At 69.0% G+C, this 54530-nt stretch carries 48 protein-coding genes, 9 tRNA genes, 1 other RNA gene and 2 pseudogenes (2 of these 60 running past the window's edge); 34 read left to right on the top strand and 26 right to left on the bottom strand.

Annotated elements, in window-relative coordinates:
- From creC to H9L17_RS04730, 3 genes are all read left to right on the top strand, one after another.
- Positions 1-1317 carry the 3' portion of a two-component system sensor histidine kinase CreC gene (gene creC / locus H9L17_RS04740; RefSeq protein ID WP_187571193.1) on the top strand. The gene continues 114 nt to the left of window position 1, outside the view, so only the last 1317 of its 1431 coding nucleotides appear in the window; its start codon lies off the left edge, out of view; it ends in the stop codon at positions 1315-1317.
- Between the two features lie 268 nt (positions 1318-1585).
- Positions 1586-2962, top strand: a complete 1377-nt coding sequence (gene creD / locus H9L17_RS04735; protein WP_187571192.1) for a cell envelope integrity protein CreD — start codon at positions 1586-1588, stop codon at positions 2960-2962.
- A gap of 136 nt (positions 2963-3098) precedes the next feature.
- Positions 3099-4688 carry a M20/M25/M40 family metallo-hydrolase gene (locus H9L17_RS04730; protein WP_187571191.1) on the top strand — a complete coding sequence of 530 codons (1590 nt, stop codon included), beginning with the start codon at positions 3099-3101 and terminating at the stop codon, positions 4686-4688.
- Positions 4689-4776: 88 nt separating this feature from the next.
- Here H9L17_RS04730 and ppx read toward each other — a convergent pair whose 3' ends face one another.
- From ppx to H9L17_RS04705, 5 genes and pseudogenes are all read right to left on the bottom strand, one after another.
- Positions 4777-6306: an exopolyphosphatase gene (ppx, locus tag H9L17_RS04725; protein WP_425507415.1), complete on the bottom strand. Its 1530-nt coding sequence runs from the start codon at positions 6304-6306 to the stop codon at positions 4777-4779.
- Positions 6307-6408: 102 nt separating this feature from the next.
- Positions 6409-8499 carry a polyphosphate kinase 1 gene (gene ppk1 / locus H9L17_RS04720; protein WP_187571190.1) on the bottom strand — a complete coding sequence of 697 codons (2091 nt, stop codon included), beginning with the start codon at positions 8497-8499 and terminating at the stop codon, positions 6409-6411.
- A 22-nt stretch (positions 8500-8521) separates the two neighbouring features.
- Positions 8522-9823, bottom strand: a pseudogene (phoR, locus tag H9L17_RS04715) (phosphate regulon sensor histidine kinase PhoR); the annotation flags it as partial.
- 174 nt (positions 9824-9997) lie between these two features.
- The gene (phoB, locus tag H9L17_RS04710; protein ID WP_187571189.1) at positions 9998-10699 is read right to left on the bottom strand and encodes a phosphate regulon transcriptional regulator PhoB; all 702 of its coding nucleotides are present in this window, start codon (positions 10697-10699) and stop codon (positions 9998-10000) included.
- Positions 10700-10773: 74 nt separating this feature from the next.
- Positions 10774-12396, bottom strand: a complete 1623-nt coding sequence (locus H9L17_RS04705) for a M48 family metalloprotease (protein ID WP_187571188.1) — start codon at positions 12394-12396, stop codon at positions 10774-10776.
- A 202-nt stretch (positions 12397-12598) separates the two neighbouring features.
- On the opposite strand from H9L17_RS04705, the gene H9L17_RS04700 reads away from it, so the two are divergent.
- From H9L17_RS04700 to H9L17_RS04690, 3 genes are all read left to right on the top strand, one after another.
- Complete coding sequence (locus H9L17_RS04700; RefSeq protein ID WP_425507414.1) at positions 12599-12814, top strand: glutaredoxin domain-containing protein; 216 nt, start codon at positions 12599-12601, stop codon at positions 12812-12814.
- Positions 12811-13197, top strand: a complete 387-nt coding sequence (locus tag H9L17_RS04695; protein ID WP_187571186.1) for a carboxymuconolactone decarboxylase family protein — start codon at positions 12811-12813, stop codon at positions 13195-13197. Before H9L17_RS04700 ends, H9L17_RS04695 begins: the two co-directional genes overlap by 4 nt.
- A gap of 113 nt (positions 13198-13310) precedes the next feature.
- Entirely contained in the window at positions 13311-14315 is a 1005-nt protein-coding gene (locus tag H9L17_RS04690; protein WP_187571185.1) for an isocitrate dehydrogenase, read from the top strand.
- A 145-nt stretch (positions 14316-14460) separates the two neighbouring features.
- Here the strand turns inward: H9L17_RS04690 and H9L17_RS04685 are convergent, their stop codons facing one another.
- The 6 genes from H9L17_RS04685 to H9L17_RS04660 form a co-directional block, all read right to left on the bottom strand.
- On the bottom strand, positions 14461-15228 hold the full coding sequence (locus tag H9L17_RS04685) for a Bax inhibitor-1/YccA family protein (protein WP_187571184.1): 768 nt from the start codon (positions 15226-15228) through the stop codon (positions 14461-14463).
- Positions 15229-15307: 79 nt separating this feature from the next.
- Positions 15308-15392, bottom strand: a tRNA-Leu gene (locus H9L17_RS04680).
- A gap of 76 nt (positions 15393-15468) precedes the next feature.
- Positions 15469-15544, bottom strand: a tRNA-Lys gene (locus tag H9L17_RS04675).
- 68 nt (positions 15545-15612) lie between these two features.
- Positions 15613-15689 (bottom strand) — tRNA-His (locus H9L17_RS04670).
- Positions 15690-15713: 24 nt separating this feature from the next.
- Positions 15714-15790: transfer RNA gene (locus H9L17_RS04665), tRNA-Arg, on the bottom strand.
- A 34-nt stretch (positions 15791-15824) separates the two neighbouring features.
- Positions 15825-15901 (bottom strand) — tRNA-Pro (locus H9L17_RS04660).
- 284 nt (positions 15902-16185) lie between these two features.
- Here H9L17_RS04660 and tig point away from each other — a divergent pair.
- The 8 genes from tig to H9L17_RS04620 all read left to right on the top strand — a co-directional run bounded on the left by tig (position 16186) and on the right by H9L17_RS04620 (position 25163).
- On the top strand, positions 16186-17478 hold the full coding sequence (tig, locus tag H9L17_RS04655; protein ID WP_187571183.1) for a trigger factor: 1293 nt from the start codon (positions 16186-16188) through the stop codon (positions 17476-17478).
- 35 nt (positions 17479-17513) lie between these two features.
- Positions 17514-18137 (top strand): ATP-dependent Clp endopeptidase proteolytic subunit ClpP, encoded by a 624-nt coding sequence (gene clpP / locus H9L17_RS04650; protein ID WP_187571182.1) that lies wholly within the window; start codon positions 17514-17516, stop codon positions 18135-18137.
- 139 nt (positions 18138-18276) lie between these two features.
- A complete protein-coding gene (gene clpX / locus H9L17_RS04645) occupies positions 18277-19566 on the top strand; it encodes an ATP-dependent Clp protease ATP-binding subunit ClpX (RefSeq protein ID WP_187571181.1) in 1290 nt (429 codons plus the stop codon).
- Between the two features lie 223 nt (positions 19567-19789).
- Positions 19790-22249, top strand: coding sequence for an endopeptidase La (lon, locus tag H9L17_RS04640; RefSeq protein ID WP_187571180.1), 2460 nt, complete (start codon positions 19790-19792; stop codon positions 22247-22249).
- A 221-nt stretch (positions 22250-22470) separates the two neighbouring features.
- Positions 22471-22743: an HU family DNA-binding protein gene (locus H9L17_RS04635; RefSeq protein WP_028838418.1), complete on the top strand. Its 273-nt coding sequence runs from the start codon at positions 22471-22473 to the stop codon at positions 22741-22743.
- 127 nt (positions 22744-22870) lie between these two features.
- A tRNA-Val gene (locus tag H9L17_RS04630) sits at positions 22871-22945 on the top strand.
- Between the two features lie 61 nt (positions 22946-23006).
- Positions 23007-23083: transfer RNA gene (locus H9L17_RS04625), tRNA-Asp, on the top strand.
- 112 nt (positions 23084-23195) lie between these two features.
- Positions 23196-25163, top strand: coding sequence for a SurA N-terminal domain-containing protein (locus H9L17_RS04620; RefSeq protein ID WP_187571179.1), 1968 nt, complete (start codon positions 23196-23198; stop codon positions 25161-25163).
- Between the two features lie 99 nt (positions 25164-25262).
- Here the strand turns inward: H9L17_RS04620 and H9L17_RS04615 are convergent, their stop codons facing one another.
- Both H9L17_RS04615 and gloB read right to left on the bottom strand, forming a co-directional pair.
- On the bottom strand, positions 25263-26051 hold the full coding sequence (locus H9L17_RS04615; protein ID WP_187571178.1) for an enoyl-ACP reductase FabI: 789 nt from the start codon (positions 26049-26051) through the stop codon (positions 25263-25265).
- Positions 26052-26258: 207 nt separating this feature from the next.
- The gene (gene gloB / locus H9L17_RS04610) at positions 26259-27023 is read right to left on the bottom strand and encodes a hydroxyacylglutathione hydrolase (RefSeq protein WP_187571177.1); all 765 of its coding nucleotides are present in this window, start codon (positions 27021-27023) and stop codon (positions 26259-26261) included.
- A gap of 46 nt (positions 27024-27069) precedes the next feature.
- On the opposite strand from gloB, the gene H9L17_RS04605 reads away from it, so the two are divergent.
- The 3 genes from H9L17_RS04605 to dnaQ are packed head-to-tail and all read left to right on the top strand — an operon-like array spanning position 27070 to position 28900.
- Positions 27070-27738: a hypothetical protein gene (locus H9L17_RS04605; RefSeq protein WP_187571176.1), complete on the top strand. Its 669-nt coding sequence runs from the start codon at positions 27070-27072 to the stop codon at positions 27736-27738.
- The gene (gene rnhA, locus H9L17_RS04600) at positions 27735-28187 is read left to right on the top strand and encodes a ribonuclease HI (protein WP_246455165.1); all 453 of its coding nucleotides are present in this window, start codon (positions 27735-27737) and stop codon (positions 28185-28187) included. The genes H9L17_RS04605 and rnhA overlap by 4 nt, the downstream gene beginning before the upstream one ends.
- A complete protein-coding gene (gene dnaQ, locus H9L17_RS04595; protein ID WP_187571175.1) occupies positions 28187-28900 on the top strand; it encodes a DNA polymerase III subunit epsilon in 714 nt (237 codons plus the stop codon). The genes rnhA and dnaQ overlap by 1 nt, the downstream gene beginning before the upstream one ends.
- A 109-nt stretch (positions 28901-29009) precedes the next feature.
- Here dnaQ and H9L17_RS04590 read toward each other — a convergent pair whose 3' ends face one another.
- Both H9L17_RS04590 and H9L17_RS04585 read right to left on the bottom strand, forming a co-directional pair.
- Positions 29010-29714 carry a PP2C family protein-serine/threonine phosphatase gene (locus H9L17_RS04590; RefSeq protein ID WP_187571174.1) on the bottom strand — a complete coding sequence of 235 codons (705 nt, stop codon included), beginning with the start codon at positions 29712-29714 and terminating at the stop codon, positions 29010-29012.
- Between the two features lie 320 nt (positions 29715-30034).
- Positions 30035-30125: transfer RNA gene (locus H9L17_RS04585), tRNA-Ser, on the bottom strand.
- An 82-nt stretch (positions 30126-30207) separates the two neighbouring features.
- On the opposite strand from H9L17_RS04585, the gene H9L17_RS04580 reads away from it, so the two are divergent.
- Complete coding sequence (locus H9L17_RS04580) at positions 30208-30615, top strand: DUF6165 family protein (protein WP_187571173.1); 408 nt, start codon at positions 30208-30210, stop codon at positions 30613-30615.
- Between the two features lie 10 nt (positions 30616-30625).
- Positions 30626-31501: a GIY-YIG nuclease family protein gene (locus H9L17_RS04575; RefSeq protein WP_187571172.1), complete on the top strand. Its 876-nt coding sequence runs from the start codon at positions 30626-30628 to the stop codon at positions 31499-31501.
- A gap of 19 nt (positions 31502-31520) precedes the next feature.
- Here the strand turns inward: H9L17_RS04575 and H9L17_RS04570 are convergent, their stop codons facing one another.
- Positions 31521-32573, bottom strand: a complete 1053-nt coding sequence (locus H9L17_RS04570) for a glycosyltransferase family 9 protein (RefSeq protein ID WP_246455164.1) — start codon at positions 32571-32573, stop codon at positions 31521-31523.
- A 21-nt stretch (positions 32574-32594) separates the two neighbouring features.
- Between H9L17_RS04570 and H9L17_RS04565 the strand changes: the two genes are divergently transcribed.
- The 3 genes and pseudogenes from H9L17_RS04565 to H9L17_RS04555 all read left to right on the top strand — a co-directional run bounded on the left by H9L17_RS04565 (position 32595) and on the right by H9L17_RS04555 (position 34667).
- On the top strand, positions 32595-33338 hold the full coding sequence (locus H9L17_RS04565) for a 3-deoxy-D-manno-octulosonic acid kinase (RefSeq protein ID WP_187571170.1): 744 nt from the start codon (positions 32595-32597) through the stop codon (positions 33336-33338).
- 8 nt (positions 33339-33346) lie between these two features.
- Positions 33347-33463: pseudogene (locus H9L17_RS04560) on the top strand (molybdenum cofactor biosynthesis protein MoaE); the annotation flags it as partial.
- Positions 33464-33500: 37 nt separating this feature from the next.
- On the top strand, positions 33501-34667 hold the full coding sequence (locus H9L17_RS04555; RefSeq protein WP_187571169.1) for a serine hydrolase domain-containing protein: 1167 nt from the start codon (positions 33501-33503) through the stop codon (positions 34665-34667).
- Between the two features lie 46 nt (positions 34668-34713).
- Here the strand turns inward: H9L17_RS04555 and ffs are convergent.
- Positions 34714-34810: signal recognition particle sRNA small type (gene ffs / locus H9L17_RS04550), an RNA gene on the bottom strand.
- Between the two features lie 115 nt (positions 34811-34925).
- Between ffs and H9L17_RS04545 the strand changes: the two genes are divergently transcribed.
- The 6 genes from H9L17_RS04545 to H9L17_RS04520 all read left to right on the top strand — a co-directional run bounded on the left by H9L17_RS04545 (position 34926) and on the right by H9L17_RS04520 (position 41775).
- Positions 34926-36023 (top strand): AraC family transcriptional regulator, encoded by a 1098-nt coding sequence (locus H9L17_RS04545; RefSeq protein ID WP_187571168.1) that lies wholly within the window; start codon positions 34926-34928, stop codon positions 36021-36023.
- Between the two features lie 76 nt (positions 36024-36099).
- On the top strand, positions 36100-36498 hold the full coding sequence (locus H9L17_RS04540) for a c-type cytochrome (RefSeq protein ID WP_187571167.1): 399 nt from the start codon (positions 36100-36102) through the stop codon (positions 36496-36498).
- A gap of 2 nt (positions 36499-36500) precedes the next feature.
- On the top strand, positions 36501-37868 hold the full coding sequence (locus tag H9L17_RS04535; RefSeq protein ID WP_187571166.1) for a D-arabinono-1,4-lactone oxidase: 1368 nt from the start codon (positions 36501-36503) through the stop codon (positions 37866-37868).
- A 16-nt stretch (positions 37869-37884) separates the two neighbouring features.
- The gene (locus tag H9L17_RS04530; protein ID WP_223158081.1) at positions 37885-39219 is read left to right on the top strand and encodes a GH1 family beta-glucosidase; all 1335 of its coding nucleotides are present in this window, start codon (positions 37885-37887) and stop codon (positions 39217-39219) included.
- Positions 39216-40487, top strand: coding sequence for an MFS transporter (locus H9L17_RS04525; protein WP_187571164.1), 1272 nt, complete (start codon positions 39216-39218; stop codon positions 40485-40487). Before H9L17_RS04530 ends, H9L17_RS04525 begins: the two co-directional genes overlap by 4 nt.
- Positions 40488-40503: 16 nt before the next feature.
- Entirely contained in the window at positions 40504-41775 is a 1272-nt protein-coding gene (locus tag H9L17_RS04520; protein ID WP_187571163.1) for a DSD1 family PLP-dependent enzyme, read from the top strand.
- A 306-nt stretch (positions 41776-42081) separates the two neighbouring features.
- Here the strand turns inward: H9L17_RS04520 and H9L17_RS04515 are convergent, their stop codons facing one another.
- Genes H9L17_RS04515 through H9L17_RS04500 form a run of 4 tightly spaced genes read right to left on the bottom strand, consistent with a single transcriptional unit; the run spans position 42082 to position 44072 of the window.
- Entirely contained in the window at positions 42082-42747 is a 666-nt protein-coding gene (locus H9L17_RS04515; protein ID WP_246455163.1) for an aquaporin, read from the bottom strand.
- 18 nt (positions 42748-42765) lie between these two features.
- Positions 42766-43260, bottom strand: coding sequence for an arsenate reductase ArsC (locus tag H9L17_RS04510; RefSeq protein WP_187571161.1), 495 nt, complete (start codon positions 43258-43260; stop codon positions 42766-42768).
- A gap of 12 nt (positions 43261-43272) precedes the next feature.
- Positions 43273-43731, bottom strand: a complete 459-nt coding sequence (locus H9L17_RS04505; protein ID WP_187571160.1) for an ArsI/CadI family heavy metal resistance metalloenzyme — start codon at positions 43729-43731, stop codon at positions 43273-43275.
- 11 nt (positions 43732-43742) lie between these two features.
- Positions 43743-44072 (bottom strand): ArsR/SmtB family transcription factor, encoded by a 330-nt coding sequence (locus H9L17_RS04500; RefSeq protein ID WP_187571159.1) that lies wholly within the window; start codon positions 44070-44072, stop codon positions 43743-43745.
- A gap of 465 nt (positions 44073-44537) precedes the next feature.
- Between H9L17_RS04500 and H9L17_RS04495 the strand changes: the two genes are divergently transcribed.
- Positions 44538-45086, top strand: a complete 549-nt coding sequence (locus H9L17_RS04495) for a replication/maintenance protein RepL (protein WP_187571158.1) — start codon at positions 44538-44540, stop codon at positions 45084-45086.
- Positions 45087-45208: 122 nt separating this feature from the next.
- Entirely contained in the window at positions 45209-45454 is a 246-nt protein-coding gene (locus tag H9L17_RS04490; protein WP_187571157.1) for a hypothetical protein, read from the top strand.
- Between the two features lie 35 nt (positions 45455-45489).
- Here H9L17_RS04490 and H9L17_RS04485 read toward each other — a convergent pair whose 3' ends face one another.
- The 3 genes from H9L17_RS04485 to H9L17_RS04475 form a co-directional block, all read right to left on the bottom strand.
- Positions 45490-46794 (bottom strand): hypothetical protein, encoded by a 1305-nt coding sequence (locus tag H9L17_RS04485; protein ID WP_187571156.1) that lies wholly within the window; start codon positions 46792-46794, stop codon positions 45490-45492.
- 306 nt (positions 46795-47100) lie between these two features.
- Positions 47101-48690: a tyrosine-type recombinase/integrase gene (locus tag H9L17_RS04480; protein ID WP_187571155.1), complete on the bottom strand. Its 1590-nt coding sequence runs from the start codon at positions 48688-48690 to the stop codon at positions 47101-47103.
- A gap of 79 nt (positions 48691-48769) precedes the next feature.
- Positions 48770-48862 (bottom strand) — tRNA-Ser (locus H9L17_RS04475).
- A gap of 94 nt (positions 48863-48956) precedes the next feature.
- Between H9L17_RS04475 and dnaX the strand changes: the two genes are divergently transcribed.
- The 4 genes from dnaX to H9L17_RS04455 all read left to right on the top strand — a co-directional run bounded on the left by dnaX (position 48957) and on the right by H9L17_RS04455 (position 52218).
- Positions 48957-50705, top strand: a complete 1749-nt coding sequence (gene dnaX, locus H9L17_RS04470; protein WP_187571154.1) for a DNA polymerase III subunit gamma/tau — start codon at positions 48957-48959, stop codon at positions 50703-50705.
- Positions 50706-50741: 36 nt separating this feature from the next.
- Positions 50742-51062: a YbaB/EbfC family nucleoid-associated protein gene (locus H9L17_RS04465; protein WP_187571153.1), complete on the top strand. Its 321-nt coding sequence runs from the start codon at positions 50742-50744 to the stop codon at positions 51060-51062.
- 142 nt (positions 51063-51204) lie between these two features.
- On the top strand, positions 51205-51804 hold the full coding sequence (gene recR / locus H9L17_RS04460) for a recombination mediator RecR (RefSeq protein ID WP_187571152.1): 600 nt from the start codon (positions 51205-51207) through the stop codon (positions 51802-51804).
- Positions 51805-51870: 66 nt separating this feature from the next.
- On the top strand, positions 51871-52218 hold the full coding sequence (locus H9L17_RS04455) for a histidine triad nucleotide-binding protein (protein WP_187571151.1): 348 nt from the start codon (positions 51871-51873) through the stop codon (positions 52216-52218).
- A 174-nt stretch (positions 52219-52392) separates the two neighbouring features.
- Here the strand turns inward: H9L17_RS04455 and H9L17_RS04450 are convergent, their stop codons facing one another.
- Positions 52393-54342, bottom strand: a complete 1950-nt coding sequence (locus H9L17_RS04450; protein WP_246455162.1) for a transglutaminase TgpA family protein — start codon at positions 54340-54342, stop codon at positions 52393-52395.
- Positions 54335-54530, bottom strand: partial view of a DUF58 domain-containing protein gene (locus tag H9L17_RS04445; protein ID WP_187571854.1) — the 3' end only. 752 nt of this gene lie beyond the right edge of the window; the window shows 196 of its 948 coding nt (coding positions 753-948); the start codon falls outside the window, past its right edge — the gene reads right to left on this strand; its stop codon occupies positions 54335-54337. The genes H9L17_RS04450 and H9L17_RS04445 overlap by 8 nt, the downstream gene beginning before the upstream one ends.

Raw genomic sequence — 54530 nt, 5'->3', positions numbered from 1 at the left:
GAGGACACGCTGGCCGACACCGCCAACGTGCTGGCGGAACTGGCGACCGACGATCTGCTGGCCGGGCGCATCGCCGACGGCCGGTTCGCGGCGCGCGTCCGCGCGATGGCGCGGCGCGACCTGGATGCGCGCATCTGGGGCGAAGCCAAGCGCCATGCCAGCTACCGCATCGAGGTGACGGATGCGCATGGCATCGTCGTGTTCGATTCGGCGGGCAAGGAGGTGGGGCGCGACAGCTCGCGCTGGAACGACGTGCACCGCACGCTGCGCGGGCAGTACGGCGCGCGCTCCACTCGCGACGATCCGGACGACGAAACCAGCACGGTGATGTACGTGGCCGCGCCGATCTTCGCTGCGGACGGGAAGATCGCCGGCGTGCTCACGGTGTCGAAGCCGAACCGCAGCATCCAGCCCTTCATCGAGCGCAGCCAGAACACCATCCTGCGCTGGGGCTGGGTGCTGCTGGGCAGCGCGCTGCTGGTGGGCGTCCTGGCGGCGTGGTGGCTGTCGCGCCAGCTGGCCGCATTGCGCCGCTACGCCGATGCGGTGGCGCGGGGCGAACGCGCCTCGCTGCCCGACGCCGCCGGCGAGTTCGCCGACCTCGGCCGCGCGCTGGAAAGCATGCGCCGGCAACTGGAAGGCAAGCGGTATGTCGAACGCTACGTGCATGCGTTGACCCACGAGCTGAAAAGTCCGCTGGCGGCGATCCGCGGCGCGGCGGAGCTGCTGGAAGGGCCGCTGCCGGAGGCCGACCGCGCCCGCTTCGTCGCCAGCATCGACGCGCAGAGCCGGCGCATGGCCGGGATGGTGGACCGGATGCTGGAATTGGCGGCGCTGGAGCATCGCCAGCGCATCGACGCGCCGGAGCCGGTGGCGCCGGACGCGCTGGCGCAGGAGGCGCTCGACGATGCGTTGCCGAGGGCGTTGGCGCACCGGGTGGAGTTGCAGTTGCACGCCGACATCGGCCTGCCGCCGCTGCACGGCGATCCGTTCCTGCTGCGCCAGCTGCTGGGCAACCTGATCGACAACGCCATCGATTTCTCGCCGCCCGGCGGCGCGGTCGAGCTGCGCATCGGCCGCGTCGGCGACCAGCTGCGCATCGAGGTGACGGATCGCGGGCCGGGTGTGCCGGCGTTCGCGCTGGAGCGCGCGTTCGAGCGCTTCTACTCGCTGCCGCGCCCGAACGGCGGCGCGCGCAGCAGCGGGCTGGGCCTGAACTTCGTCGCCGAGATCGCCAAGCTGCACGGCGGCGACGTGAGCCTGGGCAACCGCGACGGCGGGGGGGCGGTGGCGACCGTCATGCTTCCGCTCGCGTAGGCGCGGATCGCAGGCGCTCTGCTCCTCGTTTCTCGCGCATTTTCGTGCATTGCAGCGCTTTGCTCCCTCCCTTTCGCGCAGCGAAGGGGAGGGCCGGGGAGGGGTGCTTTTCGCCGGATTGAGCGGGCTCGCAAAGAGCACCCCTCCCCAGCCCTCCCCTGCTTCGCAAGGAAGGGAGCGGAGCACCTCACCTTCACTTCATCGTCGCGCCACCGTGCCATCGAACGGCGCCGCCACGCTGCGCCCATCCTCACCATGGAGCAGGGCGATGCGACTGGCGTTCAAGATGGCGATGGTGGCGGTGCTGACGCTGGCGATCCTGATCCCGCTGCAGATGGTGCGCGGCGTGATCCACGACCGCCAGCAGTACCGCGAGGAAGCGGTGCGCGACATCGCCGCGGGCTTCGGCGGGCGGCAGGTGCTGGCCGGGCCGGTGCTGGTGGTGCCCTACGAGGAACGCGTGGTGGACACCGTCAACGGCGAGGACGGCAGCGTGCGCCAGGTCGTGCGCAGGAAGACCGGGCAGTGGACGTTCTTCCCGGACGCCCTGTCCATCGACGGCGAACTCAAGCCCGACCTGCGCCGCCGCGGCCTGCACCAGGTGCGCGTCTACGCATGGAGCGGCAACGCGGTGGCTCGCTTCGACGCGGCCGTGCCGGCCGAGTCGGACGGCGTGCAGCGCAGCATCGGCCAGCCGTGGCTGAGCGTCGGCATCGCCGACGTGGGCGGGCTGGACGGCGCGCCGCAGGTGCGGGTGAACGGCGCGCCGGTGGCGGTCGAACAGGGGCTGGGCCATGCCGACGGCTCCGGCGTGCATGCGCGGCTGGCCGTGCCGGCGGCAGGGCAGCGGCTGCGCCTGGATGTGCGCGTCGCGCTGCGCCTGCGCGGCACCGAGACCTTCGCGATGCTGCCGCTGGGCAACGACAACGACCTGCGCCTGCGGTCGACGTGGCCGCATCCGAAGTTCGAAGGCCGCTCGCCGCAGCAGGACGTCGGCGACGGCGGCTTCCGGGCGCGCTGGCAGATCGCGTCGGTAGCGAACAACGCGCAGCGCCGCTACCTGCAGGAGCCGTCGCTGGCGCCGGAGGCGCGGCTGTCCGACGCCGCGCGCGCGGCGCTGGAGCGCGGCATGCCGTGGACCGCGCCGGGCGATGCGGTCAGCGTGTCGCTGCTCGATCCGGTCAATCCCTACGTGCAGGCCGACCGCGCCAGCAAGTACGGGCTGCTGTTCGTGCTGCTGACCTTCGTCGGCTTCTTCATGTTCGAACTGATCCGGCAGGTGCGCGTGCATCCCATCCAGTACCTGCTGGTGGGCATGGCGATCGCGATCTTCTTCCTGCTGCTGGTCAGCCTGAGCGAGCACATCGCCTTCGGCCTGTCCTACCTGCTGGCGTCGCTCGCGTGCATCGGCCTGATCGGCTTCTACCTGTCGGCGGTGTTGCGCGGCGGCCTGCGCGGGCTGGGCTTCGCGGCGATGCTGGGCACGCTGTACGCCGCCCTGTACGGCCTGCTGCTGTCGGAGGACAACGCGCTGGCGCTGGGCTCGGGCCTGCTGTTCGCGATCCTGGCCGCGATCATGGTCGCCACCCGCCGGGTGGACTGGTACCAGCTGGCCTCGCGCGAAGCGGACGGCGGCCCGCGCTGACGCGCGCGGCGGCGGAACGTGCGCTGCGTCACGTCCGCCGCCGCCGGGCATGACCAAAGGCCCGGGAAGTCCAACCCCGGCGCTGGCTAGACTCGGGCCTTTGCCGCAGTTCACGGGGACGATGATGAAGCGACTGATGTTGACGACCGCCTTGCTGGCGGCCGGGCTGGTGGGTGCGCAGGGTGTGGCCGCGCAGGAGAAGGTTGATCTGGACATGACCGCGCAGATCCGCCAAGAGGCGTTCCAGCGCTCGCAGGTGATGGCGACGCTGAACCACCTGACCGACGTGATCGGCCCGCGCCTGACCAATTCGCCGTCGATGGCGGAGGCCAACCGCTGGACCCGCTCGAAGTTCACCGAGTGGGGCCTGTCCAACGTCCACGACGAGGCGGTGGAAGACCTCGGCCGCGGCTGGGCGTTCACCGACGCCAGCGTCGAGATGCTCAGCCCGCGCGCGATGCCGCTGCACGCGCTGCCCAAGGCGTGGACGCCGGGCACCACCGGCGCGGTGGAAGGCGAGGCGGTCTTCGCCAAGATCGAATCCAAGGCCGACCTGGAGAAGTGGAAGGGCAAGCTGAAGGGCAAGATCGTCTTCACCGACGAGCTGCGCCCGTACAAGCCGAACGAGAAGTCGGACTTCAGCCGCCACGACCACGACAGCCTGGAAGAACTGCTGTCCTACCCGCTGCCGAAGGAGCGCGAGGTCGATCCGGCGATGATGGCGCGCTTCCGCGCGCGCATGGAGCTGGCGCCGCTGCTCAACCAGTTCCTGATCGACGAGGGCGTGGTCGCCACCGTGTCGATCAGCAGCTGGAACGACGGCATCGTCCGGGTCATGGGCGGCGGCTCGCGCAAGGCCGGCGAATCGGTGGGCGTGCCCTCGCTGGTGATGATGGCCGAGCACTACAACACGGTGATGCGCGCGCTGGATCGCAAGGAGCCGGTGAAGCTGCGCCTCAACGTCGCCGCGCGCTTCCTCGACGAGGCCAACCAGCCCGGCTACAACACCATCGCCGAGATTCCCGGCACCGGCCCGCAGAAGAACGAAGTGGTGATGCTGGGCGCGCACATGGACTCCTGGCACACCGGCTCCGGCGCCAACGATAACGGCGCGGGCGTGGCGGTGATGATGGAGGCGATGCGCATCCTCAAGACCGTGGGCGCCAAGCCCAACCGCACCATCCGCGTGGCGCTGTGGACCGGCGAGGAGCAGGGCCTGATCGGCTCGCAGGACTATGTCGGCAAGCACTTCGGCAAGTTCGAGGAACCGAAGGATCCGGAGCAGAAGGCGCTGCCGGCGTTCTTCCGCCAGAGCAAGGGCAAGCTGATCCGCGGGCAGGACTACGGCAAGGTCTCGGCCTACTTCAACCTCGACAACGGCAGCGGCAAGATCCGAGGCGTCTACGCGCAGGAGAACCTCGCCGTCGCGCCGATCTTCGAGGAATGGCTGAAGCCGTGGCACGACGTCGGCGCCACCATCGTCACCCAGCGCAACACCGGCAGCACCGACCACGTCAGCTTCGACGCGATCGGCATCCCCGGCTTCCAGTTCGTGCAGGACCAGCTGGACTACTTCAGCCATGTCCACCACACCGACCTGGACGTGCAGGACCACGCGGTGGCGGACGACCTGAAGCAGGCCTCGGCGATCGTCGCCTCGTTCGTCTACAACACTGCGATGCGTCCGGCGAAGCTGCCGCGCAAGCCGTTCGTGGAAGCGAAGTAAGCGGTTCCAGCGCGGGAATGCGAAGGGCCGGCGTTTGCCGGCCCTTTGTTTTTGATCCCTCTCCCGTTTGCGATGGGGAGAAGGAAAATCAGTCGAGCGCGAGCTTCAGGTTGATGCCCAGCCCCAGCATGTCCTCGGGCTCGCTTTCCAGGTCGGCGCGCAGCAGCGGGCGGGCCTGCAGCCAGCGCTTGTCCATGCGCAGGACCAGCTTCTCGCCTTCGGCCTGGAGCTGCAGCCCGGCCGGCGTCTCGTTGCCGCGCGAGCGGTGCAGCAGCACCGCCAGCCGCAGCAGCGCGGCGAGGTGGCGGGCGTTGGCCAGCAGCCGGTCGGGGATCATCTCGAACGCCGACTTCGGCACGCTGCGCCGGTGCGCGCGCACCAGCGCGGCCAGGAAGCGCTGGCCCTGCTGCGAGAAGCCGGCGATGTCGGAATGCTGCAGCACGTAGGCGCCGTGCGTGTGGTAACCGCTGTGGGCGATGGCGAGGCCGATTTCGTGCAGGTGCGCCGCGCGCGACAGCACCGCGCGGTCTTCGGCGCCCAGCGACCACGCCTTCGCGACCTGGTCGAACAGCGCCAGCGCGGTGGCTTCCACCCGCGCGGCCTGCGCCGCATCCACGCCGTAGCGCTGCATCAGCGCGGCCACCGAGACGTCGCGCGGATCGTCGGCGCCGCCGCGGCCCAGCAGGTCGTACAGCACGCCTTCGCGCAGCGCCGCCTTGCTGACCTGCAGGCGCGACAGGTCCAGCGCGTCGAACGCCGCCTCCAGCACCAGCACGCCGCCGGCGATCACCGGCCGGCGGTCGTCGGACAGGCCGGGCAGGTCGATGTCTTCGATCCGGCCGGCCTGCAGGATGCGGTCGCGCACGACGGCCAGCGCCTCGCGGGTGATCGCGCCCTTGGTCAGCTTCATCGACGCGCAGATGTTGCCGATCGCCTTGTGCGTGCCGGAGGTGCCGATCGCCTCGTCCCAGCCCAGGCTGCGGTAGGGCGCGGCGAACTGCTGGAACTGCAGCGCCACTTCGGTCAGCGCGGCGTTCCAGCGCTTGCGGGTGAGCTTGCCGCCCTCGAAGAACCGGCGCGTGCTGGCGACGCAGCCCACCTGCAGGCTTTCGCGCTCCAGCGGGGTGAAGCCGCGGCCGATGATGCATTCGGTGGAGCCGCCGCCGATGTCGATCACCAGCCGCTTCTGGTCATCCTGCGGCGGCTGCTCGTGGGCCACGCCGAGGTAGACTAGACGCGCTTCCTCGCGCCCGGAGATCACGTCGATGGCATGCCCCAGCGCGGCTTCGGCCGGGCCCAGGAACGCCTCCGGCGAACGCAGTTGACGCACGGTGTTGGTGGCGACGGCGCGCACCTGCCGCGGCGGGATGTCGGCGATGCGCTGGCCGAACCGCGACAGGCAGGCCAGCGCGCGTTCGCACACCTCCGGCGACAGCCCCCCCAGCGCGTTCAGGCCCTCGGCCATGCGCACGGTTTCGCGCAGGCGGTCGACCACCCGCAGCTGGCCCAGCACGCGCTGCGCCACCACGATGTGGAAGCTGTTGGAACCGAGGTCCAGCGCGGCCAGCAGGTCGCCGTCGCGCAGTGGCCCGACGGCGCGGGAAGGCAGCGTCTTCATGCGCGGGAAGTCGTCGTACGGCATGGCGTCATGCGCGCATTATGAAATCGTCGCCGCCGTTTTGTCCGCCATTCCCGCTTCCGGCGAATGACGCACACGATCTCAGCCGTCCAGCGCATCGAGCATCGCCAGCTGCGCCGAGAACGCCGGCTCGCCCTTGCCCGGCGCGCATTTCTCGTAGCGGCCGTCGGCGCGCAGCTGCCAGGCGTTCTGGTTGTCGGCCAGGTAGTTGAGCAGCCCTTCGCGCCGGACGCGGTCGGCGACCTGCGGGTCGAGGATCGGGAATGCGGTCTCCACGCGGCGCAGCAGGTTGCGCTCCAGCCAGTCGGCGGACGAGCAGAACAGCTCGGGCTCGCCGTCGTTGCCGAACCACCACACGCGGTGGTGTTCGAGGAAGCGGCCGACCACCGAGCGCACGCGGATGCTGTCGGACACGCCCGAAATGCCTGGCCGCAGCGCGCAGGCGCCGCGCACGATCAGGTCGATCTCGACCCCGGCCTGCGAGGCTTCGTACAGCGCGCGCACCACCTCCGGCTCGTTGAGCGCGTTCATCTTGGCGATGAGACGCGCGGGCCGGCCGGCCCGCGCGTGCGCGGCCTCGCGTCCGATCCGCTCCAGCACGCCGCGCTGCAGCGTGAACGGCGATTGCAGCAGATGCGCCAGGGTCAGCGGCGCGGCCAGACCGGAGAGCTGCTGGAAGATCAGGTGCACGTCGTTGCCGATGCCGGGATCGGCGGTCATCAGCCCGAAGTCGGTGTACACGCGCGCGGTGCCGCTGTGGTAGTTGCCGGTGCCGAGGTGCACGTAGCGGCGCAGCGCGCTGCCCTCGCGGCGCACGATCAGAAGCATCTTGGCGTGGGTCTTGTAGCCCACCACGCCGTACACCACCTGCACGCCGGCGTCCTGCAGGCGGTCGGCCAGGCGCAGGTTGGCTTCCTCGTCGAAGCGCGCGCGCAGCTCCACCACCACGGTCACGTCCTTGCCGTTGCGCGCGGCCTGGATCAGGTGCTCGACGATCGGCGAATCCTTGCCGGTGCGGTAGAGCGTTTGCTTGATCGCCAGCACGTCCGGGTCTTCCGCCGCCTGCCGGATCAGCTCCAGCACCGGCGCGAAGCCGTCGAACGGGTGGTGCAGCAGCACGTCGCCCTGGCGGATCAGGTCGAACATCGCGTCCATGTCGCGCGGCAGGCGCGGCTGGAACGGCCGGAACTTCAGGTCCGGCCGCTGCACCATGTCGTAGACCTGCACCACCCGGTTGAGGTTGACCGGGCCGTTGATCTTGTAGACCGCGCTTTCCGACAGGTCGAAGTTGGCGAGCAGCGTGTCCACCACCGCCTGCGGGCAGCGTTCGTCGATCTCCAGCCGCACCGCGCGCAGGTAGCCGCGGCCGAGCAGCTCGTCGCGCAGCGCCAGCGCGAGGTTGTCCATGTCGTCCTCGTCGACGATCAGCTCGGAGTTGCGGGTGACCCGGAACTGGTGCGCGCCGTTGACCTGCATGCCCGGGAACAGCTCGTGCACGAACGCCGACAGCACCGTGCTGAGGAACACGAAGTCGTGGAAGGCGTCGCCGTCGCCGTCCGCATCGGGCAGGCGGATGATCCGCGGCAGCGAGCGCGGCGCGCGCACGATCGCCAGGTGGCCTTCGCGCCCGAACGCGTCGCGGCCCTCCAGCTGCACCACCACGTTGAGCGACTTGTTGAGGATCTTCGGGAACGGATGCGCCGGGTCCAGGCCCAGCGGCGACAGCACCGGCATGATCTCGTCGCGAAAGTGCGCGCGCAGCCATTCGGTCTGCTCCGGCGTCCACTGCTCGCGCTGGAGCAGGCGGATGCCCTGGTCCGCCAGCGCCGGGCGCAGCTCCTTGTCGAAGCAGCGGTACTGCGCGTCCACCAGTTCGGCGGCGCGCTCGTGGATGCGCTCCAGCAGCGCGGCCGGTTCCAGGCCGTCCATGCCGGCCGGCAGGTTCAGCTCCACCGCATGGCGCACCGCGCCGCCGCGGATCTCGAAGAACTCGTCGAGGTTGGTGCAGGAGATGCACAGGTAGCGCAGCCGCTCCAGCAGCGGCACCGACGGGTCCTGCGCCTGCGCCAGCACGCGGAAGTTGAAGTCGAGCTGCGACAGTTCGCGGTTGGCGTACAGCGACGGATCGTGCAGGGACATGGCGTGCGGAGCGGGGCTGGGTTCGGCGTTCATGGCGGGCGGAAGAAGGATCGGGATCGCGCGCGAGCACGCGGGGGGCGGCGAAGCGGCAGGTGAAGGTGCTGCCCGCGCCGACGTCGCTGGAAATATGCAGTTGCGCGCCGTGCAGGCCCAGCACGTGCTTGACGATGGCGAGGCCCAGCCCGGTGCCGCCGGTTTCGCGTGAGCGGCTGGTGGAGACGCGGTAGAAGCGTTCGGTCAGGCGCGGCAGGTGCGAGGCGGGAATGCCGTAGCCGGTGTCGCGCACGGACAGCGTCGCGCCGCCGTCGGCGTCGCTGGCGAAGCGGATGTCTATCCTGCCGCCGTCGGGCGTGTAGCGCACCGCGTTGCTGACAAGGTTGCCGAACGCGCTGTGCAGTTCCTTGGTCGCGCCGCGCAGGTCGACCTGCGCGGCGTCCTCCATGTCGATGCGGTGGCGGCCGCCGCTCAGCGCTTCCGCTTCGCGGCGCAGGCTGGCCAGCATCGGCGCCATCGCCACGTGCTCGTCCGGCAGCTGGTCGCGCGCTTCCAGCCGCGACAGGGTCAATAGATCCTCGACCAGCCGGGTCATGCGCTGCGACTGCCGGCGCATCTCCGCCAGCAGCGCCGCCCATTCCGGGTTGTCGTCGGCGTCCAGCATTTCCAGGTAGCCGTGGATCACGGTCAGCGGCGTGCGCAGTTCGTGCGAGACGTTGGCGACGAAGTCGCGGCGCATGTGCTCCAGCCGCAGCAGCTTGCTGACGTCGCGCGCCAGCAGCAGCCACAGGTCCTCGGAATAGGGCAGCAGGCGCAGGCTCAGGCGGCGCTCGGGATCGACCGGCGAGGCCACGTCCTCCATCGGCTCGGCATTGCGGCCGGCGGCCAGCCACTGCGCCATCGGCAGCGGCCGCAGCGCGTCGGCGAGCGAGGCGTTGTGGTGGCGCGGATAGCGCAGGCCGAGCAGCGGCGTCGCCGCCTCGTTGAACCACAGCACGCGCTGGCTGTTGCGTTCCACCAGCACCACCGCGTCGGGCAGGGCGGCGGCCACCGCGCGGTAGGCGCGCAGCATCGCCAGCAGGCGGCGCTTGCGCGCGCGCATCTCGGTCTGGCCGCGGAACAGCAGCGCGTCGAGTTCGTTCCATGCGCCGGAACCGCCGCCGGGCGGCAGGCGCTGGCGCGCGGCCAGCCGTTGCAGCACGCGTTGCAGGCGCCAGTAGTGGAAGCCGACCACCGCCAGCGCGGTCAGCGCCAGCGCCGGCCACGGATGGCCGAGCGCGAACCCGGCGCCCAGGCCGGCCGCCAGCACCAGCGCAAGCTGGGCGAGGGTGCGGAGCCAGGCGGTGCGGACGGCGTTGGGCATGGAGGGAGTCTAGTGCGGTTGTGTTGCAGGCGTTGGCGCGATGCCGGTCAGCGGCTTCGGCGCAGCCGGGCCGTCATGCCGGATGCGGCGAAGGCGCCGTTGCCGATGCGTGGAGCGATGCAGCAGGAGCTTCGCCGTGCCCGGAACGACGCGGATCGCAGCAACAACCGCCGCTCACACCGCCGCCGAGAACCGGTAGCCCGCGCCGCGCACCGTCTGCACCATCGCTTCCAGCCGATGCGGCTCCAGCGTCTTGCGCAGGCGACGGATGTGCACGTCGACGGTGCGCTCCTCCACGTACACGCTGCCGCCCCAGACGTGGTCGAGCAGCTGGGTGCGGGTGTACACGCGCTCGGCGTGGGTCATGAAGAAATGCAGCAGGCGGTATTCGGTCGGGCCCATCTGGATCGGGTGCGAAGCGCCGTCGAGATCGGCGAACACCCGGTGCGCCGCGCCGTCGATGCGCAGCGCGCCGACCTGCACGCTGCCGTCGTCGTCGTCGTCGCGCGAGCGCCGCAGCACCGCGCGGATGCGCGCCAGCAGCTCGCGCGCGGAGAACGGCTTGACCACGTAGTCGTCGACGCCGGCTTCCAGCCCGCCGACGCGGTCGTTCTCCTCGCCGCGCGCGGTCAGCATGATGATCGGGATGTCGCGGGTCAGCGCCTCGCGCCGCCAGCGCCGCGCCAGTTCGAGGCCGCTGGTGCCGGGCAGCATCCAGTCCAGCAGGATCAGGTCGGGCACGCGCTCGGCGATCCGTTCCTGCGCCTCGCGCGCGTCGCCGGCCAGCAGCGGCGCGTAGTCGCCTTTGCGCAGCGCGTAGGCCAGCATGTCGCGGATCGCGGGCTCGTCTTCGACGATCAGGATGTGCTTTTGCATGTCGTCCGTTGATCGCGCCGCGGGAGGGGCGCCGCATCATTACACGACGGTTTGGTGACAGTTTCGTGACCGGCTCAGCGCCCGCCGTCGATGCCGAAGCTCAGTCGCCCGCCGGTGGCTTCCTCGTCGCGCACGCCCTGCCGGCGCAGCTCCAGCACGGTCGGGGTGATCGCGGCGATGCGTGCGTCGATGCGGGCGCGGGCGTAGTAGTCCAGGTCGTCGCGCTTCTTCAGGTTGTTGAGCTGCACCAGCGCCTGCTCGGGGCGGCCGGACAGGTAGGCGGCCTCGGCCCAGGCCTCGCCGGCGCGCACCGGCTCGCCGGCGATCTCGCAGGCGCGGGCGTAGGCCTGCTGGAACGGCAGGTCGCCGCCGACGCCGCCCAGTAGCGGGCGCAGCACCGCCACCGCGCGGGCGCCGGCCTCGCGGGTGTCGCGCTCGCCGAGCAGGCGCGCGTAGGCCAGCGCCAGCGCGCGGTGGGTGGGCATGCGCGCCAGCAGCGCCTCGAAGCGGCGGTCGGCCTCCGCGAGCTTGCCGGCATGCGCCTCGGCCTCGCCCATCGCGATCTGCACCCACAGGTTGTCCGGATGCGCCTGCGCCAGCGGCGCCAGTTCGGCCAGCGCCTCGCCGTTCTGCCCGGCGAGCTGGTGGGCGAAGGCCAGGCCGTAGCGGCGCGCCTCGTCCAGCGGCTGCTTGGCGCGCATCTGCTGGTATTCGCGGATCGCCTGCGCCGGGGTGGTGGCGCTGAGCACGCGCAGGCGCTCGCGTGCCCAGCCGAAGTCGCCGGTATTGCCCTGGCCCTGCCGGCTGCGCGCGCCGGTGGCGATCTGCAGGCCGGGCGGCAGCAGCGGGTTGCTGCTGGCGACGGACGCCGTGTTCGCCAGCGTCGGTTCGAGCTTGGCGGCGCGCTCGCGCGCCTCGCTGATGCGCGCCAGGGTGAGCGGGTGGGTCTGCAGGTAGCCGGGTACGGCGGCGCGCTCGTCGCCCTGGTTCATCCGCACCACCGACTGCAGGGTCTGGAAGAAATCCGCCATCGCCTCCGGGTCGTAGCCGGCGTGCGCCAAGGTGCGGATGCCGATGCGGTCGGCCTCGGCCTCGTTGTCGCGGGTGTAGTTGATCTGGCGCTGCTGCAGCACGCCCAGGCCGGTCATCAGCGCGGCCGAGGTGGCGTCGCCGCTGGAATTGCCGCCGACCTGCTGGGCGGCGACGATCGCGCCCAGCGTGGCCAGCAGGATCGGCAGGCTTTCGCGCTGCGCCTTCTCCGCGCCGCGCAGCACGTGCTGCTGGGTGACGTGGGAAATCTCGTGGGCCAGCACGCCGGCCACCTCGTCCTCGCGGTCGGCGGCCAGCACCAGCCCGGCGTTCACCCCGACGTAGCCGCCGAGGGTGGCGAAGGCGTTGATCTGGCGCTCGCGCAGCAGGAAGAAGGTGAAGCTCTGCTGCGGGCGGTCGCTGGCGCCGGCCAGTCGCTGGCCGACGTCGCCCAGCCAGCCGTCCAGCAGCGGGTCGTCCAGCACGTAGCCTTCGTGGCGGAGCTGGGCCAGCACCATCGCGCCGTACTCGGCCTGCTTCGCCGGCGACAGCACGGTGCCGGCGGACGAGCCGATGTCCGGCAGGCTGTTGCGCTGCTGGGCGGTGGCCGCGGCCATGCAGGCGGTCAGGGCGAAGGCGAGGGCGGCGGCGATCGGGCGACGGTTCATTCGGACAGGATGCGGGCTGGACGGCGGGGCGGCGTGAATGGGGCTTGAGCGGCGGGAGCGATTGGGAAATCCCGCCGCGTCCCCATATTCGACCAGAATCGTTCGACAAACATCCCGCCTTCCGGTTCAGGAGACCGCCGTGAGCGACGCCAGCACCCCCGCCATCACCATCTACAGCACGGCCGTGTGCCCGTACTGCGTGATGGCCAAGAACTTCCTCAAGAGCAAGGGCCGCGAGTGGACCGAGGTCCGCATCGACACCGACCCGGCCGAGCGCGAGAAGATGGTGGCGCTGACCAGGCGCACCAGCGTGCCGCAGATCTTCGTCGGCGACGTCCACGTCGGCGGCTACGACGACATGATGGCGCTGCACCGCGAGGGCAAGCTGGAGCCGCTGCTCGAGGGCAAGCCCGCATGAGCGACGCCGACGACCGGGTGAAGCAGTTCACCGAGTTCCGCCAGCGCATGAACAAGCGCATCCTCGACGAGCCCAACCAGGTGGTGCGGCGCTTCTTCGCGCTCGACACCCAGACCTACCAGCCCGGCGCGCTGGACGTGAAGACCAAGGAGCTGATGGGGCTGACCGCCTCGATGGTGCTGCGCTGCGACGACTGCATCAGCTACCACGTCGCCCAGTGCAAGGACGCCGGCGTGACCCGCGAGGAGATGTTCGAGGCGTTCTCGGTCGGGCTGGTGGTGGGCGGCTCCATCGTCATCCCGCACCTGCGCCGCGCGGTGGATTTCCTGGACAGGCTGGAACAGGGCGAGGCCGAAGCGCCGGCCACCCACGACCATGGTTGAATGCTGTCCGGCATACGCCGGCGCACGGCATCTGTCATAATCGCCGGTTATAAATCACCCCCATCGCCGCCACGCCCTCGCGCGTGGCGTCGGCCTGTCTGGAAACATCGAAAATGACAACGATCACGGTCATCCGCGGCGACGGCATCGGCCCGGAAATCATGGACGCCACCCTGCACGTGCTGGACGCGATGCAGCTGGGCCTTTCCTACGAATTCGCGGACGCCGGCATGGTCGCGCTGGAGAAGCACGGCGAGCTGCTGCCGGCGGCGACGATGGATTCGATCCGCAAGAACAGGATCGCGCTGAAGTCGCCGCTGACCACCCCGGTGGGCGGCGGGTTCTCCTCGATCAACGTCGAGCTGCGCAAGCGCTTCGACCTGTACGCCAACGTGCGCCCGGCCAAGTGCTTCCCGAACACCAAGTCGCGCTTCACCAGCGGCGTCGACCTGATCACCGTGCGCGAGAACACCGAGGGCGCCTACATCGGCGAGGGCCAGGAAGTCTCCGCCGACGGCGAGACCGCGGTGCTGACCCAGAAGGTGACCCGCAAGGGTTCCGAGCGCATCGTCCGCTACGCCTTCGAGCTGGCCCGCAAGACCGGCCGGAAGAAGGTGACGATCGTGCACAAGGCCAACATCCTGAAGTCCACCTCGGGGCTGTTCCTGAAGACCGCACGCGAAGTGGCGGCGCATTACCCGGACATCGAGTGCAACGAGCTGATCGTCGACAACACCTGCATGCAGCTGGTGATGAAGCCGGAGCAGTTCGACATCATCTGCACCACCAACCTGTTCGGCGACATCATCTCCGACCTGTGCGCCGGCCTGGTCGGCGGCCTCGGCCTCGCGCCGGGCGCGAACATCGGCGCCGACGCGGCGATCTTCGAGGCGGTGCACGGCTCCGCGCCGGACATCGCCGGCAAGGGCGTCGCCAATCCCTGCGCGTTGCTGCTGGGCGCGGCGCAGATGCTCGACCACCTCGGCAAGCCGGATCAGGCCACGCGCCTGCGCGACGCCATCGTCGCCACGCTGGAAGCGAAGGATTCGCTGACCCCGGACCTGGGCGGCGAGGGCAACACGCTGTCGTTCGCCAAGGCGATCGCTTCGCGCCTGTAATCGCCATGCAGGCGGCGGGAGTGCCGGGCGTTCGCGCAGCGGCATTCCCGGCCGCGAAGCGAATGCCCGGCGCTTCCGCCGCCGGTGATTCCGCAACGAAAAAGGGCACCTCGCGGTGCCCTTTTTCATGCCCGACGCGGCTGCGTCAGTTGCGCGACTGCAGCTTGCTGAGCAGGCGCAGGATCTCCAGGTACAGCCACACCAGCGTCACCAGCAGGCCGAACGCGGCGTACCACTCCATGTACTTCGGCGCGCCGTGCTCCACGCCCTGTTCGATGAAGTCGAAGTCCAGCACCAGATTCAGCGCAGCCACGATCACCACGCCCACGCTGAACAGGATGCCGATCGTGCTCGACTCGTGGATGAAGCCCATGCCCCCGAAGCCGAACAGGCGCATGCCCATGTTGACCAGGTAGAGCAGGGCGATGGCGCCGGTGGCCGCGACCACGCCGAGCTTGAAGTTCTCGGTCGCCTTGATCAGACCGCTGCGGTAGGCCAGCAGCAGGGCCGCCAGGGTGCCGAAGGTCAGGCCCACGGCCTGCATCACGATGCCGGGGAAGCGCAGTTCGAACATGCCCGACACCGCGCCCAGGAACAGCCCTTCCAGCGCCGCGTAGACGGGCGCGGTGAACGGCGACCATTCCTTCTTGAAGATCGTCACCAGCGCGACCACGAAGCCGCCGATCGCGCCGCCCCACACGTAGGGCATGATCGCGCCCGGATTGCCGGCGGCCATCGCGGCGGTGAACTGCGACCAGGAGAACATCGCGCCGACCAGGGTGACGACCAGCAGCAGCGCGGTCTTGTTGACGGTGCCGTTGAGCGACATCGCGCCCGCGTCGCCCTGTACGAGCGTGCCGCTGCCGAGGTCGAGGAAGGTGTTTTCCTTCAGTGCGGGATTGCCGCTGCGCATGTCGATCCATCCTGTGCGTGAGCCGGCGGTTGCCGGGATGCAGCGAGGATAGCCCGGGACGCGGGCGCCCGTCACGGGATGGTGCGAAAGGCGGGACTCGAACCCGCACGCCTTGCGGCACTGGAACCTAAATCCAGGGCGTCTACCAATTCCGCCACTTTCGCGCGCCGGCATTGTAGCGGTGCCGGCAAAGAGCGCTGCAAAAGAGAACGCCCGGCTTGTGGCCGGGCGTCTCGGGTTTGGTGGGCCGTCAAGGATTCGAACCTTGGACCAATTGATTAAGAGTCAACTGCTCTACCAGCTGAGCTAACGGCCCGGAGAAACGGAATTGTAGCAAACGTTCGGCCGACTGCAAGCGCATCATGCGGAAGGCCGATCGAAAAATGGGGTGGCTGAAGGGACTCGAACCCTCGACAACTGGAATCACAATCCAGGACTCTAACCAACTGAGCTACAGCCACCACGGAAACACGTCTTCACTGCATTGGCGCGCCCGGCAGGAATCGAACCTGCAACCACCGGCTTAGAAGGCCGGTGCTCTATCCGGTTGAGCTACGGGCGCCCGTGCCGGAAACCTGCACCGGACGATGCCGGAATGGTCGGGGTAGAGGGATTCGAACCCCCGACATCCTGCTCCCAAAGCAGGCGCGCTACCAGACTGCGCTATACCCCGCCCGATGGAACCGAATCATTCCAGCGGCCGCCCGACTGCTGCGATCACTGACTTCCGAGGCGCGCCGGCGCAACGAAAGGCCGCGCATTGTCCGACCCCGCGCGGCGTCTGTCAACGCATCGATGGCCGGACGGGTGGCGAGGCGGGCGGAAATCGGGGAAACTAGCAAGTTCCGCGCGGTCGTGGCCGCGCCCGGGTTCCGGAGCGTTCCGGCATCCATCCACTTCCGCCGTCCAACCGCAAACAAACGGGTTCGCGCGAACCCGCCCAGGAGTCATCGCATCATGCAAGTCTCGGTCGAATCCACCGGCAACCTCGAGCGCCGCGTCACCCTCAGCCTGCCCGCGGGCGATGTCGAGGCGCAGGCCGGCAGCCGCCTGCGCGAGATCGCGCAGAACGTGCGGATCAAGGGCTTCCGCCCCGGCAAGGTGCCGGCCAAGGTGGTCGAGCAGCGCTACGGCGGCCAGGTGCGCGCCGAGATCGTCGACGGCCTGCTGCGCCAGGCGCTGGACCAGGCGGTGCGCGAGAACGAGCTGCGCGTGGCCGGCCTGCCGCAGGTCACACCGGGCGAGGACGCCGCCGAGGGCGAGCTGAAGTACGTGGCCTCGGTCGAGCTGGTGCCGGAGTTCGGCGAGCTCGACATGGGCAAGCTGGAAGTGGTGCGCCACACCGCCGAAGTGACCGACGCCGACATCGACCGCATGCTGGAAAACCTGCGCCAGCAGCGCGCCAGCTGGAACAAAGTCGAGCGCGCCGCCAAGGCCGGCGACTTGGTCAACGTGGAAACCAGCAGCGTCATCGACGGCGTGCGCATGCCGGCCGAGGGCGTGGAGAAGACCAGCACCGTGCTGGGCTCCGCCGCCATCTATCCGGAAGTCGAATCCGCCATCGCCGGCATGCAGCCGGGCGAGGAAAAGACCATCGACGTGACCCTGCCGGCCGACTGGCACGCCGCGCAGTTTGCCGGCAAGACCGTCACCTCGACCTTCAAGCTGGTCGACGTGGCCGAGCAGGCGCTGCCGGAAGTCGACGCCGCGTTCATCCGCAGCTTCGGCGTCAAGAGCGGCGACCTGGAGCAGTTCAAGGCCGACATCCGCAGCAACCTGGAGCGCGAGCTGAAGGGCGCGCTGATGAACCGCCTGCGCCGCGAAGTCGGCGAGCAGCTGGTCGAAGCCTACAAGGACGTGGAGCTGCCGCCGCGCCTGGTCGAGAGCGAGGCCCGCGCGCTGCAGGCCAACGCCGCCGAGCAGGCGCGCCGCCAGGGCCAGCAGCTGGCCGCCGGCGCGGACGCCTTCATGGACGCCGCGCGCAAGCGCGTGCTGGTCGGCCTGCTGGTGGGCGAAGTGGCCCGCCGCAACGAGCTGCGCCTGGAGCCGGAGCGCCTGAACGAAACCATGCGCCTGATCGCCTCCACCTACGAACAGCCGGAGCAGGTCATTGCGTTGTACCGCAACGATCCCCAATTGATGCAGGGCCTGCAGAACCGCGTGATGGAAGAGCAGGTGACCGACTGGATCGCCGAGCGCGCCACGCACACCGAGAAGGCGCTCTCGTTCCAGGAAGCCATCGGCCAGTAAGCGGCCGGCCTTTCCCCCTTTCCGAGCGAACATCCATGGACCCGATCAAAGCCCTCAACCTCGTGCCGATGGTGGTCGAGCAGACCAGCCGCGGCGAGCGCGCGTACGACATCTATTCGCGCCTGCTGAAGGAGCGGGTGATCTTCCTGGTCGGCGGCATCGACGACCACGTGGCGAACGTGGTCGTCGCGCAGATGCTGTTCCTCGAAGCGGAGAACCCGGAGAAGGACATCAGCCTGTACATCAACTCGCCGGGCGGGATAGTGACAGCGGGCATGGCGATCTACGACACCATGCAGTACATCAAGCCGGACGTGAGCACGATCTGCGTCGGCCAGGCCTGCTCGATGGGTGCGGTGCTGCTGGCCGCCGGCGCGGCCGGCAAGCGCTACGCGCTGCCGAACTCGCGGGTGATGATCCACCAGCCGCTGGGCGGCGCGCAGGGCCAGGCGGCCGACATCGACATCCAGGCGCGCGAGATCCTGTCGATGCGCGAGCGCCTGAACGAGATCCTGGCCCGCCACACCGGCCAGCCGATCGACGTGATCGCCCGCGACACCGACCGCGACAACTTCAAGAGCGCCGAAGCGGCCCGCGACTACGGGCTGGTGGACGAAGTGCTCAGCCGGCGTCCGGAAGAATCGATCCAGTCGACCTGACCGGCGGCGGAATCCGCGATTCACGGATTCCGCCCATCGGCCGATATCGATCAACACAGCACAACCGCCCCGGCAGGGCCCGGCGGGGGCGTATGGTATTCTCGGGCAGAAGCCGCGCAGCGCGGCGAGCGAGTGGCGAATGAGCGAAGACCGTCAGGGACGCAACACCGGCGACAACGGCAAGATCCTGTACTGCTCCTTCTGCGGGAAGAGTCAGCACGAGGTGCGCAAGCTGATCGCCGGGCCCAGCGTGTTCATCTGCGACGAGTGCGTTGAACTCTGCAACGACATCATCCGCGAGGAACTCGAGGAGAAGGCGCAGTCCAGCCGCAGCTCGCTGCCGAAGCCGCGCGAGATCCTCGAGGTGCTGGACCAGTACGTGATCGGCCAGCAGCGGGCGAAGAAGACGCTCGCCGTGGCCGTGTACAACCACTACAAGCGCATCGAGAGCCGGCAGAAGAACGACGACGTCGAGCTGGCCAAGTCCAACATCCTGCTGGTCGGCCCGACCGGCTCGGGCAAGACGCTGCTGGCGGAAACGCTGGCGCGCATGCTCAACGTGCCGTTCACCATGGCCGACGCCACCACGCTGACCGAAGCCGGTTACGTCGGCGAGGACGTGGAGAACATCATCCAGAAGCTGCTGCAGAAGTGCGACTACGACGTCGAGAAGGCGCAGCAGGGCATCGTCTACATCGACGAGATCGACAAGATCAGCCGCAAGTCCGAGAACCCGTCGATCACCCGCGACGTGTCCGGCGAAGGCGTGCAGCAGGCGCTGCTGAAGCTGATCGAAGGCACGCTCGCCAGCGTGCCGCCGCAGGGCGGGCGCAAGCATCCGCAGCAGGAGTTCCTGCAGGTCGACACCCGCAACATCCTGTTCATCGTCGGCGGCGCGTTCGCCGGCCTGGACAAGGTGATCCAGCAGCGTTCGACCGAAGCCGGCGGGATTGGTTTCGGCGCCAAGGTGAAGAGCGCCGAGCGCAAGGCCGACATCGGCCAGGTGCTGGCCAACGTCGAGCCCGAGGACCTGATCAAGTACGGCCTGATCCCCGAGTTCGTCGGCCGCCTGCCGGTGGTGGCGACGCTGGAGGAGCTGGACGAGGCCGCGCTGGTCAAGATCCTGACCGAGCCCAAGAACGCCATCACCAAGCAGTTCAAGAAGCTGTTCGAGATGGAAGGCGTGGAGCTGGAAATCCGCCCGGACGCGCTCTCGGCGATCGCCAAGAAGGCGCTCAAGCGCAAGACCGGCGCGCGCGGCCTGCGCACCATCGTCGAATCGGTGCTGCTGGACACCATGTACGACCTGCCGTCGCAGGAGAACGTGAGCAAGGTGGTGGTGGACGAATCGGTGATCGAGCACAAGTCCGAGCCGTACCTGATCTACCAGAGCGTGCCGGCCCCGGCCAAGGCTGCTTCGGCCGACTGACGCCGTTTCCATGGTCGTCTCCGGAAGCCGCCCATCGGGCGGCTTCCGCGTTTCTGGCGCCGCCCCGGCGGGCGTTCCCGCCGCGCCTGCCGCGCCGCAACGCATTGATTCGCCGTCGGTTTGCCCGGATGCCGCGGCATCCGCTTGCAACCCGGCCGCAACATCCCCATAAAACGAGACACGGCGGCGCCTGGCGCGCCGCAGCCGCAACCGGAGTTCCCCCATGGCTGCCCCCTCCCGATCCGACTCCCACCTGCTGCCGGTGCTGCCGCTGCGCGACGTGGTGGTCTTCCCGCACATGGTGATCCCGCTGTTCGTGGGTCGCGAAAAGTCGATCCGCGCGCTGGACATCGCCGTGGAAGGCGACAAGCGCATCCTGCTGGTGGCACAGAAGGCGGCCGACACCGACGATCCCGGCGCCGCCGACCTGCACCCGATCGGCACCATGGCGCAGGTGCTGCAGCTGCTGAAGCTGCCCGACGGCACCATCAAGGTGCTGGTGGAAGGCCTGTCGCGCGCGCGCGCGGAAGACGTGCGTGCGCAGGACGGCGCGCTGTTCGCGAAGGCGGTCGATGTGGAGTCGAACGAGGCCCGCGAGCCGCACGAGATCCAGGCGCTGGTGCGCTCGCTGCTGTCCCTGTTCGAGCAGTACATCAAGACCAACCGCAAGCTGCCGCCGGAGCTGCTGCAGACCCTGTCCGGCATCGAGGAGCCGGAGCGGCTGGCCGACACCGTCGCCGCCCATCTCGGCGTGCGCCTGGCCGACAAGCAGAAGCTGCTGGAGACGCTGGACACCGCCGAGCGGCTGGAACTGCTGGTGGGGCTGGTCGACGGCGAGATCGACGTGCAGCAGATGGAGAAGCGCATCCGCGGCCGGGTCAAGTCGCAGATGGAGAAGAGCCAGCGCGAGTACTACCTCAACGAGCAGATGAAGGCGATCCAGAAGGAGCTGGGCGAGCTGGACGACGCGCCCAACGACCTCGACGAGATCGCCCGCAAGCTCGCCGCCGCCGGCATGCCGAAGGCGGTGGAGGCCAAGGCCAAGACCGAGCTGGCCAAGCTCAAGCAGATGTCGCCGATGTCGGCCGAGGCCGGCGTGGTGCGCAACTACCTCGACTGGCTGCTGGGCGTGCCGTGGAAGAAGCGCAGCAAGGTGCGCAAGGACCTGAAGCTGGCGCAGGAGACGCTGGACGCCGACCACTACGGCCTGGAGAAGGTGAAGGACCGCATCCTCGAATACCTCGCGGTGCAGTCGCGCGTGTCCAAGATGAAGGGCCCGATCCTGTGTCTGGTCGGCCCGCCCGGCGTGGGCAAGACCTCTCTCGGCCAGAGCATCGCGAAGGCGACCAACCGCAAGTTCGTGCGCATGGCGCTGGGCGGCGTGCGCGACGAGGCCGAGATCCGCGGCCACCGCCGCACCTACGTCGGCTCGATGCCGGGCCGGATCGTGCAGAACCTCAACAAGGTCGGCACCAGGAACCCGCTCTTCATGCTGGACGAGATCGACAAGATGTCGATGGACTTCCGCGGCGATCCGTCCTCGGCGCTGCTGGAAGTGCTCGATCCCGAGCAGAACCACACCTTCAACGATCACTATCTGGAGGTCGACCTCGACCTGTCCGAGGTGATGTTCGTGGCGACCTCCAACTCGCTGAACATCCCCGGCCCGCTGCTCGACCGCATGGAAGTGATCCGCATCCCCGGCTACACCGAGGAGGAAAAGCTCAACATCGCGATGCGCTACCTGGTGCCCAAGCAGCTCAAGGCCAACGGCCTGCGCGAAGGCGAGCTGCGCATCGACGAAAGCGCGATCACCGGCATCGTGCGCTACTACACGCGCGAATCGGGCGTGCGCAACCTCGAGCGCGAGATCGCCAAGATAGCGCGCAAGGTGGTGAAGGAGATCGCCTTGAAGGGGCCGGAGCCGGCGCCGAAGAAGGGCAAGGCCGCGAAGCCGAAGACCATCGTCGTCACCGACAAGAACCTCGACAAGTACCTGGGCGTGCAGCGCTTCGACTTCGGCCGCGCCGAGGCGGAGAACGAGATCGGCCTGGTCACTGGCCTGGCGTGGACGGAAGTGGGCGGCGACCTGCTGCAGATCGAATCCACGCTGGTGCCGGGCAAGGGCGCGCTGATCCTGACCGGCCAGCTGGGCGACGTGATGAAGGAATCCGCGTCGGCCGCGTTGTCGGTGGTGCGCGCGCGCACCGAACAGCTCGGCATCGAACTGGATTTCCTGCAGAAGCACGACATCCACGTGCACGTGCCGGACGGCGCGACGCCCAAGGACGGCCCCAGCGCCGGCATCGCGATGGCGACCGCGCTGGTGTCGATGCTGACGAAGATCCCGGTGCGCCACGACGTGGCGATGACCGGCGAAATCACCCTGCGTGGCCGCGTCAGCGCGATCGGCGGGCTGAAGGAGAAGCTGCTGGCGGCGCTGCGCGGCGGGGTCAAGACCGTGATCATCCCGGACGAGAACAGGAAGGACCTCGCCGACCTGCCCGCCACGGTGACCAGGCACCTGCAGATCGTGCCGGTGAAGTGGATCGATGAGGTGCTGGACCTGGCGCTGGAGCGCCCGCTGCCGGCGCGTCGGAGCGCGGGCAAGCGGACCGCGGTGACGCCGGTGAAGGGCAAGCCGCGCGGGAAAACCGGCGTGCGCCCGGCGGTGAAGCACTGAAGGCCGCATCGAAAACCCGGGCCCATTCATCGGAATGTGCCTGAAAGCCGCATCAGCGCTGGCTTTCGTGTTGCGCGCCGGAAACGGCGCTGGTATAAGGTTGGCAACCGCGGCGGCCTGTCGATGCGCCGCGGCAAACCCGGATCCGCGGCAGGGGAGCGTCGCCGGAGCCGGTCAATGAATTCTCCGCTTCACCCTTCCGCAACGGAGCTAATAAGCAAATGAACAAAGCCGAATTCGTCGAAGCCGTGGCCGACAACGCCGAACTGACCAAGGCCGATGCCGGCCGCGCCGTCGATGCGATGGTCGCCGCCATCACCAAGGCCCTGAAGAAGGGCGACACCGTGACCCTCGTGGGCTTCGGCACCTTCTCGGTCCGCAAGCGTGGCGCCCGCACCGGCCGCAACCCGCGCACCGGCGACACCATCAAGATCAAGGCTTCCAAGAACCCGGCGTTCAAGGCCGGCAAGGCGCTGAAGGACGCGGTCAACTGATCGCGGCTCCAATGGCGTAGCCCGAAGAGCCCGGCCGCAAGCCGGGCTTTTTCGTGCACGGCGTTCGTGCGGGATTCCGCACGCGGCGGTTCCGTTGCGCGCGCCCTGCTGCGATAATGCGTGGCCGGGGCACTTAGCTCAGCGGTAGAGCGGCTCCCTTACAAGGAGCGGGTCGGGGGTTCGATCCCCTCAGTGCCCACCAGGTCGAGAAGAAAAAAGTGTTGCGCCCGCGGAAAATGTCGGTATGATTGCGGGCTCCCAGCGGAGTGGTAGTTCAGTCGGTTAGAATGCTGGCCTGTCACGCCGGAGGTCGCGGGTTCGAGTCCCGTCCACTCCGCCATCTACAAGCAGAAGCCTCGCAGCGATGCGGGGCTTTTTGCTTTCCGGCGCGGCGGGTACGCGCGCGCCGCACGGGTTAAACTACCCGGCTACGTCTCATTGCCGGTTTGCCCATGCTGCAGAAACTCCGCGAAAAGACTTCCGGTTGGATCGCCACCGTGATCCTCGGCCTGCTGATCGTCCCCTTCGCCTTCTTCGGCGTGGAGTCGTACATGTCGCAGCAGGTGGACACCTACGCCGCGCGCATCGCGCAACCGCCGTCGTGGTGGAAATCCGCGCCGCAGGTGTGGCCGGTCACCTACCTGTGGTCGATCCACGACATCGACGCGCAGGTCTACCGCGAGCGCCTCGAAACCATGCGCTTCAACATGCGCGAGCAACAGGGCGACAACTTCGACGCCAAGGCGTTCGAGTCGGTGGAGAACAAGCGCAGGATCCTCGACCGTCTGATCGACGAACAGCTGATGAAGCTCGCCGCCGATCGCGACGGCATCGTGATCAGCGATGCGGAAGTGCGCGACGCGATCCAGAAGATGCCCGAGTTCCAGGTCGACGGCGCGTTCAACGCCGACCGCTACCAGCTGCTGTTGGCCTCGCAGAACCCGCCGCTGTCGCCGACGGGCTTCGAGGCACGCATCCGCGACAGCCTGAAGAACGAACTGATCCCCGCCGGCATCGCGCGCTCGGCCTTCGTCACCGATCTCGAGGTCGACCGGCTGATGCGCCTGCTGGGCGAGCATCGCGACGTGAGCTTCGTGACCCTGCCGCCGGCCGCGCCCGACGCCGCCGAGGTGACCGCCGCGCAGATCGACGCGTGGTACGCGGCCCACAAGAGCGACTACCGGCGGCCGGAGACGGTGCGCCTGGAGTACGTGGAAGTCGACGGCAGCGCGCTGACCGCGACGGCGGCCGACGAGGCGGAGCTGCGCAAGCGCTACCAGGACCAGATCGCGAAGTATTCCTCGGCCGAGAAGCGCGAGGTCTCGCACATCCTGATCGCGGTGGCGGCGAACGCCAGCGCGGCGGACAAGAAGGCGGCGGAAGCGAAGGCGAAGAAGCTGGCCGCCGACGCGCAGGTGCCGGGCGCGGATTTCGCCGCGCTGGCCCGCGCCAGTTCGGACGACACCGGCTCCAAGGCCAACGGCGGCGACCTCGGCTGGCTCGCCAAGGGCGGCATGCCGGGCGCGTTCGACGACACCGCGTTCGCGATGAAGGCGGGCGAGGTGCGCGGCCCGGTCAAGACCGACTTCGGCTGGCACGTCATCAAGGTAAACGACGTGCGCGCCGCGGTGCAGCGCCCGTTCGAGGAGGTGCGCGCCGAGCTGGAGAAGGAAGCGCAGGAGGGCTCGCGCGAGCGCGCCTTCAACGAGCTGACCGGCAAACTGGTCGACGCCGCCTACAAGACGCCGACCTCGCTGGAGCCCGCCGCCAAGGCGCTGGGCCTGCCGCTGCAGACCACGCCGGCGTTCAGCCGCGCGGGCGGCCCCGGCATCGCCGGCGATGCGAAGGTGCTGCGCGTCGCCTTCTCCGACACGATGCTGCAGGACGGCACCGCCAGCGACCCGATCGAACTCGGGCCGGAGCGCACCGTGCTGATCCGGGTCATCGACCACGCGCCGGAACAGGCGCTGCCGCTGGCGCAGGTGCGCGACGCGGTGGTCGCGGCGATCCGCGCCGACCGCCAGCGCAAGGCGGCCGATGCCGCCGCCGACGCGCTGGTGAAGGCGGCCAAGGCCAAGGGCCTGGCCGAGGCCGCGAAGGACGCCGGGCTGGCCGTCGGCGAAGCCAACGACGTCACCCGCGGCATGCCGGTGCCCTCGCCGGAAGCGGCGCGCGCGTTCTTCGACGAGCCGCGCCCGCAGGCCGGCCAGGTGCCGGTCAACAAGGTGCTGGTCGGCGGCCAGTACGTGGTGTTCGCGGTGCGCGGCGTGCGCGATGCGGACATCGGCCAGGTGACGCCGCAGGAGCGCGCCACGCTGCGCCAGCAGGTGTCGGCGGCGACCGGCATGCAGGCGCAGGACGCGTTCGTGCGCGCGGCGCGCGCCAAGTACAGCATCAAGGTGGCGGAAGACCGCCTCTGATCCGATGCGCGGCGAGCGGCGCGGCGGATCGCGCCGCCATCGCCCGGATACGAAAACGCCCGGCAATGCCGGGCGTTTTTTCGTTGCGGTGGGGCGCGTTCAGTCGATCCCGCTCATGCCCATGATGTTGTAGCCGGCGTCGACGTAGGTCACTTCGCCGGTGATGCCGGCGGCGAGGTCCGAGCACAGGAACGCAGCGGCATTGCCCACGTCCTCGATGGTGACGACGCGGCGCAGCGGCGCGGCCGCCTCGAACTGGCTGAGCATCTTGCGGAAGTTGGCCACGCCGGACGCCGCCAGCGTGCGGATCGGGCCGGCCGAGATCGCGTTCACGCGGGTGCCTTCCGGGCCCAGCGCCATCGCCATGTAGCGCACGGTGGCTTCCAGCGAGGCCTTGGCCACGCCCATCGTGTTGTAGTTCGCCAGCGCGCGCTCCGCGCCGAGGTAGGACAGGGTCAGGATGCTGCCGTTGCGGCCCTTCATCAGCGGGCGCGCGGCCTTGCCCAGCGCGGCCAGCGAGTAGGCGCTGATGTCGTGGGCGATGTGGTAGTTCTCGCGGGTGATGCCGTCGAGGAAGTCGCCCTCGATCGCCTCGCGCGGTGCGAAGGCGATGCAGTGGACGAGGATGTCGAAGCCGTCGCTCCAGTGCTTGCCCAGTTCGGCGAAGCAGGCGTCGATCTGCGCGTCGTCGGCCACGTCCAGCGGCAGCACGATGCTGCTGCCGTATTCGGCGGCGGCGTCCTCGACGCGCGACTTCAGCTTGTCGTTCTGGTAGGTCAGCGCCAGCTCCGCGCCTTCGCGGCGCATGGCATCGGCGATGCCGGTGGCGATCGAACGCTGGCTGGCGATGCCGGTGACCAGCGCGCGCTTGCCTTGCAGGAATCCCATGGTGTCTCCTTGATGTTGCGCGCGGGGCGCTCCGAGCGAATGCTCTAGTTTGCCTTGCGCCGCTGCCGGCGGCCAGTCCGCGCCTTGCAGGCGTGTGGGTTGGAAGAGCTTTTTGACGCGGATGAACGCGGAAAGGGCGGATAAGAGCCGATTCGACAGTTTCGATCCGCTCTTTCCGCGTTGATCCGCGTCGGGAGGCCCTTGCGCTTATCCGCGAAAGCCGTCCTTCCAGGCGCGCAGCGCGCCGAATACCTCGGCGGCGTCCGCCAAGAGCCGGCCGGCATGCCGCTGCGCCGCCGCGCGCACGACGGGATCGTCGCAGCGCAGGAACGGATTGCAGGCGCGTTCCTGATCCAGCCGCGCCGGCAGGGTGGGGCGATGCGCCGCGCGCAGGGCATGGATGTCGCGCGCCCGCGCCCGCAGCGCCGGGTTGTCCGGATCGACCGCCAGCGCGAACGCCGCGTTCGCCTGGGTGTATTCGTGCGCGCAGCACACCCGCGTGTCGCCAGGCAGCGCGGCCAGCTTCGACAGCGAGGCGTGCATCTGCGCCGGCGTGCCTTCGAACATCCGCCCGCAGCCCAGGCTGAACAGCGTGTCGCCGCAGAACAGCAGTCCTTCGCCGACGTAGGCGACGTGGCTGCGGGTGTGGCCGGGCACGGCCAGCACGCGGAAGCGCCAGGGGCCGATGGCGAGTTCGTCGCCGTCGCCGACGCGATGGCTGGCGTCGGTGATGCGCTCTTCGTGCGGCGCGTATACCGGGGTGCCTGGCCAGCGCTCCAGCAGCGCGCGCAGGCCGCCGATGTGGTCGGGATGGTGGTGGGTGACGAGGATCGCGTGCGGCGGCGGACCGTCGCCCAGCGCCGCCAGCACCGGCGCGGCATCGCCCGGATCGACCACCAGCGCGCGGCCGGCGGCGTCGCGCAGCAGCCAGATGTAGTTGTCGTCGAACGCCGGAAGCGGCAGCGGCTCCATTTGTCCAGCCGTGACGGGGGGCGGGCTTTCCCGCAGAATCCCGATCATGCCGCTGTCCGCCTTTCGTTCACAACCCGATCCCGTCGCCGCCGATGCCTGGTTCGCCGGCGACACGGGACAGGCGCTGCTGGACAGCGAGACCGCCTGCGTCGGCGAGGCGCTGCGCCAGCGTCCGGGGCAGGCGGCGCTGTGGCTGGGCCCGGCCGCGGCGGCGATGCCGGAAGGACTGGGCGCTCCCACGCCGCTGCGCCTGCACTGGGCGGGCGGTCCCGCCTTCCTCGGCCAGCTGCGCTGCGGGTTGCCGCTGCCGCTGGCCAGCGAATCCTGCGCGGTCGTCGTGGTCCAGCATCCGGGCGATGCGGGCGACGCCCATGCGGCCCTGCTGGAGGAGTGCGCGCGGGTGCTGGTGGCGGGCGGCTGGCTGTGGCTGCTGGCACTGAATCCGCTCTCGCCCTACCGATTGCGCTGGCGTGGCCACGGCCTGCGCGCGCGCGAGCCGGTCACCTGGCGCAAGCGGCTGCGCGCGGCCGGGCTGGCGCCGGATTCGCTGACGCGGGGCCTGGGGCCGGTCTGGGAGGTGCTGCCGGACGCGCACCTGCAGGACGGCGTCGGCCTGCGCGCGGCCTTCCTGCTGCGCGCGGAGAAGCGCCGCCTGCCGCTGACGCCGCTGCGCAAGCCGCGCGCGCTGGCCCTGCCGGCGGGGACGCCGGCGTGACCCGCAAGCAGGTGGAAGTCCATACCGACGGCGCCTGCCTCGGCAATCCGGGGCCGGGCGGCTGGGCCGCGCTGCTGCGCTGGCGCGGGATCGAACGCGAACTGGCCGGCGGCGAGGAACAGACCACAAACAACCGGATGGAGCTGATGGCGGCCATCGTCGCGCTGGAAACCCTGCGCGAGCCCTGCGAGGTGGTGCTGACCACCGACTCGCAGTACGTCCGCCAGGGCATCACCGAATGGATGGCCGGCTGGCTGCGGCGCGGCTGGAAGACCGCCGGCGGCGACCCGGTCAAGAACCGCGACCTGTGGGAGCGACTGCACGCGGCGGCGGGCCGGCATGCGGTGGACTGGCGCTGGGTCAAGGGCCACGCCGGTCACCCGGAAAACGAGCGCGTGGATCAACTGGCGCGCGCGCAGGCGTTGCAATACAAAGGACAGGCAAGTTGATGCGGCAGATCATCCTCGATACCGAAACCACCGGCCTGGAATGGCAGAAGGGCAACCGCGTGGTCGAAATCGGCTGCGTCGAGCTGCTGGAGCGGCGACCGACCGGGCGCACCTTCCACCGCTACCTGAACCCGGAACGCGAGTTCGAGCCGGGCGCGCAGGAAGTGACCGGCCTGACCCTGGAGTTCCTGGCCGACAAGCCGCGCTTCGCAGAAGTCGCCAAGGAGTTCCTCGAATTCGTCGAAGGCGCCGAGCTGGTCATCCACAACGCCGCGTTCGATCTCGGCTTCCTCAACGCCGAGCTGTCGCGGCTGGAAGGCGCGGGCCGCATCGAGGACCGCTGCACGGTGGAAGACACGCTGGCGATGGCGCGCAAGCGGTATCCCGGCCAGCGCAATTCGCTGGATGCGCTGTGCAAGCGGCTGGACGTGGACAATTCGCAGCGCCAGCTGCACGGCGCGCTGCTCGACGCCCAGATCCTGATGGATGTGTACCTCGCGCTGACGTCGGGCCAGCACGAGATCGGATTCGGCAGCGTGGACGCCACGCAGGCGTCTGTGGTCGCGGCGGTGATGATGGAGGTGGGCGATGCCGCGCTGCGGCCGCGCGTGCGCGTCGAGGCGGACGAGGCGGAGGCGCATGCGGCACGGTTGGCCGGCTTGCAGAAGAAGGCGGGACGCTGCCTTTGGCTGGAGCAGGAAGCCGTCGCTTAGGGCGTCCCGTCATTCCCGCGAAAGCGGGAATCCAGCGTCTTTACTGCTTTCGGGATGGGTGCGGAGAACTAAAGTCAGAAGCGGCCCGCTTTCGCGGAATGACTAGCGATCAATGCCGCCGCACCAGCACCACCGTCACGTTGTCCGAGCCGCCGCCATCCAGCGCCGCCGCCACCAGCCCGTCCACGCATTCCTGCGCGCTGCATTCGCGATGCGCCAGCACCTGGGCGATGTGGCGGTCGTCCACTTCCTCGGTCAGACCGTCGCTGCACAGCAGCAGCTGCATGCCGGGGCGCAGCTCGCCGGCCAGCGTCTCCACGTTCAGCTGCTCCGGCGCGGTCACGCCCAGCGCCTGGGTGACGACGTTGCGGTGCGGGTGGCTGCGCGCCTGGTCGGCGCTGATCGCGCCCTGCGCGATCAGTTCCTGCACGTAGCTGTGGTCGTGCGAGATCTGGGTCAGGACGCTGTCGCGCCAGAGGTAGACCCGGCTGTCGCCGACCCAGGCGACCTCGAAGCGGTTGCCGTTGACCCGCGCGGCCACCACGGTGGTGCCCATCGGCAGGCTGTCGCCGCGGCGCTTGGAGCAGCGGATGATTTCCTCGTCGGCCACGCGGATGGCCTCGGCCAGCGTGCTGCCGGCGCGCACCTCGCGGACGATGGCCTCGCGCGCCAGCGCGCTGGCGACCTCGCCGTACTCGTGGCCGCCCATGCCGTCGGCGACCAGCCACAGCCCCAGGTCGCTGTCGCCGTAATAGGTGTCCTCGTTCAGCTCGCGCCGCAGGCCGACATGGGTGAGGTGTCCGAATTCGATCATGCGGGCGGCAATCGTCCGGGGTTCATGTGGGGTAACGGGATCATGCGCGGGAACCGGACGTGGCGGCAATGCGGGGCTGCGCTGCCATTGGACGATGGTTGTGGAGATCGCGGGAGCGCGCCTGTGCCGGAAGTTCGGCATGGGCGGCGAGGAAGGAAACGGGAGGGATGGACTCGGGCCATCCTTGGCCCTCGCGCTTCGCGCAGCCTGCGGCTGTCCTGATCGGCCTTCCTGCCGATCAGTCGAACCCTGCGAGGGTGCTCGTCCGTCACCGCTTAACCAGATACGCAAAACGCCCCCGTGGGGGCGCTGTGCGTATCTGGCGGAGAGGGAGGGATTCGAACCCTCGGTAGGCTATAAACCTACGCCTGATTTCGAGTCAGGTACATTCAACCGCTCTGCCACCTCTCCGGAAGTGGGCCGCAAATGATACGGGGCCCGCCGCCCGTCGGCAAGGCGGGTACACTGGCCGCCCCTCCGCAGGCCGCGTCCCATGTCCGAAATCCTGGTGCCCGTGTCGTTCGGCGAGCTGCTGGACAAGATCGCCATCCTCCAGATCAAGTCCGAGCGGATGACCGACCCGGCCAAGCTGTCCAACGTGCGCAACGAGCTGTCCGCGCTGGAAAAGACCTGGATGGCCCATCCCGCCGCCGGCCAGGACATCGCCACCCTGCGCGCCGAGCTGAAGGCGGTCAACGAGCGCCTGTGGGTGATCGAGGACGATATCCGCCTGAAGGAAAAGGCGCAGGCCTTCGACGACGAGTTCGTCCGGCTGGCCCGCTCAGTCTATTTCGAGAACGACGTGCGCGCGCGGGTGAAGAAGGACATCAACCTGGCGTTGGGTTCGGCCTACGTCGAGGAGAAGTCGTACCAGGATTACGGGAGCGGGCAGGGCGCGTAAGCCGTCGCCGATGCCGGCGTTCGATCTCAACGCATTGCTGCAAGCGGAAGGTATCGATCCGCAAGGCGTCGTCGTGCTGCGGCACCGGCCTTACGAGCCGGAGTTGCGCAAGCTGTTCCCGTGGCTGATCGCCGAACGGCGCGATCTGTTCAACGCCTATCAGAGCACGCACGGCAAGCCGGTCGAGGCATCGGTAGCGCGGGCGGCGTATGTGGCCTCGTTTTTCGGCCATGCGGCAGGCAAGGCCGTGTTCGTGGGTCTGTACCGGGTGAACGGGTCGGTGCGGATCAGCCGCGACGATTACTGGGCGATGCCCGAACATCGGCAACTGGCCGAGTTCGGTATGAAGGGCATGGCCGAGCGGGATGCTTGCCTGCTGTTCGACCTCGAACCGTTGGCCGCGATGTCGGAGTGGTCGGGGCGTCTTGTCTGCGGCTGGCCTGGATTGGAACGCGCGTGGCGGCGCTGGGCGGCGAACAACGTGTTTCCCGTCCATGCCATCGCCGCGGAAAGCCTGCTGGTGGCACCGATGCCGCGCTGGCAGGAGTTGGTGCTGGATTGGAAGCAATTGCGCGCGCTGCCCATGAGTTGGCAGGCGGCGTTGCAGCAATGGTGCGGCATTTCCTACATCCGCGACAAAGCCAGCGGGAAGGGCTACGTCGGCTCCGCTTACGGGCAGGACAACCTACTCGGGCGCTGGTTGAACTACGCGGCCAGCGGTCATGGCGGCAACAAACTGCTGCGCGAACTGAACCCGGATCGGTTCGAGTTCAGCATCCTGCAATTGCTGAACCACGATGCCGAGGCCACCGACGTCGTGGCGGCGGAAAATACGTGGAAGCTCCGCCTGCATACCCGCGCACTGGACGGCCTCAACGACAATTGAGTTCGCGGCGCGTGTGGCGTTATCGAGCTTCGCTGACGTAGCGTTCGAACGCCGCCACCGCATCCTCGACCGCGATCAGATCCATCACCCCCTCGGCCTCGATCTTCGTGCCCCATTTCAGTGCCGACGCTGGCTTGCCGCGGTATTTGCGCGCGGCATCGTCATAGCGATCCACGCAATAGCGGCGATCCGAATACGGCCCGCTGCGATTCGGGTTGGTGGCGGCGTGCAGGCCCAGCACCTTGGTGCCCATCGCGTTGGCGATGTGCATCGGGCCGGAGTCGGGCGTCACCAGCAGATCGGCGCGGGCGAGCAGGGCGGGCAGTTGCTTGAGCGTGTCCTTGCCGATCAGGTCGAGCACGCCCTCGCGCGCGGCCATCGCGGCAAGGATGGCGTCGCCGGTGCTGCGCTCCAGTTCGCTGCGCCCGCCGCACAGCACGATCCGCCAGCCTTGCGCGATGGCGTGGTCGGCCAGCGCGGCGTAGCGCTCGGCGCGCCAGTTGCGCAGGGCGTGGCTGGAGCAGGGCGAGATCATCAGCGTGCGGCGGCCGTCGTCGTCCCATTGCGCTCGCGCCCAGGCGTGGGCTTCGTCCGGCACCGGCAGGTCCCAGACGATCTCGTCGCGCACCAGCCCCAGCGGTTCGCAGAAGCTGCCGATCGCGTCCAGCACGTGGATGCCGGGGCGGTCGGGGATGCGTTCGTTGACGAACAGGCCGTGGCCTTCCTTGCTGCGCGAGCGGTCGTAGCCGATCCGCCGCCGCGCCGGCACGAAGGCCGAGAGCAGGTTGGCGCGCGCGGAGACTTGCAGTTGCAGCAGCGCATCGAAGCGCTGGCCGAGTTCGCGGCGCAAAGCGCGCATGCCGGCCAGCCCGGTCTTCTTGTCGTATTCGACGAAGCGCACGCCGGGCAGACCGTCCAGCAGGCGGCGCTCGCCCTTGCCGATGATCCAGGTCAGCTCGACGCCGGGCAGCCCGGTTCGCAGGGTGTGCACCAGCGGCAGCACGTGGGTGACGTCGCCCAGCGCGGACAGGCGCAGCAGGCAGATCGATTGCGGGGCATGGGCTTTTTGCACGCGGTTGTTACACTCGACGGAATGACGGGTTTCGACGCCAACGAGCATCTGACGCCGTTCCGCGACGCGCGCGGCTACGGCGCGATTCTGTTCGACCGCACGCAGCTGCGGCAACCCGAGCCGCAATGGTTCGACCCGGAACATTGGGGCATGGCCGCGCAGCAGGTGTCCGACGGCGGGCGCGGCGGCGCCTGGTTCATCGATTTCGGGCAGGGCGAGGCGGTGCTGCGGCAGTACCTGCGCGGCGGCCTGGCGGCCAGCTTCAGTCGCGACCGCCACCTGTGGCGCGGCATCAACCGGGTGCGCAGCTTCGCCGAGTTCCGCCTGATGCGCGTGCTGCGCGCGAAGAAGCTGCCGGTGCCGCTGCCGTTCGCGGCCTGGTATCGCCGCGAGGGTCTGCACTACCGCGCGGCGATCCTGATGCAGCGCCTGCGCGACGTGCATTCGCTGGCGTCGCTGGCCGACGCCGGTGCGGCGCCGTGGGAAGCGGCCGGCCAGCTGATCGCCAGGTTCCATCGCGCCGGCCTGGACCACGCCGACCTCAACGCCCACAACATCCTGTTCGACGCGCAGGGGCAGGGCTGGATGATCGACTTCGACCGCTCGCGCCTGCGCATCCCCGCGACGGCCTGGCGCGAAGCCAACCTGCAACGTCTGCTGCGTTCGCTGCGCAAGCTGCGCGGACAGCGCAGCATCGAGCAGGTGGATGCCGACTTCGCCCGCCTGCGCGCTGCCTATGCGGTGGCGTGGGATCGGGGCTACTGAGCGATGTCGATCGCGACGCCGCCTCCGCCGCCTGCCGCTGGATCATCGACGCGGTGAAGGCGCGGGTGCCGGTCTGGAAGCACGAGTGCCGCGCCGAAGGCGATGCCGGCTGGCTGCATCCCTGAACCCGCGATCCGCCGTCCCCGTTCACGAGGAGTTCCCATGATGCAGGCGCGCCGCAAGCGGATCCGTTGGTGGCTGTTCGCTATCTCGGTCGGGCTTGCGCTGGCTTGGGCATGGTTCGCGCTGTTGCGGCCGTTGCCACCGCGCATCGGCCCGGTTCCGGCGGCGCTGGACGATGGTTGGCGGTTGGCGACGCCGGCCAGTGTCGGCATCGACGATGCCGCCTTGCAGCGGCAGGTGCGCGCATTGCTGGACGCACCGCTGGACGTGCATGCGGTGCTGGTGGCGCGCCATGGCCGGCTGGTGTCGGAGTGGTACCAGGGCGGCCTGGATCGCTCGGTGTATGCGCTGTTTTCCGTGCGCCATGCGTTCGGGCCCACGCAACGGCACGACGTACGCTCGATCGGCAAGAGCGTGACCAGCCTGCTGTACGGGATCGCCCTGCAGGAAGGCCGCGTGCCGGCACCGCAAACGCCCGTGCTCGATGCCTATCCGGCGCTGGCGGGCAGCGTCGCGCCGCCGGTGCGCGGCATCCGCATCCAGCATCTGCTGGACATGGCCAGCGGCTTGCGCTGGCAGGAAGGCGGGCGCGGCGACAACGACGAATTCCGGTTGTTCTGGAAGCGCGACATCCCCGCCTATGTCCTCGGACACCCGATGGCGCAGGTGCCGGGTACGGCCTTCAACTACAACGGCGGCGGCACCGCGGTGCTGTCCGACCTGATCTCGCATGGCGCCGGCATGTCGTTGGATGCCTATGCGGGCAGCCGCCTGTTCGCACCGCTCGGCATTCGCGACTGGGAATGGGTGCGCGACCTGCACGGGCGGCCGATGGCCTTCAACGGCCTGCGCCTGCGCCCGCGCGACCTGCTGAAGATCGGCCAGCTGGTGCTGGATGGCGGCAACTGGCAGGGACGGCAGCTGGTGCCGCGGGCATGGGTGGAGGCGTCGAAGTCGGCGCGCATGGTCACCGGCCTGCGCGATTTCCGCTACGGCCAGCAATGGTGGTCCGGCACCGCTCGCTGGCAGGGCCGGGAGCTGCGCTGGTTCGCGGGCTTCGGCAACGGTGGCCAGCGCCTGTACATCGTCCCGGAACTCGACCTGGCTGTCGTCGCCACGGCAGGCGCCTACGAGCAGGATGCCACTGCGATCGCGGTCAACGATCTGATCCAGCAGGTGGTGGATTGCGTGCAGGCGCCGGGCTGAGCCCAAGCGAGCCATCGCGCGGGATGCAGGTTCCGGAAAGGCGGTAGCCCCGCCGGCTGACCTCGGCGCCCGCGTCAGTCGATACCGTTGCTGCCTTCCGGCCCTGGCGGGGTTTTCGACCTAGCGTCGCGAGGGGCCGACGGGGCCACCATAGGTGCGAGCCGTGGAAACCTCGGCTCTTGGTACGGGCGCGATCCTTGTCGAATCGGTGCCGGATGCCGGCGACGCCTGATACCGCGTGACGAGGTGCTAGTTTACATGCTTTTGACGCGCGGCAGCGCGGCGAAGGCCGCCATCGCCGCGCGCGGAACGCCCGCCGGGGAGGCCATCGGTTCCATGTCGCGCAGCAAGCTCGATCCCAGCCAGTTCGCGCCCGAGATCATTCCCTACCTGCTGGTCACGCTGTGCGAGCGCGCGGTCGGCATGGGGATCGCGCCGGAGCGCCTGTGCGCCGGGCTGGGCTTCGACCTGCCGGCGCTGCGCGCGGGCGTGCTGGTGTCGCGCCGGCAGGCGTGGCGGATGATCCGGCGCGCGCTGCAGCTCGGTGGCCGCGACGATCTCGGCATCGAGGTCGGGCTGGGCCAGGGGCTGGAGAAGTTCGGCCTGCTCGGCGAAGCCTTCGTCACCGCGCCGGACGTGGGCGGAGCGATCCGGCTGGGCGCGCGCCACTATCCGGCCGGCGGCGCGCTGGTCGATATCGAACTGGCGCCGTCCACCAGCGGCCTGGCGCTGGAGCTGCGGCCGCGCGTGCGCGATCCGCGGCTGGCGATGTTCCTGGTCGAGGAACTGCTGGCCAGCGTGCTGGACCTGTTCCGCCGCGAGCTGGGCGAGCCGCTGGTACTGCATGCGTTGGAGCTGGGCTATCCGGCGCCCGCGCACGCGTCGCGCTACCGCGAGCTTTTCGGCTGCGAGCCGCGCTTCGGCGGCGCGCGCAGCCGGCTCGAACTCGCGCCGGACTGGCTGGCCCGGCCGATGCCGCGCCACGACCCCGCCGTTTCCGCGAACATCCGCGCGCAGCTCGAACAGCACGCGCGGCAGGAAACGCTGGACACCGTGGCCGCGATCGAACGCCTGCTGGCGCGCCCCGGCGGGATGGCGCTGTCGATCGCGCAGCTGGCGCGTTCGCTCGACCTCAGCCCGCGCACGCTGCGGCGGCGGCTGGACGAGGCGGGTACTTCGTTCCGCGCGATCAGCGGCCGGGTCCGCGCACAGGCGGCGCGCGAGCTGCTGGAGGCCGGCGGCCTGACCGTGGCCGAGGCCGGCGCGAAGCTGGGGTTTTCCGACGCGCGCGCGTTCCGGCGCGCCTTCAAGCGCTGGCAGGGGCTGGCGCCGGGCGAACTGCGCCCGCCGCGTTGATCGCTTTGCGCGCGGGATTTGGCCGCAATCTGTCCCTGTCCCGCCGTGGTCCGACGTGCTCCAGTAGGCGCAAGCCATGTTCGCAGGTCGCCCGATGACGCCGTCGCCACGACACCGGAAACGCTTCGCTTTCGCCTTCCTCGCGTTGCTCCCGACGTTACTGGCCGGCTGCGGCGAGCCTCCCGCCGCCGCCGCACCGCCGCCCGCCGCAACCACGGCTGCGCTTACTCCGGAATTGCAGGCCATCTACGCGCGCAGCTGCGCCACCTGCCATGCCGTGCCGGCTACCGGCGCGCCGCAGGCGGGAGACGCCGTCGCGTGGGCGCCGCGCATCGCCCAGGGCGAGGACGTGCTGCTCGACCACACGATCAACGGCTTCAACGCGATGCCGCCGCTTGGCGCCTGCGCCGATTGCGGCGAGGAGCAGTATCGCGCGCTGATCGCCTACATGGCCGGTACCGGCCGGGAGCGCTGACGATGAAGCCGACCCGCCGCGAACTGCTCAAGGGATTCGGTGCGCTCGGGCTGCTGGGCGCGCTGGGCGCACACGCGAAGGGCGCGCGGCCGATCCCGTGGCGCAACTGGTCCGGCGCGCAGTCCTGCCTGCCGATGGCGCGGCTCGCGCCGGCCAGCGAGGAGCAACTCGCCGACGCGCTGCGCAAGGCGGCTGCCGGCGTGCGGCCGGTGGGTTCCGGGCATTCGTTCAGCGCGCTGGTGCCCACCGACGGCGCGGTGCTGTCGCTCGCCAACCTGCACGGCATGATCGGCCACGACGCGCAGGCGCTGACGTCGGAATGGTGGGCCGGCACGCCGATCTCGCAGATGGGCGCGCCGCTGAAGCGGGCGGGCCTGGCGCTGCCGAACATGGCCGACATCGACTACCAGACCCTGGGCGGCGCGATCGCGACCTCGACCCACGGCACCGGCCCGCGCTTCGGCTCGTATTCCGACCAGGTGACCGGCCTGCGCCTGCTCACCGCCAACGGCGACGTCATCGACTGCGACGCCGAGCGCCATCCCTACGTCTTCGACGCCGCGCGCTGCTCGCTCGGCGCGCTGGGCGTGGTCACTCGCGTGCGCATGAAAAATCGCAAGGCGTTCCGGCTGCACCGTCGCGAATGGGTGCAGCGCTATGAGGAGTTGCTGGAAGACATGCCGCGCCTGCTGCGCGAGCACGACCATTTCGAGATGAACGTGCTGCTGCATTCGGACATGGCGGTGGCGATGGCGATGGACGAAACCGACGATCCGCGCACCATCCCGAAGGAGCCGGGCGGCGACGTGGACAAGGTCGCGCTGCTGCAGCGCGTCCACCTGGAATGGCGCAACTCGCCGCGCGGCTACGCGCGCGTGCTCAACTTCCTGGTCAAGCACGCGGTGTCCTTCCCCGAGGTCATCGACGATTCGTACAAGGTGTTCGCCAACGTTCGCGACGTGCGCTTCAACGAGATGGAATACGAGGTGCCCGCCGAGGCCGGCCCGGCCTGCCTGCGCGAGATCCTGAAGAAGATCCGCGACGAGAAGATCGACACCTTCTTCCCCATCGAATACCGCTACGTCCGCCGCGACGACGCGATGCTGTCGATGTTCCAGGGGCGCGACACCTGCGCGATCTCGGTGCACCAGTACTACCGGATGGACCACCACAACGTGTTCGCGCAGGTCGAGCCGATCTTCTGGAAGTACGAGGGCCGCCCGCACTGGGGCAAGCTGCACAGCCTCAACGCGCGTCTGCTGGCGCCGCTGTATCCGCGCTGGAAGGAGTTCCTGGCGGTGCGCGAGGCGCTCGATCCGGGCGGCAAGTTCCTCAATGCGCACCTGCGGTCGGTGCTGGGCGTGGGCTGACGCGGGCATGGCGTCGATGCGGTTTCCCGCCGGGTTCCTCTGGGGCGTGTCGGCCTCGGCGTTCCAGATCGAGGGCGCGCTGGACGAGGACGGGCGCGGGGCGTCGGTCTGGGACACGTTCTGCGCACGGCCGGGCACTATTGCCAATGGCGACGATCCGGGCCGGGCCTGCGATCACTACCACCGCTGGCGCGAGGACGTCGAACTGATCGCGGGTCTGGGCGCGGGCGCCTACCGCTTCTCGATCGCCTGGCCGCGCATCCAGCCGTCCGGGCGCGGCGCGCCGAACCAGGCCGGGCTCGACCACTACGCGCGGCTGGTCGATGCGCTGCTGGAGCGCGGCGTCCAGCCCGTACCCACGCTCTACCACTGGGATCTGCCGCAGGCGTTGCAGGATGCCGGCGGCTGGCATGAGCGCGACACCTGCGAGCGCTTCGCCGAGTACGTGCAGCACGTCGCGCGCCGGCTCGGCGACCGCGTGCCGCGCTGGATCACCCACAACGAAACCTTCGAGCATTCGGTGCTGGGGCATGCCTTGGGCGTGCATGCGCCGGGCGAGGAGAACGGCCTCGCGATCTTCGACGTGGTGCACCACCTGCTGCTCTCGCACGGCCGCGCGGTGCAGGCGCTGCGCGCGACCGCGCGCGCGGATGCGCAGGTCGGCATCGCCCAGAGCATGCAGAGCGCCCGGCCGGCGTCGAAGCGCCTGCGCGACCGCTTCGCGGCGTGGATGCTGGATACGGTGCACGACCGCATGCACACCGATCCGCTGTTGCTCGGCCGCTACCCGCGCGGACTGGCGCTGCTGCGGCAGGACCGCTCGGCGCTGCGCGACGGCGATCTGGAGATCATCGCGCAGCCGCTGGATTTCCTCGGCATCAATTTCTACAACCCGCAGTACGTGCGCATGGCCCCGCGCGGCAGCGCCGCACCGATCGAGGAGGCCGAACCGCCGGCACGCTTCGAGCGCACCGAGATGGGCTGGCCGGTGGACGCGACCGGGCTGGGCCAAGTGCTGCGCGGCCTGCGCGCGCGCTACGGCAAGCGGCTGCCGCCGATCGTCGTCACCGAGAACGGAGCGGCGTTTCCCGACGCGATGGATACGCAGGGATGCATAGACGATCCGCGCCGCATCGACTACCTGCGCCAGCACCTCGCCGAACTGCGGCAGGCCATCGACGCCGGCATCGACGTGCGCGGCTATTTCGTCTGGTCGATCCTCGACAATTTCGAATGGGCGGAAGGGTACCGGCCGCGTTTCGGGCTGGTGCATGTCGATTACGCGACGCAGCGGCGCACGCCCAAGGCGTCCTACCACTGGTACCGCGAGCAGATCGCGGCGCAGCGATGAACGACGGCAAGCCTTCCGTGCGCGATGCGCTGGCGGAACCGACGCTGCCGGTCGGCGCGCGCTTCGTCGGCACCTACTCGCTGGCCTTCCTCGGCCTGTGGATGGCGTTCTTCGCGCCGATCCAGGTGCTGCTGGCCGAGCAGATGGAAGCGATCGCGCCGCTGCACAAGGAAGCGGCGCTGGGCTGGGTGACGGGTGCGGGCGCGCTGGTTGCGCTGATCGCCAATCCGCTGTGCGGCGCGTGGTCGGACCGCACCACCTCGCGTTGGGGGCGCCGTCGCCCGTGGAGCTTCGCCGGCGCATTGTTGGGCGTGCTGGCGCTGGCGATGCTGGGGCGGCAGCGCGACATCGCCGGGGTGCTGCTGTGGTGGTGCGTGGCGCAGTTCGCGCTGAACGCGTTGCTGGCCGCGCTGATGGCGGAGCTGCCCGACCAGGTGCCGGTGGCGCAGCGCGCGCGTTGCAGCGCGTGGACCGGCATCACCCAGCCGTTGGGCGTAGTGGTGGGCACGGTGCTGGTCACCGCCGCCGTCAGCGGCATCGGCATGGGCTATCTCGCGGTGGCGCTGGCGCTGCTGGCCTGCGTGCTGCCGTTCCTGCTGCTGGCCGGCAACGCGCGGCTGCGGCCGGAGCAGCGTCCGCCGTGGCGCTGGAGGGAATTCCTGCGCGGGTTCTGGATCGACCCGCGCGCGCATCCGGATTTCGCCCGCGCCTGGTGCATGCGCTTCCTGGTGCAGCTCGGTTCGGCGCTGGGCACGCTGTACCTGCTGTATTTCCTGCGCGACTCGATCGGCTTCGAGCGGCTGTTCCCCGGTCGCAGCGCGGAGGACGGATTGCTGGTGCTGGTGCTGGCCTATACCGCCGGCGTGGTCGTCGGCGCCTTCGCCAGCGGCGCGGCGTCCGACCGCAGCGGCCGGCGCAGGCGCAACATCGTGGCGGGCAGCGCATTGATGGCGGCGGCCTCCGCGCTGCTTGGGCTGTGGCCTGCATGGCCGGTGGCGATCGGCGCGGCGGCGCTGCTGGGCCTCGGCTACGGCATCTACATCGCGGTCGAACAGGCGCTGGTGTCGCAGGTGCTGCCGGCGGCCAGCGGGCGCGGCAAGGACCTGGGCGTGCTCAATGTCGCCAACTCCGCGCCGCAGGTGCTGGGGCCGGCGCTGGCGGCGCTCTTGGTGACGCGGTTGGGCGGTTATCCGGCGCTGTACTTGGCGACGGCGGCGGTGACGATGGCGGGCGGATTGCTGGCGCTGCGCGTGCGCAGCGTGCCGTGAGGGAAGCGAGGACGGAATGAAACGACGCAACTTCGTATTGGGCGCGATGGGCCTGGGCGCGGCGGCGCTGTGGTGGAAGAAGCCGGGCGACCACGGTGCGCCGTATGCGCCGTACTTCCGCGCGCTGAACGCGGAGCTGAAGCGCAACGGGCCGATGGAGCCGGCGATGGTGGTCGACCTCGACCGCCTCGACGCCAACCTCGACCGGGTGGCGCGCACCCTGCGCGCGGCCGGCAAGCACTACCGCATCGTCGAGAAATCGCTGCCCTCGCCGAAGCTGCTGGAGTACGTCGCCGGGCGCGCGGGCACCACGCGGCTGATGTCCTTCCATCAGCCCTTCCTCAGCCACGACGCCGAGTTCTTCCCCGGCTTCGACGTGCTGATGGGCAAGCCGCTGCCGGTGCGCGCGGCGGCGCAGTTCTACGCCGGGCTCAAGGGCGCATTCGATCCCGCGCGGCAATTGCAGTGGCTGTTCGACACGCCGCAGCGCCTGCGCGAATACGCCGAGCTGGCGCGCGGGCTCGGCACCAGGATGCGCGCCAGCCTGGAGATCGACGTCGGCCTGCACCGCGGCGGCGCGCGCGACGGGCGCGAACTGAAGGCGATGCTGGACGTGATCGCCGCGCATCCTCAGCAGCTGGAGTTCGCCGGCTTCATGGGCTACGACGCGCACGTCGGCATGGGCGTGCCGTCGGTGCTCGGCAGCGCGCGCGAACTGCTGGACAAGGCGATGGCGCGCTACCGCGGCTTCGTCGACGTCGCCCGCCGCGACTACGCATCGCTGTGGCGCGACGACCTGACCCTGAACTCCGGCGGCAGCCCCAGCTACGCGCTGCACGCGCACGAAACCGTCAGCAACGACATCAGCGTCGGCACCGCGCTGCTCAAGCCCACCCACTACGACATCGAAACGCTGAAGGAGCACGTGCCGGCGGCGTTCATCGCCACGCCGGTGCTGAAGAAGGCCGGCCCGATCGACCTGCCGGCGCTGGACGCGAAGTCGCGGATCTTCTCGTGGTGGGATCCGAACCAGCGCGAGACTTTCTTCATCTACGGCGGCTGGTGGCTGGCCGACTACGAATCGCCGAAGGGCCTGCAGTTCAACGAGCTGTTCGGCCACAGCGCCAACCAGGAAATCGTCACCGCCTCGCCGGGCGTCGGCTTGGACGTGGACGACCACGTCTTCTTCCGGCCGCAGATCAGCGAGGCGGTGCTGCTGCAGTTCGGCGATCTGGTGGTGGTGCGCGGGGGGAGGATCGTCGACCGCTGGCCGGTGTTTTCGGCGTAGTTGGATACGCGAGCAAGGATGTCGCGGCGGGGATAGCTCGGGCCATGCTTGGCCCTCGCCCTGCGGGCAGCCTTGGGCTGTCCACATCGGCAGTCCTGCCGATGTGTCGAATCCAAGCGGGGGACTGCTCGTCCTCCGTGCTCTCCGCCAGATACGCAAAACGCCCCACGAGGGGGCGTTTTGCGTATCTGGCGGAGAGAGGGGGAAGTCCCTAAACCACCTCAAAACCTTTGATTTTCCGAGAGAAACAACCCGGTGAGAGTTTGTACCATCGGACGTACCAACGTCGGGGCGTATGGTAGCAGCCTACGGGTGCGAGGCGGAAGCGTCCGCGCTCTTGCCATCGAACAGAAGGCGCGCCGCGCCCGTCGCCGCTATCGCTCCCAGCAACTGCGCCACAACGAACCAGGGCACGCCGCTGGGCTTGATCCCGGCAAATGAGTTGGTGAAGGCTCGGGCAAGCGATACCGCAGGGTTGGCGAATGAAGTCGAAGCCGTGAACCAGTACGCGGCCACGATGTAGCCGGCGACCGATAGGGCGACGGCCAGCAACCCGTGCCGAGCCGTACCCAGGATGACCAGCACCAGGCCGAAGGTCGCAACGAACTCACTCCCTACCTGCGACACGCCTTCCCGCACATGCTGGGAGAGCGTGAACGCTGGCAGATCAAACATGCCGTGAGCGATGGCAACGCCTGCTAGAGCGCCAACGACCTGGGCGGAGACATAGCCCAGGGTGTCGGCGGTGGAGAGTTCGCCGCGCAATCGCATAGCCAGCGAAACGGCGGGATTGAAATGCGCCCCGGAGACGCTCGCCAGGGTCATGATGAGCGCGAACAATCCCGCGCCCGTGGCTAGGGCGTTTGCCAGCAAGGCCAGGGCGATATTTCCCCCGGCCAGGCGTTCGGCCATGATCCCGGAGCCGACTACGACCGCCAGCAAAAATGCCGTGCCGATAGCCTCGGCCAACATACGGCCTGGAAGTCGCATTTAGGCGTTGCCCAGGGCTTTGACTTCCCTCAACAGCGACATGCGATCCAGGGTGTCGTGCGGCAGGCTCAGGAACAGGCTCAAGCGGTGAGCGATCGCCTGCGCCGTCTTTCCGAACGCTGCGCGCTTGGCGCTTTCGTCGCCTTCGGCTAGTGAAGGGTCAGGAAATCCCCAGTGCGCGGTCATGGGCGAGCCGGGCCAGTACGGGCAGGCTTCGCCCGCCGCGTTGTCGCAGACGGTAATGATGAAATCCATCTGTGGCGCGTCGGGTGTGGCGTACACATCCCAACTCTTGCTTTCCATGCCGGCGGTGTCGATACCAAGAGACTGGAGCGTGTCCAGCGCCAGCGGATTGACCTTGCCGCTGGGTTGACTGCCGGCGCTGTACCCCTTGAAACGCCCTTTACCGAGTTTGTTTACCAACCCTTCGGCCAAAATGCTGCGGGCGCTGTTGTGCGTACAAAGGAACAGGATGTTATAGGGCTGGGTGTTCATTGCCGTTTGTCCTCAGCAGCAGCCAGAGCCAGAAGAACAGGCCGTTGCCGTGCTTTCCGGCTTCGCTACGCAACAGGCTTCGCCGGCGGCCCGTTCTCCGCCATAGACGGGGATATCGCCCAGGCTGTGGAACGCTTCCCAAACGACGCCCTGCGGGTCTTCCAGCCAATGCTTATCCGAACGCGCATAGCAGCAGTTGGCCCCCGTCTCCGGTTCAGCGTTCAAGCCAGCGACGGCGGCGCGGCGTTCGATCTCCGCGAGTTCCTCGGCGGTTTCAGCCTGAATACCAAGATGGTTGACGCCTACGGCGTCGGCTCGTGTCGAAATGGCAAAGTTGACGCGCGGGTCTTCCAACATCCACTTGGCGTAGTCGTTTTTGCGAACGCTGGGGGATGTAGCGAACAGGCCGGAATAGAACTCAATGCTCTGGTCTAGGTCTTTCACAGAGACATGGACGTGTAGGCGCTTCATTGCGAACTCCGTTAGGTAGCGGTGGTCTTACAGGACACGCCTTCGACGCCACACGGCGTACCGGCGCAACAGTTCTGGGTGAGGAACGAAAGCAGGTCGTCCATCGCCTTGAAATTCGCGGAATAGATGACGTAGCGCCCTTCTTGCCGGGATAGCGTCAGACCGGCATGGGTGAGTTCCTTCAGGTGAAACGAAAGCGTGGCCGGGCTAATGCCCAACCGCTCGGCGATCTGGCCGGCGGGCATACCGCCTGGGCCTTGTTCCACGAGCAGGCGAAAGACCGACAGGCGGGTTTCCTGGGCCAAGGCAGCAAGTAGTGGGACAGCGGCTATCGTTTCCATATTTCAACAATAATCAAAATAAAGCAGGGAAGCAAGGGCCGCTAGTCGCCTACAGGCGTGGCGCGGAAGCGCCCGCCCAGGCCCTGGCCCACGGCCAGGAGAACAGCCGCCGAAGGCGGCTAAACCGGCAGCCCCCTGGGGGGCGTCCGCAAGGCGCGCAGCGCCGCAGCGGGCCGGCGGGGCGGCTTTGTCTCTTACCTGTTCTATCTCTTACCCACTGACGGAACCTCGTAAAAACAAGCCTCTTGGGCCTGTTCCCCCATCTTTCTGTCAACGCTTAGAGGTTGTAGCCCTGTCAACCTCCAGAGGCTGACAGCCCGCAACCCCTGAAGGTTGACGGTCGAGGTTGTCGCGGTGTCGCGTTTGGGTTGCGCTTGTCGCTTGACAGGTTGCGCCTTTTTCATTGAATGCTTTAGGCGAGGTTGGCGGCTTGCCTTCCTTCGCACTTTCCCGCGAAGGAACCCCATGACATTCCAGACCCGAGTAGAAACCGTCCCCGCCGATGAAGTCCGCAACGAGTTGGACGCAGAGAGCGGCCTAACCGATGACGCGAAACAAGCCCTAGCAGGCGCAGCCGCTGCCGGTGGCGTGATCGAGAAGCGCACCACCTACCGCGAAACCTCACCCGTTGCCATCGAAAAGGGCGCAGCGTTTTGCCTTGCGTTTCTTGGCAACTTCCGCCAACTGCTTGACGCAGGCACCACCACTCACGAGATGAAAGTTGTTGCCTATGTCCTGGAGAGGATGGAATACGGCAACCTGGTCAGCTTGTCGCAAACGGCAATGGCTAACGATTTCGGCTGTTCCAGGCAGGCGATCTCCAAGCATTTCAAGTCTCTGGAAAAGCGCGGTTTTTTCGTCAGGAAAGACGGCCACCTGTTCGTCAACTCCACCATTTTTGCCAAGGGCCTGGCTACCCGCATGGACAAAGAGAGGCGGCAACACCTGACCGCCGCGCAGGACACGCGCGGCGGAAGGTTTGCGCCCACACTCAAGGCCAAAGACAAGCGCTAACGCCTCGGTGGCATCGATTTAGGCGCGGGCTTCCTGGTGTGGTGGGATGGAATGGCAAGCGCTCTGCGCTTGCGCCTTCGGCTTTGTCTGCTAGGAGTTATGTCCCCGCCTTGAGTACGACCATGCCCGACAACACCAAAGCCACTCACGCCGTCCTGCGCGCTCTGCTGGATGAAATGGCGAAATCACTAGCCGCGCCGAAAGCGCAGGAGCCGCCCGCGCCAGGCACACGCCGGACGCGCGTCAACGTAAAGGAGTTCAACAAAGGGCAGCAGGGGGAAAACTGGTGGAGCGACGGCGGCGATGAAGACGAGTTCATCGGCCTGCGCCCGCGTCCGAAACCTCGCGCTAGGCGTCGGCTTCGCTGATTACCAGCGACGACGCTCAAGGCGAAGGGTCGGGGCTAGAACCCCGGCGGCTTCGGCTTCGAGAAAGCCCGCGCCCCTGGCGCGGGTTGTTGTTTTGGAGCAGGCGGCGGGGGCGCGCTGCCGCGCGCCGGAAACCGCACCAGGGGCAGGCTACGGCTACGCCGATAGGCCGGGGATTTCTCGCGGATGAGATCGGCTTCTGTGGCGCTGGCCGCCCACAGGGGCGGCCGTCCGCCCCGGCGACTGCCGGCCCGCGTGCCGTAATACGCCAGGCTTTCGGTGGAGCGGTGGCCCATCACCTGGGCGGCGGCCTTGGCCGCCTCCCCTGGCTTCATGTAGGCGGCAGAAGCCGGCGAGCAGACCCACGCCTTGAGGTCAGACCCCAAGGCGTGGCGGAACGAGTAGCAAGACAGCCCATGACGCGCCAGGGCGCGGTTTAGGCTCCGGTAGTCCGCTTCCGTGGTCGCCAGTGTGAACGCGCCGCCCTGGGCCTCTGCGGCGGCCCGCAGGGCTGCCGCCGCCGACCCGGTGGTTTCCAGCACAAGCACGCGGCCATAGTGGCCGCGCTGATCGTCCACCTTCGCGCCCTTGATTTCCACCTGTAGCAGCGGGCGGCCGGCTTCGACGGTCGCCCGTACCCGGACGCCCGCCATCATCTCGGCTGGCCGCAAGCCCGTTAGGGCCAGGACGGCCAGCCGTTCGGCGTGGCGTTCGGCCAAGGCCTGCCCCCGTACCGGGGGGCCGCCCTTGGCTGCTGGGAACAGCAGGGCGGCCACGGCCAGATCTGGAGCCGGCGGAGTATCCCGCCGCCGGCTCTTGCTCTTGGGCCGCCTTCCCTGGGCGGCAAGGGCTTTGGCTTTGGCGGCCCAGTTCAGCCGCGTGCGGGGCTGGCAAAACCAGCCATCCAGGGCCACCGCCAAGCGGTGGGCCTCGGCAGTCATGCGCTGGGCGTTGTCCAGGTCGCCCGCTTTGCGGGCGCGCTCACTGGCCGCCCGCCAGCGCCGCACATCCTCGGCCATACAGAAGCGGCAGGCCGTCCGCAGTCTCTGCCAATGGGCCGGGGTAGCGGCCGCCTCCAGTGGCGACACCCCCCGCGCCCGTAGCCGGTCATAGTCGGCCCGATACTTCGCCAGCGTGTCCGCCTTGACTGGTCGCGCCGGGAAGTCGTCCAGGATCGCGCGGGTCTGCGTGTCGGCTTCCAGTGTCCAGGGCTTGCCTGACCGGGCGGTGGCTTGCTGGGCGGCCTGCTTCGCCTCGGCTAAGGGGCCGGCGTGCGCAGCCTCCCAGCCACCCGCCAGCCGCGCCCGTTCATACCTGGGCGGCGCGTCCTGCGCGGCCAACTCCGTTGACCGCGAGCGCCCGGAACTCTCGTCCCGGACGCGGGGGGCTGCGCCCCCGTTTTGCCTTTTCGGCACTCGCTCGCGCTCCTGCCTGGCAAAACTCCCCCCATTGTCGGACGCTAGCGCGCCCGACAATGGGGAGGAGCGGCGGCTCCGTTCAGGTTCGTTTTTTGCGCGCATGCCCCAGGGTAGGCAATGCGGGGGTGTCGGCTAGACCCTGTGGAACCTGTTTGCGCGAGTGGAAACGAAGAACGAAAAACGAAACTGAACGCCCCAGGCTGAGGCAGGGGCAGTGGCTTTCCCACCTTAGACCGTTGCCTTTTTCCGGCGTCCGCTTGTCGCCTGCTCCGGGGCCGCTCCAGCGGCCAGCAGAGGCCGCAGGCCGTCCAGGTCAATGACACCCTCGGCAGCCCAGTTCAGGGCCGGCAGGCAGGCGGCGGCCGTCGCTTTTAGAGGGGTCAGGCGTCGGCCTTTCTCATCGCGGTTGTAGGTGTCCATGTGGTCGCCGTCGAGCGTGCTCGGCTTTTCGCTGACCTCGTGGCCAACGAACAACTCGCGCCAGCCCTGGGCTACGCCTTTCGTGGTCATCCGCTGGATGACGGTCGCACGGAACGAGTGAAGGCCCATACGGCCCTTGCCGCGTGGGGCAATGCCCCACGCTTTCAGGGCCGCCAGAAACGCCTTTTGACTGGACGCGGCGGGGCCGTTCTGCGTCAGCAGGTTTCCAGGGAATAGCCGGGCTTCCCCGGCGGCCTTCCTGGCTTCCACCCGCTCCAGCAGACCCAGGGCCTGTAGGTCGGGATGGATTGGCACCAGGCGAATACTGGCCTCGGCTTTCAGGCTCTTGTCCTCGGCCAGTTCGTTGATGTCCAGAACGGGCACGCCCTCGTGTTCGTCCGGCCCCACGTCCACCAGTTCCAACCGGGCCAGTTCGTTTGACCTGGCCCCGGTGTAAAGCGCAAGGACGGCCATCCAGCGATCTTTTAGCGTCGGCAAGGCGGCGAACGCTTCGGGCGCGAACATCGCCCGTAGTTGCTCCACCTTGAACGCTTGGAAGCCTGTCCCGCGTCGGCTGGCTTTATCGGCCCGGGTCAGGCGGATATGACCCGCAGCCGGGTTGGCTTTGTCCTCGGGGTAGTAGCCGTGGGCGGTGGCCCAGGTAAAAAACCGCTTGAGGTAGGACTGGACGGACTGCGCGGACTTGCGCGACAGACCACCAGCCATGAGGTGGTCATAGAAGCCGCCGCAATCGCTCCGGCCCAGGGTGTAGAGCCGTGATCCAGGCTTGACCAGCACGGCGAAAGTGTCGCCGGTTTTCTTCAACTTGCCGAAAGTCTTTTTGCGGGCCGGCGTGGTGAAGTTTGGCCGCTCGGCATTGAGCCAGGCCGACACAGCCGCGCCCGTGCTGAAGGTTTTTACTCCAGGCGGTGGGCCAGGCGGGGGCGGAGTAGGCAAAGTCATGGAGGCCGGGCGCTGGCCCGGCGGGCCGAGAGGGCCGGCTCCGCCGTACAACTCGGCTAGGAACTTAGCCGCCTCTTTCGCGGCGGCCATATCGGCCGCCTTGTCGTCGGTGTCCGGGCCTTCGTGGTACGCGCCGGACGGATGTACCACCTTCCAATCCTTCGGCTTGCGTCCGCCAGTCAGGCCCAGCGCTTGCGCCAGTTCGTCATCGTCGTTTTTCCGCCACACCATGCCGGTCTTCTCCACGCGAGCAATGGCCGCATGGTAGGCCAGCAACAACGCGCCAGACCATGCCAGGGCTAGGCGCGGGTCATGCGTTCGCAGGCTGCGCCTGATCTCGCCGCGTCCGTCGAAGTGGCGGCGCAGGTGCTTGGGAACAACCAGACGGAAGGTGTAGCCGCTGGGGCGGAGAAGCAGATAGCGGGGCAGGCGCATGAATGTACCAATCCATGTACCAGGCCGTTTCTCTCCGAAAAACGGAAAAACCCCTGAAAATCAGGGGTTTTGTAGAAACTGGCGGAGAGAGGGGGATTCGAACCCCCGAAGCGCGGTTTAGACGCTTACACACTTTCCAGGCGTGCTCCTTCAACCACTCGGACACCTCTCCGGAACCGCGCATTCTAGCGGTGGCCCGGCGGTTCCACAACAGAACCCCGCCGGGCGGCTCCCGGCCGCGCGGCGGCGCATGCCACAATGGCGGCATGTCCTATCTCGTGCTCGCCCGCAAGTGGCGCCCCCGGCGTTTCGCCGAACTGGTCGGCCAGGAACACGTGGTGCGCGCGCTGACCAACGCGCTGGAAACCGGCCGCGTGCACCACGCCTTCCTGTTCACCGGCACGCGCGGCGTGGGCAAGACCACAATCGCCCGCATCTTCGCCAAGTCGCTGAACTGCGAGCGCGGCACCAGCGCCGATCCCTGCGGCGAGTGCGAGACCTGCAAGGCCATCGACGCCGGCCGCTACATCGACCTGCTGGAGATCGACGCCGCTTCCAACACCGGCGTGGACAACGTCCGCGAACTGATCGAGAACGCGCAGTACATGCCGTCGCGCGGGCGCTACAAGGTCTACCTGATCGACGAAGTGCACATGCTGTCGAAGGCGGCGTTCAACGCGCTGCTGAAGACGCTGGAAGAGCCGCCGGAGCACGTCAAGTTCCTGTTCGCCACCACCGATCCCGAGAAGCTGCTGGTGACGGTGTTGAGCCGCTGCCTGCAGTTCAACCTGAAGCGGCTGGACGAGGCGCAGATCCGCGGGCAGATCGCCAAGATCCTCGCCGCCGAGAACATCGAAGCCGACGAGGATGCGGTCGCCCAGTTGGCGAAGGCCGCCGACGGCAGCCTGCGCGATGGGCTGTCGCTGCTCGACCAGGCCATCGCCTACACAGGCGGCAGGCTCGACGGCGAAGCGGTGGCGGCGATGCTGGGCACGGTCGACCGCAGCCGCGTGCAGGCGCTGCTGGCCGCGCTGGCCGACGGCGACGGCGCGCGCCTGCTGGACGAAGCTGCGCAGCTGGCAGAGTTCTCGCCGGACTGGGCCAGCATCCTCGACGCGTTCGCGCAGGCGCTGCACCGCATCCAGGTGAAGCAGCTGGTGCCGGGCGTGGACGTGGGCAGCGACGCCATCGACGTGGAAACGCTGGCGACGCGGCTGCGGCCCGAGCTGGTGCAGCTCTGGTACCAGATGGCGCTGAACGGCCGCCGCGACCTCGGCTACGCGCCCAGCCCGCGCAGCGGCTTCGAGATGACCCTGCTGCGGATGCTGGCGTTCCGGCCCGATGCGCCGGGCGCGCAGGCGACGATGCCGCAGCCGCAACCTGCCACCGCGCACACCGCGTCGCAGTCCTCGCAGGCGCGCGCCGATGCCGCCGCGCGCGCGCGCGCGGCGATGGCCGAAGCGGCGCCGGCGTCGCCACAGGCTCCGCCGCCTGCGCCGGTTTCTGCGCCAATCGCTGCGCCGGTTTCCGCACCCGCGGAAATGCCGATTGCGCCGAAGCCGCGCGTGGCGGACGTCGCGCCCGCGGGCCATGCCTACGCGTCCGCGGCCAGCACGATGCTGGTCACCGACACCGAGCACTGGCTGGAGCTGGTCGCGCGCTGCGGCCTGCGCGGCCCGGCCAAGCTGCTGGCGGAGAACGCCGCCTTCTTGGCGCATGGCGACGGCGTGCTGAAACTGTCGCTGGCGCCGGAGCAGGAACATCTGAAGTCGCCCAGCCTGGTGCTGCAGCTGTGCGACGCCATCGGCCGCCAGCTCGGCGGCGACGTGCAGGTGCGCTTCGAGATCGGCCAGCCGCGCGGCGAAACCGCCAACGTGCGCAACGCGCGCGAGCGCGACGCCCGCCAGTCGGATGCCGAGAGCGGCTTCGCCGCCGATCCCGCCATCCAGCGGCTGGTGCAGGCGCACGGCGCGCAGATCGTGCCGGATTCGATCCGCCCGCTCGACCGCTCCTGATTCACTCCCAAACCATCGCGACTACGGAAGAACGACATGCGTGGAAACATCGCCCAACTGATGCAGCAGGCGCAGAAGATGCAGGAAAACATGCAGCGCGCGCAGGACGAGGTGGCGGCGCTGGAAATGACCGGCAACGCCGGCGGCGGCATGGTCAGCGTGACCCTGGGCGGCCGCATGGACTGCCGCAAGGTGCGCATCGACCCGGCCGCGCTGGCCGACCCGGAGATGGCCGAGGATCTGATCGCCGCCGCGTTCAACGACGCGGTCAACAAGATCAACGCCGCCTCGCAGGAAAAGATGGCCGCGGCCACCGCCGGCATGCCGCTGCCGCCGGGGATGAAGCTGCCGTTCTGAGTCTTTGCCGTCATTCCCGTGAAAGCGGGAATCCAGCGTCTTAAGCGATTTCGGGATTGATGTCGGAAGAAAGTCCCTGGATGCGACAGGCATTCGTCTGTCAGAAGTAGCCCGCCTTCGCGGGAATGACGATCAAGAACACATGACTGTCTCCCTCCTCGAACAACTCATCGACGCCCTGCGCGTGTTGCCCGGCGTGGGCCAGAAATCCGCGCAGCGGATGGCCTACCACCTGCTGGAGCGCCAGCGCGACGGCGGCCGGCGGCTGGCCGATGCGCTGGCGGAGTCGATGGAGCGCATCGGCCACTGCAAGCGCTGCCGCGACTTCAGCGAGACCGAGCTGTGTCCCACCTGCGCCAGCAGCGCGCGCGACGCGCAGCTGCTGTGCGCGGTGGAAACGCCGGCCGACCGGCTCGCCATCGAGCAGGCCACCGGCTTCCGCGGCCTGTACTTCGTGCTGCAAGGGCGGCTCAGCCCACTGGACGGCATCGGCCCGCGCGAGCTGGGCCTCGACCTGCTCGCGCAGCGGCTGGAGGAAGGCGAGGTGCGCGAGCTGATCGTCGCCACCAATCCCACCGTGGAAGGCGAGGCGACGGCGCACTACCTGGCGCAGCTGGCGCGCGCGCGCGGCGTGCAGCCCAGCCGGTTGGCGCACGGCCTGCCGCTGGGCGGCGAGCTGGAATACGTGGACCGCGGCACGCTGTCGCACGCGTTCGGCAGCCGCGTCGAAATCCGGGAGTGAGTGGGACGGTGTGAACCGGCCGTTGCCCTACACTCGGCGCTGGTTCCTTCCGACCGCGCCTCGCCCATGTCCGACACCATCTTCCACAAGATCATCCGCCGCGAAATCCCCGCCGACATCGTCCACGAGGACGAGCACCTGATCGCGTTCCGCGACATCGCCCCGCAGGCGCCGGTGCACGTGCTGTTCGTGCCGAAACAGGATTTCGCCACGCTCAACGACGTGAACGAGGACGCCGCCGTCGTGGTCGGCCGTCTTGCCACCGCCGCCGCGCGCTACGCGAAACAGGAGGGGTTCGCGGAGAACGGCTATCGCATCGTCATGAACTGCAACGGCGACGCCGGGCAGACCGTGTTCCAGATCCATCTGCACCTGCTGGCCGGCGCGCCGCTGGGGCGATTCGGCACGCCCTGAGCCACATGACGGCCTTGCGCGTCCAAGGCCATTGAGCGCGGATCGGCACGGATTCAAGAGCGTTTGATCCGCTTTTTTCGCGTCGATCCGCGTCAGAAAACAAGGACGCGCACGCGGCGGGCATCCGCCTCCGGCGATAGGCCTTGAGGCGTGTCGCCTGCGCACGCATGCACATCACGGGCGATGCCGCCGCAGGTCGCGCACCAGTTCGCGCAGCGCTTCGCGTGAAGCGATCGGCGCATAGCGTGCATCGGAGACGCGCCGCGCCAGCGCCGCCAGATGTTCGCCGGCGCGCGGCCGGTCGGCGGCTACGCGCGCGGCCCAGCGTTGCGCGGCCTCGTGCGGCGCGCGGCCGCGCCCCAGCCTGCGATAGCGCGCTTCCAGCGCATGCCAGGCGCGCAGCAGCGGATCGCGCTGGCGCTCGCCGCGCGCGATCAGCCAGGCCATCCATGCCAGCGCGAGCGCGGCGATGGCGCCGAACAGCGCCGCCAGCGCACTCGCGCCCAGCTTGTCCAAGCCCAGCGGTTTGAGCAGGCTTTGCTGGCGCTGCGCGTTGAAGCCCAGCACGAAGTCGTTCCAGCCGCGCCGCAGCCAGTCGCCGGCGTTGAACACCGGCACCAGCGCGTCGAGCCCGGCGATGCGGCCCGGCTGGCGGTCGGCGATGGTGTCGTACACGCGCTCGGGCGCGACCGCCGCGGTGGGATCGACGCGCACCCAGCCGCGCGCCGGCAGCCACACTTCCGCCCATGCGTGCGCGTCGGACTTGCGCACCAGCCAGTAGCCGCCGATCGGGTTGCGGTACGCGCCGGCGTAGCCGGTGACCACGCGCGCGGGGATGCCGGAGGCGCGCATCAGCACCACGAAGGCGGAGCTGAAGTGCTCGCAATAGCCTTCCTTGCGGTCGAACAGGAAATCGTCGACCTCGTTGCGGCCGGCCGGCGGCACGTTGAGGGTGTAGGCGAAATCGCGGCGGATCATCGCCAGCGCGCGCTCGGCGATGGCGGCGTCGGCGCGGCCTCGCGCAGCGCTGCCGGCCTCGCGCCGCCACTGCCTGCCCAGCGCGACGGTGCGCGGGTTGTAGCCCGGCGGCAGCGCCAGCGCGCGGGCGCGCAGCGGCGGCGGCAGGTCGGCCTCGAACGAGACCGGCGGCGCGGAACGCATGCGCCAACGCGAGACGTTGTACTGCGCGGCGGTCGCCCACGGCGTGTAGTCGCGGCTGGCGTAGGCGCCGTCGGGCAGCTGCGTGGGCAAGTCGAGCGCAATGAGCTGGCTGTTCTCGGTGGGTTCGAGATCGATGCGGTAGTCCCAGCCCGCGCCCGCGGATTGCATCGGCGCGGCGGGGTAGCGTTGCAGGTCGTGCGCCTGCCGCCAGGTGCGGCCGTCGAAATCCCACAGCACCGGGCCGCGCCAGTACATCTGCTGCGGCGCGGGCGTCGCGCCGAAGAACTGCACGCGCGCGGCGGGGCTGTCGTCCAGCAGCAGGTCGAACATGCCGCCGGGCGTCATCGTGTCGGACAGGCCGGGCGTGGCGATGGAGCGCTGCGGCAGGCCCCACAGCGGCGTGGGCAGGCGCGGGAACAGCCAGAACGCCGCCAGTGCCAGCGGCAGGCCGAGCGCGAACAGGCGCACGACGCCTACGGTCGCGCCGCGTGCGGACACCTGCGCCACTTCGCCCTCGTCGGCGGCAAGGCGTTGCAAGGCGAGCAGCGCCAGCAGCACCGCCGCCAGCGCCAGCAGCAGGCTGATCGGCCCCTGGTCGAGCAGGAAGGTGGCGAACGGCGCGAACAGGCCGAAGCCGACCAGGCTGCGGCCGTCGCGCAGGGTGGAGGTTTCGGCGGGCTTCAGCGCAAGCATCGCGGCGAGCACCGCGCAGGCGGTGTCGCGGCCGATGCCGGGCGCGACCAGCGCCACCGCCAGCAGCGCGCAGCCGCCCAGCATCAGGCGCAGCAGGGCCGGCATCGGCCTGCGCCACGATGCCGCGATCACCGCCAGCGCGCCGAGGCCGAAGCCGATGCCCAGCGACGCCGGCAGTTGCAGCAGCAGCGGCAGCAGGCAGGCCGCCGCCGCAAGCTGGACCTGCACGCGCGCGGCGCGGCCCATCTGCGGCGAATGCGCGTCAGCCATCGGCCTGCTCCAACGGGGATGCATCCTGCGGCAGCAGCGCCAGCGCGCGCAGGCAGCGGTGCCGGTGCGATGCGCCCTGGTCGCCCGCGATCACTGGTTGCGCCGGCAGTTGCAGTGCGTAGCGGCGGCCCTCGCGTTCGGCGTCGTCGATCCAGCGCGCCAGCCGGCGGATGCGCTGTTCGTAGGGC

The sequence above is a fragment of the Thermomonas brevis genome (assembly GCF_014395425.1).
Taxonomy (GTDB): Bacteria; Pseudomonadota; Gammaproteobacteria; order Xanthomonadales; family Xanthomonadaceae; genus Thermomonas; species Thermomonas brevis.
The sequence above is the reverse complement of the archived record's forward strand: the minus strand, read 5'-3'. Positions and strand labels throughout refer to the sequence as shown.

Bases quoted from the DNA above. Each gene is read 5' to 3' on its own strand.
- creD (WP_187571192.1), top strand. From the start codon at position 1,586: ATGCGACTGGCGTTCAAGATGGCGATGGTGGCGGTGCTGACGCTGGCG.
- H9L17_RS04730 (WP_187571191.1), top strand. From the start codon at position 3,099: ATGTTGACGACCGCCTTGCTGGCGGCCGGGCTGGTGGGTGCGCAGGGT.
- ppx (WP_425507415.1), bottom strand. From the start codon at position 6,306: ATGAAGACGCTGCCTTCCCGCGCCGTCGGGCCACTGCGCGACGGCGAC.
- ppk1 (WP_187571190.1), bottom strand. From the start codon at position 8,499: ATGAACGCCGAACCCAGCCCCGCTCCGCACGCCATGTCCCTGCACGAT.
- phoB (WP_187571189.1), bottom strand. From the start codon at position 10,699: ATGCAAAAGCACATCCTGATCGTCGAAGACGAGCCCGCGATCCGCGAC.
- H9L17_RS04705 (WP_187571188.1), bottom strand. From the start codon at position 12,396: ATGAACCGTCGCCCGATCGCCGCCGCCCTCGCCTTCGCCCTGACCGCC.
- H9L17_RS04700 (WP_425507414.1), top strand. From the start codon at position 12,599: ATGGCCAAGAACTTCCTCAAGAGCAAGGGCCGCGAGTGGACCGAGGTC.
- H9L17_RS04695 (WP_187571186.1), top strand. From the start codon at position 12,811: ATGAGCGACGCCGACGACCGGGTGAAGCAGTTCACCGAGTTCCGCCAG.
- H9L17_RS04690 (WP_187571185.1), top strand. From the start codon at position 13,311: ATGACAACGATCACGGTCATCCGCGGCGACGGCATCGGCCCGGAAATC.
- H9L17_RS04685 (WP_187571184.1), bottom strand. From the start codon at position 15,228: ATGCGCAGCGGCAATCCCGCACTGAAGGAAAACACCTTCCTCGACCTC.
- tig (WP_187571183.1), top strand. From the start codon at position 16,186: ATGCAAGTCTCGGTCGAATCCACCGGCAACCTCGAGCGCCGCGTCACC.
- clpP (WP_187571182.1), top strand. From the start codon at position 17,514: ATGGACCCGATCAAAGCCCTCAACCTCGTGCCGATGGTGGTCGAGCAG.
- clpX (WP_187571181.1), top strand. From the start codon at position 18,277: ATGAGCGAAGACCGTCAGGGACGCAACACCGGCGACAACGGCAAGATC.
- lon (WP_187571180.1), top strand. From the start codon at position 19,790: ATGGCTGCCCCCTCCCGATCCGACTCCCACCTGCTGCCGGTGCTGCCG.
- H9L17_RS04635 (WP_028838418.1), top strand. From the start codon at position 22,471: ATGAACAAAGCCGAATTCGTCGAAGCCGTGGCCGACAACGCCGAACTG.
- H9L17_RS04620 (WP_187571179.1), top strand. From the start codon at position 23,196: ATGCTGCAGAAACTCCGCGAAAAGACTTCCGGTTGGATCGCCACCGTG.
- H9L17_RS04615 (WP_187571178.1), bottom strand. From the start codon at position 26,051: ATGGGATTCCTGCAAGGCAAGCGCGCGCTGGTCACCGGCATCGCCAGC.
- gloB (WP_187571177.1), bottom strand. From the start codon at position 27,023: ATGGAGCCGCTGCCGCTTCCGGCGTTCGACGACAACTACATCTGGCTG.
- H9L17_RS04605 (WP_187571176.1), top strand. From the start codon at position 27,070: ATGCCGCTGTCCGCCTTTCGTTCACAACCCGATCCCGTCGCCGCCGAT.
- dnaQ (WP_187571175.1), top strand. From the start codon at position 28,187: ATGCGGCAGATCATCCTCGATACCGAAACCACCGGCCTGGAATGGCAG.
- H9L17_RS04590 (WP_187571174.1), bottom strand. From the start codon at position 29,714: ATGATCGAATTCGGACACCTCACCCATGTCGGCCTGCGGCGCGAGCTG.
- H9L17_RS04580 (WP_187571173.1), top strand. From the start codon at position 30,208: ATGTCCGAAATCCTGGTGCCCGTGTCGTTCGGCGAGCTGCTGGACAAG.
- H9L17_RS04575 (WP_187571172.1), top strand. From the start codon at position 30,626: ATGCCGGCGTTCGATCTCAACGCATTGCTGCAAGCGGAAGGTATCGAT.
- H9L17_RS04565 (WP_187571170.1), top strand. From the start codon at position 32,595: ATGACGGGTTTCGACGCCAACGAGCATCTGACGCCGTTCCGCGACGCG.
- H9L17_RS04555 (WP_187571169.1), top strand. From the start codon at position 33,501: ATGATGCAGGCGCGCCGCAAGCGGATCCGTTGGTGGCTGTTCGCTATC.
- H9L17_RS04545 (WP_187571168.1), top strand. From the start codon at position 34,926: ATGCTTTTGACGCGCGGCAGCGCGGCGAAGGCCGCCATCGCCGCGCGC.
- H9L17_RS04540 (WP_187571167.1), top strand. From the start codon at position 36,100: ATGTTCGCAGGTCGCCCGATGACGCCGTCGCCACGACACCGGAAACGC.
- H9L17_RS04535 (WP_187571166.1), top strand. From the start codon at position 36,501: ATGAAGCCGACCCGCCGCGAACTGCTCAAGGGATTCGGTGCGCTCGGG.
- H9L17_RS04530 (WP_223158081.1), top strand. From the start codon at position 37,885: ATGCGGTTTCCCGCCGGGTTCCTCTGGGGCGTGTCGGCCTCGGCGTTC.
- H9L17_RS04525 (WP_187571164.1), top strand. From the start codon at position 39,216: ATGAACGACGGCAAGCCTTCCGTGCGCGATGCGCTGGCGGAACCGACG.
- H9L17_RS04520 (WP_187571163.1), top strand. From the start codon at position 40,504: ATGAAACGACGCAACTTCGTATTGGGCGCGATGGGCCTGGGCGCGGCG.
- H9L17_RS04515 (WP_246455163.1), bottom strand. From the start codon at position 42,747: ATGTTGGCCGAGGCTATCGGCACGGCATTTTTGCTGGCGGTCGTAGTC.
- H9L17_RS04510 (WP_187571161.1), bottom strand. From the start codon at position 43,260: ATGAACACCCAGCCCTATAACATCCTGTTCCTTTGTACGCACAACAGC.
- H9L17_RS04505 (WP_187571160.1), bottom strand. From the start codon at position 43,731: ATGAAGCGCCTACACGTCCATGTCTCTGTGAAAGACCTAGACCAGAGC.
- H9L17_RS04500 (WP_187571159.1), bottom strand. From the start codon at position 44,072: ATGGAAACGATAGCCGCTGTCCCACTACTTGCTGCCTTGGCCCAGGAA.
- H9L17_RS04495 (WP_187571158.1), top strand. From the start codon at position 44,538: ATGACATTCCAGACCCGAGTAGAAACCGTCCCCGCCGATGAAGTCCGC.
- H9L17_RS04490 (WP_187571157.1), top strand. From the start codon at position 45,209: ATGCCCGACAACACCAAAGCCACTCACGCCGTCCTGCGCGCTCTGCTG.
- H9L17_RS04480 (WP_187571155.1), bottom strand. From the start codon at position 48,690: ATGCGCCTGCCCCGCTATCTGCTTCTCCGCCCCAGCGGCTACACCTTC.
- dnaX (WP_187571154.1), top strand. From the start codon at position 48,957: ATGTCCTATCTCGTGCTCGCCCGCAAGTGGCGCCCCCGGCGTTTCGCC.
- H9L17_RS04465 (WP_187571153.1), top strand. From the start codon at position 50,742: ATGCGTGGAAACATCGCCCAACTGATGCAGCAGGCGCAGAAGATGCAG.
- recR (WP_187571152.1), top strand. From the start codon at position 51,205: ATGACTGTCTCCCTCCTCGAACAACTCATCGACGCCCTGCGCGTGTTG.
- H9L17_RS04455 (WP_187571151.1), top strand. From the start codon at position 51,871: ATGTCCGACACCATCTTCCACAAGATCATCCGCCGCGAAATCCCCGCC.
- H9L17_RS04450 (WP_246455162.1), bottom strand. From the start codon at position 54,342: ATGGCTGACGCGCATTCGCCGCAGATGGGCCGCGCCGCGCGCGTGCAG.